The sequence below is a fragment of the Pseudoalteromonas sp. C8 genome (assembly GCF_011378685.1).
GTDB classification, from domain to species: Bacteria; Pseudomonadota; Gammaproteobacteria; order Enterobacterales; family Alteromonadaceae; genus Pseudoalteromonas; species Pseudoalteromonas arctica.
This window is the reverse complement of sequence record NZ_WTKT01000014.1, coordinates 57,672-115,342: the sequence shown is the minus strand read 5'-3', so window position 1 is coordinate 115,342 and position 57,671 is coordinate 57,672. Positions and strand designations below refer to the sequence as shown.

50 protein-coding genes (2 of these 50 cut by a window edge) are annotated in these 57,671 nt (G+C 38.4%); 20 read left to right on the top strand and 30 right to left on the bottom strand.

From position 1 onward, the window contains the following. Window positions 1-1,452, bottom strand: partial view of a multidrug efflux RND transporter permease subunit gene (locus GQR39_RS14290; RefSeq protein ID WP_165735935.1) — the beginning only. The gene continues 1,701 nt to the left of window position 1, outside the view; only the first 1,452 of its 3,153 coding nucleotides appear in the window; its start codon is at window positions 1,450-1,452; its stop codon lies beyond the left edge, outside the window. Between the two features lie 9 nt (window positions 1,453-1,461). Beyond that, window positions 1,462-2,631 carry an efflux RND transporter periplasmic adaptor subunit gene (locus GQR39_RS14285; protein ID WP_010553924.1) on the bottom strand — a complete coding sequence of 390 codons (1,170 nt, stop codon included), beginning with the start codon at window positions 2,629-2,631 and terminating at the stop codon, window positions 1,462-1,464. A gap of 119 nt (window positions 2,632-2,750) precedes the next feature. Between GQR39_RS14285 and GQR39_RS14280 the strand changes: the two genes are divergently transcribed. Further along, on the top strand, window positions 2,751-3,689 hold the full coding sequence (locus GQR39_RS14280) for a LysR family transcriptional regulator (RefSeq protein WP_076925596.1): 939 nt from the start codon (window positions 2,751-2,753) through the stop codon (window positions 3,687-3,689). Between the two features lie 10 nt (window positions 3,690-3,699). On the opposite strand, the gene GQR39_RS14275 is transcribed toward GQR39_RS14280, so the two are convergent. From GQR39_RS14275 to GQR39_RS14245, 7 genes are all read right to left on the bottom strand, one after another. Then, window positions 3,700-4,737 carry a GGDEF domain-containing protein gene (locus tag GQR39_RS14275; RefSeq protein WP_165735934.1) on the bottom strand — a complete coding sequence of 346 codons (1,038 nt, stop codon included), beginning with the start codon at window positions 4,735-4,737 and terminating at the stop codon, window positions 3,700-3,702. A gap of 169 nt (window positions 4,738-4,906) precedes the next feature. Then, window positions 4,907-5,878 carry a GTP 3',8-cyclase MoaA gene (gene moaA, locus GQR39_RS14270; protein ID WP_024593165.1) on the bottom strand — a complete coding sequence of 324 codons (972 nt, stop codon included), beginning with the start codon at window positions 5,876-5,878 and terminating at the stop codon, window positions 4,907-4,909. 186 nt (window positions 5,879-6,064) lie between these two features. Then, on the bottom strand, window positions 6,065-8,356 hold the full coding sequence (locus GQR39_RS14265; protein ID WP_121955117.1) for a molybdopterin cofactor-binding domain-containing protein: 2,292 nt from the start codon (window positions 8,354-8,356) through the stop codon (window positions 6,065-6,067). A gap of 12 nt (window positions 8,357-8,368) precedes the next feature. Then, window positions 8,369-8,857 (bottom strand): (2Fe-2S)-binding protein, encoded by a 489-nt coding sequence (locus GQR39_RS14260; RefSeq protein WP_007582016.1) that lies wholly within the window; start codon window positions 8,855-8,857, stop codon window positions 8,369-8,371. 199 nt (window positions 8,858-9,056) lie between these two features. Beyond that, complete coding sequence (locus GQR39_RS14255) at window positions 9,057-9,650, bottom strand: nucleotidyltransferase family protein (protein ID WP_121955118.1); 594 nt, start codon at window positions 9,648-9,650, stop codon at window positions 9,057-9,059. Then, on the bottom strand, window positions 9,644-10,672 hold the full coding sequence (locus GQR39_RS14250; protein WP_121955119.1) for an XdhC/CoxI family protein: 1,029 nt from the start codon (window positions 10,670-10,672) through the stop codon (window positions 9,644-9,646). Before GQR39_RS14250 ends, GQR39_RS14255 begins: the two co-directional genes overlap by 7 nt. A gap of 85 nt (window positions 10,673-10,757) precedes the next feature. Further along, complete coding sequence (locus GQR39_RS14245; RefSeq protein ID WP_165735933.1) at window positions 10,758-11,621, bottom strand: DUF6279 family lipoprotein; 864 nt, start codon at window positions 11,619-11,621, stop codon at window positions 10,758-10,760. 687 nt (window positions 11,622-12,308) lie between these two features. On the opposite strand from GQR39_RS14245, the gene GQR39_RS14240 reads away from it, so the two are divergent. Then, window positions 12,309-13,034 carry a tetratricopeptide repeat protein gene (locus GQR39_RS14240; protein ID WP_007582012.1) on the top strand — a complete coding sequence of 242 codons (726 nt, stop codon included), beginning with the start codon at window positions 12,309-12,311 and terminating at the stop codon, window positions 13,032-13,034. Between the two features lie 148 nt (window positions 13,035-13,182). On the opposite strand, the gene GQR39_RS14235 is transcribed toward GQR39_RS14240, so the two are convergent. The 12 genes from GQR39_RS14235 to dnaK form a co-directional block, all read right to left on the bottom strand. Next, complete coding sequence (locus GQR39_RS14235; protein WP_197173725.1) at window positions 13,183-14,601, bottom strand: coniferyl aldehyde dehydrogenase; 1,419 nt, start codon at window positions 14,599-14,601, stop codon at window positions 13,183-13,185. A 255-nt stretch (window positions 14,602-14,856) separates the two neighbouring features. Then, window positions 14,857-16,332, bottom strand: a complete 1,476-nt coding sequence (locus GQR39_RS14230) for a DASS family sodium-coupled anion symporter (RefSeq protein WP_024591797.1) — start codon at window positions 16,330-16,332, stop codon at window positions 14,857-14,859. A 9-nt stretch (window positions 16,333-16,341) separates the two neighbouring features. Further along, window positions 16,342-17,298 (bottom strand): porin, encoded by a 957-nt coding sequence (locus GQR39_RS14225; RefSeq protein WP_165722576.1) that lies wholly within the window; start codon window positions 17,296-17,298, stop codon window positions 16,342-16,344. A 174-nt stretch (window positions 17,299-17,472) separates the two neighbouring features. Next, a complete protein-coding gene (locus tag GQR39_RS14220) occupies window positions 17,473-18,837 on the bottom strand; it encodes a sigma-54 dependent transcriptional regulator (protein ID WP_165735932.1) in 1,365 nt (454 codons plus the stop codon). Beyond that, window positions 18,830-20,560 (bottom strand): cache domain-containing protein, encoded by a 1,731-nt coding sequence (locus GQR39_RS14215; protein WP_165735931.1) that lies wholly within the window; start codon window positions 20,558-20,560, stop codon window positions 18,830-18,832. Before GQR39_RS14215 ends, GQR39_RS14220 begins: the two co-directional genes overlap by 8 nt. A 170-nt stretch (window positions 20,561-20,730) precedes the next feature. Further along, on the bottom strand, window positions 20,731-20,994 hold the full coding sequence (locus GQR39_RS14210; RefSeq protein ID WP_010553937.1) for a hypothetical protein: 264 nt from the start codon (window positions 20,992-20,994) through the stop codon (window positions 20,731-20,733). A 203-nt stretch (window positions 20,995-21,197) separates the two neighbouring features. Then, the gene (locus GQR39_RS14205) at window positions 21,198-21,449 is read right to left on the bottom strand and encodes a hypothetical protein (RefSeq protein ID WP_010553938.1); all 252 of its coding nucleotides are present in this window, start codon (window positions 21,447-21,449) and stop codon (window positions 21,198-21,200) included. Window positions 21,450-21,596: 147 nt separating this feature from the next. After that, window positions 21,597-21,965, bottom strand: coding sequence for a response regulator (locus tag GQR39_RS14200; protein ID WP_010553939.1), 369 nt, complete (start codon window positions 21,963-21,965; stop codon window positions 21,597-21,599). Window positions 21,966-22,056: 91 nt separating this feature from the next. Then, window positions 22,057-22,461, bottom strand: coding sequence for a DUF1761 domain-containing protein (locus tag GQR39_RS14195; protein WP_024609209.1), 405 nt, complete (start codon window positions 22,459-22,461; stop codon window positions 22,057-22,059). A 150-nt stretch (window positions 22,462-22,611) separates the two neighbouring features. Further along, on the bottom strand, window positions 22,612-23,073 hold the full coding sequence (gene ybaK / locus GQR39_RS14190) for a Cys-tRNA(Pro) deacylase (protein WP_007585460.1): 462 nt from the start codon (window positions 23,071-23,073) through the stop codon (window positions 22,612-22,614). Window positions 23,074-23,171: 98 nt separating this feature from the next. Then, entirely contained in the window at window positions 23,172-24,311 is a 1,140-nt protein-coding gene (gene dnaJ / locus GQR39_RS14185; protein ID WP_010553942.1) for a molecular chaperone DnaJ, read from the bottom strand. 202 nt (window positions 24,312-24,513) lie between these two features. Continuing rightward, the gene (dnaK, locus tag GQR39_RS14180; protein ID WP_008171317.1) at window positions 24,514-26,427 is read right to left on the bottom strand and encodes a molecular chaperone DnaK; all 1,914 of its coding nucleotides are present in this window, start codon (window positions 26,425-26,427) and stop codon (window positions 24,514-24,516) included. A 242-nt stretch (window positions 26,428-26,669) separates the two neighbouring features. Here dnaK and GQR39_RS14175 point away from each other — a divergent pair, with 242 nt between their 5' ends. Then, on the top strand, window positions 26,670-27,485 hold the full coding sequence (locus tag GQR39_RS14175) for a thioesterase family protein (RefSeq protein ID WP_165735930.1): 816 nt from the start codon (window positions 26,670-26,672) through the stop codon (window positions 27,483-27,485). Here GQR39_RS14175 and GQR39_RS14170 read toward each other — a convergent pair. Beyond that, a complete protein-coding gene (locus GQR39_RS14170) occupies window positions 27,474-28,220 on the bottom strand; it encodes a transporter substrate-binding domain-containing protein (protein ID WP_197173720.1) in 747 nt (248 codons plus the stop codon). The two genes, GQR39_RS14175 and GQR39_RS14170, sit on opposite strands and share 12 nt — an antisense overlap. 164 nt (window positions 28,221-28,384) lie before the next feature. Between GQR39_RS14170 and GQR39_RS14165 the strand changes: the two genes are divergently transcribed. The 3 genes from GQR39_RS14165 to GQR39_RS14155 are packed head-to-tail and all read left to right on the top strand — an operon-like array spanning window position 28,385 to window position 31,811. Beyond that, the gene (locus GQR39_RS14165) at window positions 28,385-29,551 is read left to right on the top strand and encodes a paraquat-inducible protein A (protein WP_240918212.1); all 1,167 of its coding nucleotides are present in this window, start codon (window positions 28,385-28,387) and stop codon (window positions 29,549-29,551) included. Beyond that, window positions 29,548-31,203, top strand: a complete 1,656-nt coding sequence (pqiB, locus tag GQR39_RS14160) for an intermembrane transport protein PqiB (protein ID WP_165735928.1) — start codon at window positions 29,548-29,550, stop codon at window positions 31,201-31,203. The genes GQR39_RS14165 and pqiB overlap by 4 nt, the downstream gene beginning before the upstream one ends. Then, complete coding sequence (locus GQR39_RS14155; protein ID WP_165735927.1) at window positions 31,203-31,811, top strand: PqiC family protein; 609 nt, start codon at window positions 31,203-31,205, stop codon at window positions 31,809-31,811. Before pqiB ends, GQR39_RS14155 begins: the two co-directional genes overlap by 1 nt. Here the strand turns inward: GQR39_RS14155 and GQR39_RS14150 are convergent. Next, window positions 31,808-32,314: a GNAT family N-acetyltransferase gene (locus GQR39_RS14150; protein ID WP_101217035.1), complete on the bottom strand. Its 507-nt coding sequence runs from the start codon at window positions 32,312-32,314 to the stop codon at window positions 31,808-31,810. The two genes, GQR39_RS14155 and GQR39_RS14150, sit on opposite strands and share 4 nt — an antisense overlap. Window positions 32,315-32,631: 317 nt before the next feature. Between GQR39_RS14150 and GQR39_RS14145 the strand changes: the two genes are divergently transcribed. Then, window positions 32,632-34,014 carry a Na+/H+ antiporter NhaC family protein gene (locus tag GQR39_RS14145; protein WP_024591807.1) on the top strand — a complete coding sequence of 461 codons (1,383 nt, stop codon included), beginning with the start codon at window positions 32,632-32,634 and terminating at the stop codon, window positions 34,012-34,014. Window positions 34,015-34,262: 248 nt separating this feature from the next. On the opposite strand, the gene GQR39_RS14140 is transcribed toward GQR39_RS14145, so the two are convergent. Continuing rightward, entirely contained in the window at window positions 34,263-37,145 is a 2,883-nt protein-coding gene (locus GQR39_RS14140) for an insulinase family protein (RefSeq protein ID WP_165735926.1), read from the bottom strand. Between the two features lie 239 nt (window positions 37,146-37,384). On the opposite strand from GQR39_RS14140, the gene GQR39_RS14135 reads away from it, so the two are divergent. Then, a complete protein-coding gene (locus GQR39_RS14135) occupies window positions 37,385-37,801 on the top strand; it encodes an MAPEG family protein (RefSeq protein WP_165735925.1) in 417 nt (138 codons plus the stop codon). A gap of 64 nt (window positions 37,802-37,865) precedes the next feature. On the opposite strand, the gene GQR39_RS14130 is transcribed toward GQR39_RS14135, so the two are convergent. Then, window positions 37,866-38,606 carry a peptidylprolyl isomerase gene (locus GQR39_RS14130; RefSeq protein ID WP_101163565.1) on the bottom strand — a complete coding sequence of 247 codons (741 nt, stop codon included), beginning with the start codon at window positions 38,604-38,606 and terminating at the stop codon, window positions 37,866-37,868. Between the two features lie 248 nt (window positions 38,607-38,854). On the opposite strand from GQR39_RS14130, the gene GQR39_RS14125 reads away from it, so the two are divergent. Together GQR39_RS14125 and ushA are read left to right on the top strand one after the other, a co-directional pair. Then, on the top strand, window positions 38,855-39,040 hold the full coding sequence (locus GQR39_RS14125; RefSeq protein WP_024591811.1) for a hypothetical protein: 186 nt from the start codon (window positions 38,855-38,857) through the stop codon (window positions 39,038-39,040). Window positions 39,041-39,127: 87 nt separating this feature from the next. Further along, on the top strand, window positions 39,128-40,759 hold the full coding sequence (gene ushA / locus GQR39_RS14120) for a bifunctional UDP-sugar hydrolase/5'-nucleotidase UshA (RefSeq protein WP_121953579.1): 1,632 nt from the start codon (window positions 39,128-39,130) through the stop codon (window positions 40,757-40,759). 26 nt (window positions 40,760-40,785) lie between these two features. Here ushA and GQR39_RS14115 read toward each other — a convergent pair whose 3' ends face one another. After that, window positions 40,786-41,730 (bottom strand): hypothetical protein, encoded by a 945-nt coding sequence (locus tag GQR39_RS14115; RefSeq protein ID WP_165735924.1) that lies wholly within the window; start codon window positions 41,728-41,730, stop codon window positions 40,786-40,788. After that, window positions 41,723-42,589 carry a hypothetical protein gene (locus GQR39_RS14110; protein ID WP_206007865.1) on the bottom strand — a complete coding sequence of 289 codons (867 nt, stop codon included), beginning with the start codon at window positions 42,587-42,589 and terminating at the stop codon, window positions 41,723-41,725. The genes GQR39_RS14115 and GQR39_RS14110 overlap by 8 nt, the downstream gene beginning before the upstream one ends. A gap of 251 nt (window positions 42,590-42,840) precedes the next feature. Here GQR39_RS14110 and GQR39_RS14105 point away from each other — a divergent pair, with 251 nt between their 5' ends. From GQR39_RS14105 to GQR39_RS14095, 3 genes are all read left to right on the top strand, one after another. Beyond that, window positions 42,841-43,695 (top strand): S1/P1 nuclease, encoded by an 855-nt coding sequence (locus GQR39_RS14105; RefSeq protein WP_165735923.1) that lies wholly within the window; start codon window positions 42,841-42,843, stop codon window positions 43,693-43,695. A gap of 43 nt (window positions 43,696-43,738) precedes the next feature. Continuing rightward, complete coding sequence (locus tag GQR39_RS14100; protein ID WP_165735922.1) at window positions 43,739-46,912, top strand: TonB-dependent receptor; 3,174 nt, start codon at window positions 43,739-43,741, stop codon at window positions 46,910-46,912. Window positions 46,913-47,253: 341 nt separating this feature from the next. Further along, entirely contained in the window at window positions 47,254-50,394 is a 3,141-nt protein-coding gene (locus GQR39_RS14095; protein WP_165735921.1) for a TonB-dependent receptor, read from the top strand. Window positions 50,395-50,446: 52 nt separating this feature from the next. On the opposite strand, the gene GQR39_RS14090 is transcribed toward GQR39_RS14095, so the two are convergent. Continuing rightward, window positions 50,447-50,878: a MarR family transcriptional regulator gene (locus GQR39_RS14090; RefSeq protein WP_165728353.1), complete on the bottom strand. Its 432-nt coding sequence runs from the start codon at window positions 50,876-50,878 to the stop codon at window positions 50,447-50,449. Between the two features lie 152 nt (window positions 50,879-51,030). On the opposite strand from GQR39_RS14090, the gene hmgA reads away from it, so the two are divergent. Together hmgA and maiA are read left to right on the top strand one after the other, a co-directional pair. Beyond that, entirely contained in the window at window positions 51,031-52,332 is a 1,302-nt protein-coding gene (hmgA, locus tag GQR39_RS14085) for a homogentisate 1,2-dioxygenase (RefSeq protein WP_165735920.1), read from the top strand. Window positions 52,333-52,334: 2 nt separating this feature from the next. After that, window positions 52,335-52,964 (top strand): maleylacetoacetate isomerase, encoded by a 630-nt coding sequence (maiA, locus tag GQR39_RS14080; RefSeq protein WP_165735919.1) that lies wholly within the window; start codon window positions 52,335-52,337, stop codon window positions 52,962-52,964. Between the two features lie 33 nt (window positions 52,965-52,997). On the opposite strand, the gene GQR39_RS14075 is transcribed toward maiA, so the two are convergent. Next, entirely contained in the window at window positions 52,998-53,231 is a 234-nt protein-coding gene (locus tag GQR39_RS14075) for a TIGR02647 family protein (protein WP_007582405.1), read from the bottom strand. 138 nt (window positions 53,232-53,369) lie between these two features. Here GQR39_RS14075 and GQR39_RS14070 point away from each other — a divergent pair, with 138 nt between their 5' ends. Continuing rightward, a complete protein-coding gene (locus GQR39_RS14070; RefSeq protein ID WP_008134362.1) occupies window positions 53,370-53,672 on the top strand; it encodes a DUF1496 domain-containing protein in 303 nt (100 codons plus the stop codon). Between the two features lie 54 nt (window positions 53,673-53,726). After that, window positions 53,727-54,035, top strand: coding sequence for a VF530 family protein (locus GQR39_RS14065; RefSeq protein ID WP_165735918.1), 309 nt, complete (start codon window positions 53,727-53,729; stop codon window positions 54,033-54,035). Window positions 54,036-54,085: 50 nt separating this feature from the next. Here the strand turns inward: GQR39_RS14065 and GQR39_RS14060 are convergent, their stop codons facing one another. After that, window positions 54,086-55,705, bottom strand: coding sequence for a diacylglycerol kinase family protein (locus GQR39_RS14060; protein WP_165735917.1), 1,620 nt, complete (start codon window positions 55,703-55,705; stop codon window positions 54,086-54,088). Window positions 55,706-56,055: 350 nt separating this feature from the next. Between GQR39_RS14060 and GQR39_RS14055 the strand changes: the two genes are divergently transcribed. The 3 genes from GQR39_RS14055 to GQR39_RS14045 all read left to right on the top strand — a co-directional run. Beyond that, a complete protein-coding gene (locus GQR39_RS14055; RefSeq protein ID WP_165735916.1) occupies window positions 56,056-56,580 on the top strand; it encodes a sigma-70 family RNA polymerase sigma factor in 525 nt (174 codons plus the stop codon). After that, complete coding sequence (locus GQR39_RS14050) at window positions 56,577-57,260, top strand: anti-sigma factor (RefSeq protein WP_101217046.1); 684 nt, start codon at window positions 56,577-56,579, stop codon at window positions 57,258-57,260. The genes GQR39_RS14055 and GQR39_RS14050 overlap by 4 nt, the downstream gene beginning before the upstream one ends. Window positions 57,261-57,418: 158 nt before the next feature. Further along, window positions 57,419-57,671 carry the 5' end (the start) of a DUF4331 domain-containing protein gene (locus GQR39_RS14045; protein ID WP_165735915.1) on the top strand. The gene runs 1,340 nt beyond the window's last position, so 253 of the gene's 1,593 nt are visible here — the first part of the coding sequence; it begins with the start codon at window positions 57,419-57,421; its stop codon lies off the right edge, out of view.

Genomic DNA, 57,671 nt, shown 5'->3' with positions numbered 1-57,671 from the left:
TGCTGAGATAATAGTCGAAATTGTAATTGTAAGTGCAAATTGCTTATAAAATTGACCTGATAAACCGGTAATAAACGCAGTAGGAATAAATACAGCACTTAGTACTAGCGCAATGGCAATAATAGGGCCTGTTACTTCGCTCATTGCAACGCGGGTTGCTTCAAGCGGCGATAAGCCTTTTTCAATATTACGCTCTACGTTTTCAACAACTACAATCGCATCATCTACAACAATACCTATGGCTAATACTAAACCAAACAACGACAGGGTATTAATTGAGACACCTAACCACTGCATTACGGCAAACGTACCAATAAGTGAAATAGGCACGGCAATTAATGGAATAATTGATGCACGCCACGTTTGTAAAAATACAATAACAACAATAACTACCAGCACAATTGCTTCAAGCAAAGTGGCAATTACCGCGTCAATTGAGCCGCGAACAAATACCGTAGGATCGTACACAATGTCGTATTCAACACCGGTAGGAAAATCTTTAGATAAGCGCGCCATTGTTTCACGTACTTGATCGGAAAGCTCAATAGCGTTTGAACCTGGGCGTTGGAATATTGGCATTGCAAGTGCTGGTTGGTTATCAAGCTCTGCACGCAGTGCGTAAGTGTCTTGACCTAAATCAACACGGGCTATATCAGATAAACGCGTTAACTGACCTTCGTCGCCTACTTTAATAATAACTTGTTCAAATTCTTCAATACTGTTTAAACGACCTTTAACGTTTAACAATATTTGAAATTGACTGTCGTTTGAAATAGGTTGCGCGCCTAAGCTACCTGCTGCAACTTGCTGGTTTTGCGAGCGAAGTGCTGTTACTACATCTGTTGCTGTTAATTCGCGTGCAGCAAGTGCATCTGGGTTTAGCCATACTCGCATTGAGTATTTGCCAGCACCAAACATGCGGATATCACCTACGCCTGGCAAGCGCGCAATTTCATCTTTAATATTTAAATCAGCATAGTTAGATAAGTAAGCTGTGTCGTGCGTTTTTTCAGGTGAGTATAAATGCACTACCATGGTTAAATCTGGTGATGACTTTTCAGCCACAACACCTAAACGTTGTACTTCTTCTGGCAAACGCGGAAGTGCACTGTTTACACGGTTTTGTACTTGTACTTGAGCACGATCTAAATCGGTACCTAACGCAAAGGTTACCGTTAGTGTCATGCGGCCATCACTGGTACCTTGCGAAAACATATATAGCATGTTTTCAGTACCGTTAATTTCTTGCTCCAGCGGTGTTGCTACTGTTTGCGCAATAACGGTAGGGTTAGCACCTGGGTAGTTGGCGGTAACAACAACAGTTGGAGGAACTACTTCTGGGTATTCACTTACTGGTAATTGGAATAGTGATATACCACCAGCAATTAAAATAACCAATGACAGCATGGCCGCAAATATTGGACGCTGTATAAAGAAATGCGAAAATTTCATCAATAAACCTTATTGCTTAGCCACAAGTTGTGCGTTGTCATTTAACAATGTAAATGCCACACCACTTGTATCAATTGTTACTGTTTGCGGGGAGATTGGCATACCAGGGCCTACGCGAGCTGGGCCATTTACAGCAATAACATCACCTTCGTTAAGGCCCGATGTAACCGCACGTAATGCACCGTAACGCTCACCAGTAGTGATAAGTTTGTATTCAAGTACGTTGTTTTCGCCAACCGTTAATACAAAACGATTTTTTAAGTCGGTACCAATTGCACGTTCTGGGATAATAATCGCGTCGCTAATAGAGTTGGCTGCAAGCTTAATACGTGCAAACGAGCCTGCGCGTAATTGGTTGCTGTCTTCATTAAATACCGCACGTACGCGTAATGTACCTGTTGATGAATTAATTTGGTTATCAATAAAGTTAATGTAACCTTTGTATGCAAAATCGCTTTGACCCACTTTTTGCATTACAACAGTTTGGTGGCTCGCAGCAGTAACATCATTAAAAGAGCTATTCCATGTGCGTTCATCAACATCAAAATAAGCGTACATAGCTTGGTTTGAAACAATTGACGTTAATACGCTTTGACCCGCAAGTATGTTATTACCTTTGGTAATATTTGCGCGAGAAATAATGCCATCAATTGGTGATACTACTGACGTAAACTCTAAATCAAGCTCTGCTGAAGTAAGTTGTGCTTGCAGTGCAGAAAGCTGTGCTTCGCGTTGGCGTAGTGTTGAAGTACGCGCTTGTGCTTGCTCAGTTGAGATTGCCTTGCGGTCTAATAAGCGTACCGCACGTTTGTCTTCACTTTTAGCTTGCTCTAAGGCAGCTTCTGCACTGTTGATTTGCGCTTTTAAGCTAGCAACCACAGCAGCAAATGGACGAGCATCTAATTGAAATAAAACATCCCCTTCTTTAACCACATCGCCTTCTTTAAATTCAATGCTATCGATGATTCCCGATACACGCGGCATTAAAGCAACTTCTTGTGGAGACTCTAAACGAGTTGTATATGTGTGCCAGCTTTGTACCGGCTTAACAAGCACCTGTGCTACATCAATTGGTTGAAGTTGCTGTGCAGGTGCTGATTGAGCTGTGCTCTCATCAGCACAACCCGCAAGTGTTAAAGATGCCGCAGTAAGTGCAGCAGCAATTAGATGTTTGTTCATGAAGACGCTCCATTGTTGATTAGCCTCGCATAATACGGATTAAACCCGTGTGTAAAAACCATAGATTTTTAAATTCATTAATGCCAAAATGGCATCAATAGATTAGTTAAGGTGTAATAATGGATACAACAAGTCGACTTTTAATGTTACTTGAAGTGGTTGAGCAAGGCTCTTTTGCTAAAGCTGCAGAAATACGCAACATAGATCGCTCTGTTATATCTAAACAAATTAGCCGTTTAGAGGATGAGTTAGGCGTTAGGTTACTTAACCGAACCACGCGTTCATTTTCGCTCACAGCGGCGGGTGCCGAAATGATCAAAAAAGCCGCTGAGCTTAGAGAGCTGCTCGGCGAAACCGTACGCATGGCTGAAAACTACCATTTAGAACCGCGTGGCGTATTAAAAATCACTTCATCAACACTTATTGGTCGTCGTTATTTACAACCTGTACTTAATGATTTTCAAAAACGCTTTCCTCAAGTAGAAGTTGAACTGCGTTTAGACGATAGATTAGTAGATATAGTCTCTGAAGGATTTGATTTGGCTTTTCGTGTAGGTGAGCCTAAAGATTCATCACTTATTGCACGTAAAATAGCGCGTAACCGATTATTAATTTTAGCTGCGCCACAGTTTATTGAAACTTATGGTATGCCAAAAACAATGGAAGAGTTAGCGCAATTACCAGCAGCAAGCTATGCCAGTAATTCTATTCGAGTAGAAGCTATAGATTACTACGATAGTAAAGGTGAACGCTGCGAGCAAAAAATAAAAAGTGTGTTTCGTGCAAACGATGCAGAGTCATTGTTAATGAAAACATTATCGGGAACAACTTACTTTGTTGCCCCTGCATTTATTATTGGTGATGAAATAATACAAGGTAAGCTAGTGCCTTTATTGACCGATGTAAAACTGATGGAGTTTAGTGCGATGTATGCCGTATATCCGCATCGAGATTTACCAGTAAGGACCCGGTTGTTTTTTGATGCTGTGCGCGAGCATTTAGGAAAAGACAAACCGATTTGGGAAAATGGGATCCCCAATTTTGAGCAAATGTACTAAGTGACCCTACTTAAGCAACTACCGCCTCACGGTCGTGTTCTTGTTTAAACTTACAATACACTTTATTGCGGCCAAACTGTTTTGCTTTGTATAACTGCTTATCCGCTTGGTTTACAAAGCTTTTCAATGAATTAGTACTTTTAAATTTTGCGACACCAATACTAGTTGTAACATTGATTGCAAGGCCGTCAATGTCAAATGTGGTATTTTCAAAACGTGCTCTTATTTGTTCAGCGGTACTAAGTGCAGCCTCATCATTTTCAAAAGAGCTAAATAAAGCAAACTCTTCTCCGCCTACTCTAAATACATACCCTCTACCAAGCACAACTCTTAGTAAAGTGGCCACTTCGATAAGTACTTGGTCACCGACACCATGGCCATGCTCATCATTTATCTGCTTAAAAAAGTCTAAATCGAGTAAAAACAAATATAACTGTGACTTATCTTGTAGTTCTACTTCAAAGTAGTGGTTCATTGAAAGGCGATTACCTGCACCCGTTAATGGGTCAAGTAACGCTAAATTTTTAAGTCGCCTTGAAAAGTGTGAACGACTTCCTTCAAAAACATGAGAAATCGCCCAAATACTAAAATAAGCACAGAGTAGATTAAGGGATAAGTTAAAAGTTTCAAAGGGGGCAAGTGTAGACTTACTCCCTAAAATAAACACTTGGATAACTAATAAATTTGCAGAGAAAATTACACCATATTGTTTACCTAATAACAGGTAGTACAAAATAGGTAATGCAAATGACCATACAAACACACCATTACGAGGCGATGCTAAGGATGTACCTAAAATAACAATTAACGTTATAAGTACACACATTATTAAGGATTGCCAAAACTGTAGTGGACGGCGTATAAGTGAAATATAAGTAAATATACAATAAATAGAAAAACAGATTTCGATGTAGCCAAGCAATGGAAAGTTATTTACGGTTAAATTAAATCCCGCAAATCCTACCGATAAAAAACCAAAACAAAGACACATCCCTCTCAGAACGTCCTTTCTTAATGATTTAGTGCTATTAAGAGCCGCGATATCCATTCTAATCACTTAATAAAAATAAAAAGTAAGTTTAACGTGAAAATACAATTTAACAAGCCTTGTTGATATAAAACCATGTAGATACAACCAGTTATTTACATTTTAGGGATAATGTAGTGTGTTTTAGAAACACGTTTGATGCTTTAATATCACTAAGTGGCTTTAACAACTAGCCACCTAACATGGATAAATTAGTAGTAATACCTGTATTACCTTGGTGTAAAAGGTGAGTTGGCTTTTTGGTTTTAATATAACGAGATAACAATGCCATTAATTCGCTGTTTGAACTGTCGTTCATATATTCTCTTAGCGAAATACCCTCTTCAGAAAACAAACACAAGTGCAGATTCCCTTTTGCTGTAACCCTTAGTCGGTTACAGGTACTACAAAAGTCGTTGCTGTAAGGCATGATCAAACCAATTCTGCCTTGATAATCAGGATGAGCAAACTCTTGAGCAGGACCTGCTGATGCACTACGCGCAACTTGCTGCCAACCCGTTTGTAATAACTGAGTTTTTAAAACTTGCCCAGAAACATGGTTAGCATCAAAAAAGGCTTTGTTGTCGTTTGTTTGCATCAATTCTATAAAGCGGATGGTAACGGGACGGTGTTTAACCCAATTTAAAAATGTATCAAACTCTTTTGCGTTGTATTGCTTCATCAGCACGCTGTTTATTTTTACCGAATCAATACCCGTTTCAAGCGCAGTATCAATACCTTTCATTACTGAGGTAAATTTGTCATGCCCAGTAATGGTGTTAAACATGCGTGAATCTAAGCTATCAATGCTTACATTAATGGCGTTTAAGCCTGCATCTACCCAGTCATGAATATTCTTATGAAGAGAAAAACCATTGGTAGTCATTGCAATTTTTTTTATGCCCGCGACATCTTTTGCCGCGCGAACAACATCTATAAAATCTTTTCTAAGCGTTGGCTCTCCGCCAGTGATCCTTACTTTTTCGATACCATGGTGTGCAAACGCTTTAAGCGTGTTGCTAATTTCATCAATTGTGAGAAAACCACGGTCTGGCCCGCCCTGATAACCATCTGGTAAACAATAAACACACTTAAAATTACATACATCAGTAATAGACAAACGTAAGTAACTAAACTCTCGCCCTGTTGGGTCGATTAGCATAAATAAACCTTAACTAATATCAACAAGTAATAACAACCTAATACCAATTTGCAATAATACTTAATCATTTAATTAAGCAAATTGGTATAAACAACGCTACTTATTGATACATAAATAATAATTACATAAATATATTTAATAACTTAAAGGAGCAGCATAAAGCATACCCCTTTAGTTATTTTTGTTTTACGCTTCTAAGCCTTTTTTAAGTTCGCTTGGCTTCATTGGTAGGTCACGTAAACGCACGCCTACTGCATTAAACACAGCATTACCAATAGCAGGAGCAACCCCTATAACGCCAGGTTCGCCTAAACCAACTGGAAACTCATCGCTTTGTAAAAATTCAATGTCAATATCTGGCACATCTTGCATTCTTAGCGGTAAATAAGTATTAAAGTTAGTCGCTGATACCTGTCCATCTTTATACGTATTTGATTCATGCAATGCAAGGCTGCTGCCCCATAGTAACGACCCTTCAATTTGCGCCAGTGCGCCATCTGGGTGAACTATTAAGCCAGCATCTACAACAACATAAAGCTTTTTAAGCGTTATTTTACCACTATCACGGTTAACGTGAACATGCGCTGCGGTTGCAAGCCATGCTGGCATGGTACGCTCTTGCCCTGAACTTACAGAAAAACCAATGCCTTCGTCTTTCGCCAATTTTACAGAAGCTACTTTGTCAGACACCGTTTTAAGCACATTACGTAAGCGCAGTGCTCCGCCAACGCTCTCAGGTGCTTTACCCGCTTGCTTGCCTTTACCGTCTAACATTTCAATTCTAAATTGAACAGGATCTTTGCCTTGCTTATGGGCAATTTCATCAATAAACGACTCAAGACTCCATGCAATCCAACCTGGCCCTACTGAACGTAACCAACCTGGAGTGAAGGTGCTTTGTGCAACTTCGTTATTAATAGCGCGTGCACGGTGACTGCTCATGCTATACCAATGATCAGCGCCCGATGCCGAAAATGCATCAAATTTACCTTTACCATCAACACCCGGTGATAAAAACCCTGGTGCCATTGCTTTAGTAGGCCAACCTGCAGCAAATGCATGCTCTAAACCAGTAAAAGTACCATTTTTATCAAACGACGCTGTCATTTTTGCAGCAGATGCAGAACGAGACTGATCGAATAAACTATCGTCTGCTCGTGTAAATACCAGCTTTACTGGTTTACCTACTGCTTTTGCGGTTAGAGCTGCAGGTACAGTCCAGTCACCAAATAATCGACGACCAAAACCACCACCTAAATAATAAGGACGAATAATTACTTTGTTTTGTTCTATTTCGAGTGCTTTAGCAAGCGCTGGTAACGTAAGTGACTGCCACTGGTTACCTGTATGAATAATCCAATTTCCATCTTTAAATTCTGCAACCGCATTTAATGGCTCTAGCTGATAATGGCTCGCTGTCGCTGTGGTATACATTGATTCTAACGACTCACTAGCGTCTGCTTGGGTTTTCTTTATATCGCCTTGATCAACAAACAAAGTGCCCGAGTCGCGTTGCTCGCATAATCGCTTACCTTCTTTTTGAATATCAGCTTCAGATATATTTGCTGACTCACCCTTTTTGTAACTCACCTTTAAAGCATCTACTGCTTTAATGGCACTTGGGTAACTATCAGCTAATACAACAACCCAGCCTTGCACTGTGTTACTAGGGTCATTTAAAATTTCATAGCCTTTGTAACCTTTAATAGCTTTTGCTGCACTATCGTCAACGTTTGTTACTGTACTGCCATAGCGTGTTGGTGGAATAACTGGTCGCGCGTACAGCATGCCTTCAACTTCTACATCTATCCCGTATACTGCGGTGCCATTTGTTTTGGCTGGTATATCAAGCGCTTTAAAGTCTTGTTTAAGCCCAGTTAAATGACGTTTATTAGCAGGTTTTAGTGGAAGGTTTGCAACTTCATCACTGGTAAATGTACGATTAAACTCGCCTTTTTTAACTATATCTGCGTAACTAACCGATTTTTCGCCTGCAATAATATAGCCCTTTTCAGCACGACATTTATCTGCAGGTACGCCGAGCATTTTAGCTCCAGCTTCTATTAATGCAATTCGACCCGCAGCGCCGGCTTGAGATAATGGCTTAAAGCTTTGAAATACAGACCACGAACCACCCGTTACCATAAAGCCCCATTTTTCATGGGTATCTACGTAGGTAATTGATACTTTATCCCAATCACATTCAAGCTCATCAGCCACAATGCGCGCAAGAGCAGTACCAATATGTTGACCCATTTCAGCTTTTGCAATACTTACTTCTACGGCGCCGTCGGTGCTCATAGTCCACCAAATAGTGGGTGAAAAAGCTTGTTGCGCAATTGATTCTTTTGCACTGACCGAACCCGAAAATAACGCAGGGGCAAACGCCATGACTAAGCCTGCGCTAGCAGTGCCAATCATAAACGAGCGACGATTTAAATTAACGGTTTCGCTATTTTTTTGAAATAATTTTTTCATTATCGGCTCCAGTTAAGCGTCTTGTGCATTTGGATCAAATATATTTACTACACTTTGTGACTCATCTGCAGCGCGTTGAATAGCCGTTTTAATACGTTTATAAGCCATACAGCGACAATAGTTACCATTCATATGGCTTACTATTTCTTCATCTGAAGGACTTGGGTTAGCTGCTAGTAATGTAGCAGCTTGCATTATTTGCCCCGATTGACAGTAACCGCACTGTGGTACTTGCTCTTCAACCCATGCTTTTTGAAGTGGGTGTTCGTTATTAAGCCCTTCAATTGTGGTAATGTTTTTTCCTGCAATTGCGCCAATTGGTAAAACACATGAGCGAGTTGCTTGCCCATCTAAATGCACCGTACACGCACCACACATTGCAATACCGCAACCAAACTTCGTACCTTTTAATCCAATTTCATCACGAATAACCCATAACAATGGTGTATCTTCACTTGCGTGTGATTCAACCACCTTGCCATTAATTGTAAACGTCACCATAGCTTGCCCCTTGATTAAGCTTTATAACCTGCGTTTAAATTATTTAATTTAAACGCAGGTTATAACAGTTAAGATTGTTGTAACTACTAATCCATAACACATATAGTTACCGCATCAGCTACATTAACAGCTAAATACCATAACCACTGCACTAAAGCGTTAGCGCAGCTAAAACTTATTTTGCCCTACTACTATTTTTTCACTCATTTTTAGCTATAAAATTACTTAGCTGCTTTTGAGTATCTATGTCTAAACTCGCACTACGTAAACTAATTGTATTGACGACCTCACTGCTGGAGCGCAGTAATTGCTGTGCACCTCTATCTGAAGTTAAGCTTGCAAGCTGAGATAAATCAACCACTGGGAATATAGCGGGTACACCTAAACGCTCGCCATAGTTTGCGCACCAGCGCGATGGATTACGTGTAAAACCAGTAACTAGCTCACTTAAGTGCGCTACTTTTAGCTCAACCTGATCCGCGAGCATAAATAAAATCCCATCAAAGGACTTATTTTTAAACACTGTTTGAGAAGCTATCGCGATTGAATTACCTAAACCTTGGCTCCATTGCTTGTTCTCAATGAGCTCTATGTTTTTATAACCTGCCAGTGCTTGTGATACTTCTTTATGCCATGCCCCGGTAACTACATACACCGGCGTGTCATCAAGTGCTTGAAGTGTATTTACTGCATGCTCAATCATTGTTTTGCCAAACCCGATATCAGCCGTTAATTTACAGCCGTTAAAGCGAGATGATTGACCTGCGGCTAAAACAACTTTTGCAATTAGCACGCCTCTTGCCCCCAATGGCTTAGCGATTGGGCGTTTTTGTCACACAGCACTGCATGTATTTCACTGATCAGCGATAGTGCAATACTCTCTGGCGAGTCGCCGCCTAAATTTAAACCGACAGGCCCAAAAACAGGAGACTTTATTTGTGAAACACGCGTATTTGCGTGCTCTAAAACTTGTTCACGTCTGTGCTTAGGACCCAATAACCCTATGTATTTAAATGGAACATCTTTAAATTGAGCCAACGTACTGGCGTCAAGTTCAACGCTGTGAGCCATTAAAATAGCAGCATCTACTTTATTAGTTATGCAATATTCTTTTAACTCACTCGGTGTGGAGCGCAAAATAGCATCTGCATTTTTAAAATATTGCCTTTTTGCATTGGCAGCGCGTGTATCCCATACAGTTACACTCCAACCAAGTTGTTTGGCAAATGTATAAACCGGAACTGCATCGGCCCCACCACCCACTATTAATAAATGAGGCGGCGGATAAATAGAAGTTTGCAAGCACGTAGCGCCTTGTAATTCTACCAACTGCGCTTTGCGGTTCATTGATAAACCATGTAACTCATCATTTTGCGTAAATACACCACTGCCGGCTGGCAAAATGGGGCTTACTTGTTGAAGGTATCGCCCTGGTTTATTCTCATTAAGTGCTTTAGATACAAGTTCTAACTGTAAATAGTCATTAGCTTTGTGAATGGGCTGCAGTAAAATATGTACTATGCCCCCACAACCAATGCCAAGTTGAAATGTTAAATCGTCTTCATCGGTGGCATCATAACTAATGGTTTTACTGGTTAAAGTACTCATTACTTGTTTAGCGTGGCGCTGTATGTCAGCTTCTAAACAGCCTCCTGAAAGCATGCCCAAGCGCTCGCCTAGGCTCGAAATAAGCATCATAGCCCCTAGTTTTCTGTAGCTAGAGCCTTCAATTTTGTACAAAGTAGCTAAAACCCATTCTTGGTTGTCCCTATTGAGATACCAAGTGTTTAAGATACTTTTCAAATCTGTAACCATATATTGCCCTTTAAAAAGCATTTTTTGCGTTTAAAAAAAAACCAGCCTAAACAGCTAATTTAAAACTTAATAATTCACGCACAATTTAGTTTTCTATTATATCGTTTAAGGTCTCAATTAACTCATCAAATTGATCATTAACGCTTTGGCGTTGTTTATCATTTAGAGTTAGGTTTAATTCGTAGAGTAAATTTATATATAAATTTAAGTTTGCTTCATTGCTTTTCAATAGTGCGTCGCTCATATAAAGTTCGCGCTCTTCAATAACCGTACTTAACTGATTTATAAGTTCTTTTTTTGTAATTTCAGCATTTGTAAATACCTGTTTGGCTGCATTCAAACGGTTTTGCTTGTACTCTAACCACAGCGCTCCTGAGTCTTGATGTTGTTCATTAGTTGATTTAATCAGCGCTTTTTGTTGTTTATTAAGCTTGCCTATCCACTGCTCGTAGTATTCAAATTGCTCTTCTAAACGCTCACTTTTTCGCTCAAGCGGGGTTTGTTCGTTAAACTCTTCGCGTTCGTCGTTAATTTTTATTTGGATATTGTCTAAAAGCTCACCTCTTTGCTCACTTGATAGGGTTGCCCCAAGTTCAGCTAAAGGCAGTTTTGCGTACCCAAGTAGGTTCTGCCAATGTTGTTTTGCAAGCACAACCTGTGTTTTTAATTGTTTAGCCTCCAATGTTTGGTTAAACAATACCTTTATATTTTGTATGTCTTGTCTGTAGGCGGGTAACTGGGTAGTTCGGTGCCAATTTTGTGTTGTTGTAATTATGTTTTTTAGCTGTGTATTTTGCTTTTTATTTAAATCAACATAATCGTCAACCCAAAACGATGAAAGCCAACTCAAATTATTGTAAGTAAAAGATGCCGAACAACTACATAAAAACAACATACTTACAGCAAGGCATATCTGTTTTAGTTTTTTTGCTTTGAAATTATTAAGCATAACCTTCTCTATTATTTAGATTGTGGCAAAGCTCAAAACTCATTTGATAATAATTATCATTTAAGTGTTGACTTGCATTTAGATCTAACTGATAATCGTTCTCAAAAACGCAGTGTAACGACCTCAGTGCCTACGGAAGAATATTCAGCAAGGATGCTGACACATTAAAAGAAGAGCGTGCCGCTTCGTGTTATTACTTACTCGACCCAAGTAATAACATCAAATATCACATTTACTTGCTACATTGCTCATATTAGTGACGGTTAATATGACTCAAAAAAGCCCTAACGGGCTTTTTTTATTTCTTTAAATTTTCTATAAAATCTGTATCTTACACTTCTTAAACTCGTTTACTTACCTTAAAAGTCCACCGCGCTATTATTTACATTTTATACGCACGATCTGATAAGGTATCGCCTTGCGTTTGCGCTAAAGCTGGCGTAAAACATAACAGTAGACACCCTTTTTTGCATCTATTTATAATAACCGATTTAGTCTCTACTTAGATACATTGAGTATTAAACGTTTAAAATGCACAAATAGTGCAAAAATTTAATAATTTAGCATTTAACTAAAGTCTGTTTACCTTTCGGGATTAAAACTTGTTCTATTTAGGCGCTATTTAATCGCGGCAAGATATACTGGCCCTAAAACCTATCGTAACTATTACTAATTGGAGACATTAATATGTCACAGTTTAATTTGAAAGCACTCGTTCTTGCTGGCGTTTTACTTGCCAGCCCTTTCGCTCATGCAACATTAGAAGATGGCATAAGAGCAGCTAACGAAGGTGAATTTGCAGTCGCCCTAAAAGAATTTCAATACCTTGCCGATAAAGGTTTTGCGCCAGGAATTTACGAACTAGCTAAATTATACGAAGGTGGATACGGTGTAACACGCGATTACCGCAAAGCAGCTGCGCTTTATCAACAAGGCGTTAAAAAGAACCATCCGGATTCAATGTTTGCGTTAGCTGTTTTATACGACGAAGGTAAAGGCGTAAAGCTTGATCACCAAATGGCTGTTACCTTATTTGAAAAAGCAGCCAATAAAAACCTGCCTGCGGCTCAGTTTAATTTAGGTGTAATGTATTCCAATGGCGTGGGCGTTACGCGAGATTATGAAGCGGCACGCAACTGGTACGAAAAAGCAGCTGCAAACAATTACTCTTTAGCACAATTCAATTTAGCCCTCATGTATTTTGAAGGGCTAGGTATGCCAAAAGATTTAGAAAAGTCGTACATTTGGAATACTATCGCTGAGTACAACGGCAATATGCAAGCGAGTCATAGCCGCAAACTTGATGAGCGTAAAATGCTGCCTAAAGAAATTGAAGAAGCTAAAGAAAAAGCCGATGCCATTTATGCAAAAATACAAGTGGGTACCTATGCTGGCGAAGGTCGCTTATTTTAAAGTTTAAGACTATTAAGAGTTTAAGACCTTAACCTTAGTTTGAAACTAATCTAAAAAAGGCTGAATTACATAACGTAATTCAGCCTTTTTAATATATCTTGATTTAGCAGATTCAAAATCTATTCAACTTTACAAAATCAACACACTCTTATTTTATGTAAAGCCACTTTAGTAGCTTAATAAGAAGTTTGCTTTGTTTTAGCAGCATAACAATACGAGGATTAAACGAGCCCGATACTAACGTATTTTTAGCATGGCTAAACGTTAAAAACCCTTCTATGCCATGATAATGCCCCATTCCTGAATGCCCTACACCACCAAAAGGGGCATCGTCAGCAGTTACTTGCACTAACGTATCGTTTATTGCCACAGTGCCACTGATTGTTTGCTTCATAATGTATTCTTGAGCGTGCTTATCTTGCCCTAAAATATAAAGCGCTAACGGGTGGTGATGGGCTTTAATATAGTCAATTGCGCTGTCGAGCGTGTCATAACTCATTATTGGTAGTATTGGGCCAAATAGCTCATCTTGCATTAGCTGCATTTCGTCAGTTACTTGAGTCACTAAATGCAGCCCCATACGATGTTTTTGCTCATCTTGCTGGTTTTGCTCAAGTGGCTTAATAATGTTTGCGCCAAGCTCTTGTGCTTGCTCTAAGTAGGTTGCTAAACGTTTATAGTGTGCATCGCTAATAATAGAGGTTAAGTTTTTACCTTCAACACCGTCTTTAAAGTGCTTTTTATAAAGCTCGCATAATTGCTGAACCAGCTGATGCTCAAGCGCTTTGGGTACAAATACGTAGTCGGGAGCAACGCATATTTGCCCTGCGTTGGCCATTTTTCCAAACAGTATGGCTTGTGCCGCTTTTTTAATATCGGCATTTTGCGTAATAATAACTGGCGATTTACCACCGAGCTCAAGCGTTACTGGTGTTAAATTACGACTCGCTGACGCCATTACTAATTTACCTACGGCCGATGACCCCGTAAATAATAAATGAGCAAATGGCAGTGATGAAAACTGCGCGGCTACGTCGCTACCGCCTTGTATTATTTTGCAATGCGTTTGCATGTCGTCTTTAAATATTTTTTCGATAACGACGTTTGTGTGAGGTGTAAACTCGCTTAATTTAAGCATCACTCTATTACCGGCAGCTATGGCGGTAAGCACAGGTACTAACGCTAACTGAATCGGGTAATTCCACGGTGCAATAATACCAACCACACCTTTAGGTTGGTAATTAACACTTACTTTTGAAGGCCACAAACTTAAACCTACAGAGCGATTACTTGGCTTTGCCCATTTTGATAGCTTTTTGATAATGTGCGCGAGTGTTTGAACCGTAGGCAATATATCGCCAAGTAAAGTATCGAAAGCGGTTCTGTAACCAAAGTCTTTTGAAGCAGCATCCACTAGCTCTTGCTCAAGTTCAACAATACGTACACGGAGTTTTTTTAATAAAACGAGACGTTTATCAATTGGCAAGTAAGGTGTTTCGAGAAAGCTTTTTTGCAATTCATCAAATTGGGGAATTAAAGGCATTGCCTGTGATGTGTCGGTGCTCAAAATAGATTACTCAATTTTTAAAGTTACCGCAGACTATAACCTTGTTCTGTTTTTCGAGCAATAACACTAATTTGCTTGAAAGCGTAATATATAACTTGAGTTTTTAAGGGTAAATCTACCCTAAGCAACTCTTTTGAACACTAATGGTGTGAATTTAACTGAAATGATTGGATATAAAGAGTAGCTTTGCTTTAAGTTATAACTTTAAACAAAACTACTCTAATATAGGTTGGTTGGAACTAATTTAGTACAGTTTTAAAAGCCAAATACTTGGGCTGCAATCGTCATTGTTACAAGTGTTATTAAAACAATTGCGACAATATTTAGCACAAAGCCGGCTCTTATCATGTCGCGCATTTGAATTTGCCCTGAGCCAAACACAATCGCATTAGGTGGTGTTGCTACAGGCATCATAAATGCGCAACTACACGCAATAGCAGCAGGAATAACCCATACAAGGGGTGAACCTGTTATCGATTCAGCAACAGGACCTAATAACGGTAAGAAACCTGCAGCGGTTGCTGTATTGCTTGTAATTTCAGTTAAAAATGTAATTAAAGCAACCACAACAAGTACGCTCATAACAAGAGGAATCGCACTTGCGCCTTCAATCATGTGAGCAATAAACTCGGCAAGACCTGACGATTTAATTTGAGATGCAAGCGTAAGTCCGCCCCCAAACAATAGCAATACGCCCCAAGGTACTTGTGAGGCGTTTTGCCAATCAAGAATACGCTCATCACTGCCTTTATTAGCAGGCATTACAAACAGCAGTAATGCAGCAGCAATTGCAATTGTAGTATCTGAAATTTTAAGACCTGTTATATCACCCAATAAAGGTCTAAATATCCAGCAAAGTGCAGCAAGCACAAATACAAACAATACGCCTTTTTCTGCGCGTTGCATTATTCCAAGCTTTTTTAACTGTTCAGAAAATACCGCTTTGGTATCAATTTTTTGATCGTTTTTAACATTAGCATCTACTTTATACGCAAATTTGGTAAGCCAAACCCAACTAATAATAAGCATACTTAAAGACAGTGGTACGCCTACAATCATCCACTGAGCAAAGCCTATTTCAATTTGGTAACTGTCAGATAGGTATGCAGCCATTAATGCATTAGGCGGTGTACCAATTAAAGTAGCAATACCACCAATGCTTGCACCATAAGCAATTGATAGTAGCAATGCTTTGCCAAACCCTTCATTACTTGGGTCTGATTGCTTAACCAAATTGGTAATTGAAAGTGCAATAGGCAACATCATTACGGCTGTCGCAGTATTAGACATCCACATAGATAAAAATGCAGTAACAAGCATCATAGCTAAAATTTGTAAACTTGGTTTTTTACCCGCATATAACATGGTGCTTAATGCAATACGTTTATGTAAACCCCAACGCTCCATAGCAATTGAGATTAAAAATCCGCCTAAAAATAAAAAGATTAACGGGTGTGCATATGGCGCAGCCACACTTTTTATTGCTGCTATGTCAGCCAGTGGTGATATTACCAGTGGTAGCAATGCAGTTGCCGGAATTGGTACAACTTCACTTACCCACCACGATGCCATCCAAAACGCTAAACCTGCAGTTTTAAATGCCGCAACCGACATTCCTGTTGGCGGATCAAGTAAACATGTTAATAGCATTACTAAAGGGCCCAGTACTAAAAAAAGCCATTGAAAATGTCTGTTCTTATCTGGTTCTTGCGTCAATATATTATCTGTCATGGCTAGCCTCTAAAACTTGTATTTAAGACCAAGCGCAACACTGCTGTCGTCTTGTTCTTCTAAATTAAGATCGGTATATAAAAGATAAGCTGTAGTTTGCTTATCAAATACATAATCAAGGCCTGTGCTCCATTGCGTTGCCTCAGATGCTTGACGAAGAGTTGAGTCATCTTTAGCAAATTGAATTTTTGGCACCCACTTATCAAGTGTATAACTGGCACTTAATACGTAACCATTGCCCGACTTTGTGCCATCTACTGATTCTGAATGTTGGTATAACGCACCAAGTTGTAATTGTTCGAACTTATAAACACCGGCAATTCTGCTTGCAGTAATATTATTAAGTGAATCAACATGGCTTAACGATAAGTAATATGGCGTATTATTTAAATTACGATCACCATAAATAAGCGTAGCAGCAAAACCTGCTTCATTATCTTTATTATCGTCTTTAGGAGCGTAGGTAAATGAAAACTGCGTATTATGCCAATAGTTTGAGGTGTAAGTTATTGTGTCACCGAGGCGGTCTTGACCTGCAATAACCTGTGCCATATCGGCTTGAGTTTCGTTAAAGTTATCGAGTTTACCTTCAGAGTATTTAAAGCGAGTGTCGTTACGACCTACAACAACTTCACCAAAAGCACCTTTTAAACCTAAGTAAGTATTACGTGCAGTAAAAGGCTCTTGCGTATCATCTTCTTCAAAACCTTTAACTTGTACCTCATATTTAAAAACAGCACTTAAATATTCGTTAAGTTTATGATCGCCCTTAATACCAATACGCGAGTATGGCGCTTCAATTTGAGTACCCTCTTCGGCATAACGCATTATGCCCGTATCAGTACTGGCAATTTGTACTTCGGCTTTACCGTATACAGCGTACTCTGCAGCAAAAGATGTGTGTGAAAATGTAGCTAAGCAACCATAGGATAGAAATAAAATACAGGTGTGTGTAGTTTTTGTCATCGTGTGCCCTAATTATTAGAATCTACTTGTTGTAGCGCTAATAAGGCAACTTTACTGCCAAGTGTATAAAAGTAATCTATTTCAATAGCTTACTAAAACAAGTCGTTTAATTTAAATAAAAGCGTGTGAATTACCACACATAAGAAAGTGGGTCTTGTCACCAAACCCACACATTTAGTCAGTAAACATATCTCTATTAAGATTGTATTTACTCATTTTATCGTAAAGTGTTTTACGGGCAATTTGCAGTGTTTCCATGGTGTTTTTAATACTGCCGTGGTTTTGCTCAAGCGCGTACTCAATAAGTGACTGCTCATAAAAAGAGACTTTTTCAGATAAGCTTAAATCGGGAGATAAGCCACCTAATTGTTGTGTTTTAACTTCAGCAAAAGCAAGTTCGGCACCAAGTAATACAGCTCGCTCTGCTTGATTTCTTAGCTCTCTCACATTGCCCGGCCAGTCATAGGCAACTAACCGCTGTTGTATTTCGTAATTTACTGCCGCCGGCGGCTTATGATAGCGAGTTGCAGCAATAGAGCTAAAGTGTTTAAACAAAAGTAATATGTCAGCTTTTCGCTCTCGTAATGGCGGAATATTAACGTTAACCAAACTAAGTCTGTAGTATAAATCAGCTCTAAAATCACCCTTTTCAACTAACGCAAGTAAGTCTACTTTTGTAGCTGCAACAATTCTGATGTCTAAATCAATTGCTTTGTTATCGCCTACAGGTGTTACTTTTCGCTCTTCTAATACGCGTAATAACTTAACTTGCAGTGCCATTGGAGTGCTTTCTATTTCATCTAAAAAGACCGTACCACCTTGTGCATATTCAAACTTACCTTTTCGACTTTGAGTAGCCCCTGTATAGGCACCACTTGCTGCACCAAACAATTCGCTTTCTATTAACTGCTCTGGTACTGCGCCACAATTAATAGCAACAAAATTACAGCTAGAGCGATTACTCTGATCGTGTAGATACCGCGCTACAAGTTCTTTACCTGTGCCAGTTTCACCTTCAATCATTACATCGGTTGGGGTGTCTATAATTGTGTTTAATAAGTGCATCATGTGTTGCATTTTAGGTGTGTCACCTAGTATGCGTACACCTGGGGCTGAGGTTTTCTGTACAGCCACTTTTAATGCGCGGTTCTCCATAACAAGGCTTCGTTTGTCGCACGCTCGTGCTATGCAATCAAGAAGATGCTCGTTAACTGGTTTTTCAAATAAATCATACGCACCTAATTGCATCGCTTTAACTGCTATCGATACATCAGCGTAACCAGTTAAAAATATTACAGGGAGCTCACTATCAAAAGCCGTTACTTGCTCTAAAAGCGTTAAGCCATCCATGTTCGGCATATTTATATCGCTCAGCACAACTCCAGCAAAGCGCCTATTGAGTTTGCTAAGAGCGGTACTTGCGTCATTAAAGCACTCAACGGTGTATCCTTCGAGAGTGAGCAATTGCTTTAAAGAGTCTCTGATCATTGCTTCATCATCAATGACTATTATGTGATTACATGGGGAGCTATCAATCATCTTTATTTTCCTGCCTGTTAGAGAGGCTAATTATAAATTCAGCCCCGCCTTCAACTCGATTGTGCGCGCTCAAACAACCATTAAACGAATCTATTATTTGTTTTGATATAGATAAACCAAGGCCTAAACCTTTACTTGATTTAGTACTATAAAAAGGTTCAAACAAATTACCAAATGCATGTTGCTCAATACCAGAGCCAGTATCTAAAATCGACAGTTTTACTCGCTCTTCAAAACACTCCAGCTGAAAACTTAAGTTACGAATAATTGCACCATTCATAGCTTGGCTAGCATTAGTAATTAAATTAACCAGTACTTGTTCAAATTTAAGCGAATCGACCCACACAACGACTGTTTCATCAAACTGAGGTGGCTCTACTTGTACGTTATCTTGCTTTAACTGCGCGCTAGAAATCATTAATGCGTTATTAACAAGCCCTGCAAGAGGGTAAGGTCTGAGCTGCATTTTTGAAGGTTTACTAAAATGCTTTAACTGACCTACAATTTGGTGCACTCGATTAACTAATCCCTCAATCACTACTAAGCTTTCACCAAGTGCTGAAGTATTTCCTTTAGCTAATAAACGCTTTGCTGAAGCTAAATAAGTATTAATAGCACTGAGCGGCTGGTTTATTTCGTGGTTGATTCCTGCACTTAGCTGTCCTATTGTCGCAAGCTTTGCAGATTGAACTAAAGCCGTTTGTACTTTTTCCAAAGCCTGAGTGCGCTCAAGGACTTCAAGTTCAAGGCTATGTCTGGAGTACACCAGCTTTCTATAGCCCGCAAAACGAGTTAATAAAATATAACTAACAATAATAACTAAACTACAGATAATAAATACCCAAAATAAGCGAGGCAGTTGAGCTGAATTAACTTTTGTTATATCAACGAGTACGTTCATTGTGGCATTAAAATATCGTAAAGGTCTTTGCGACATTACGTAAAGTTTTTTGTCTATTTTTAAATGTTTAATACCTTCATTAGAAAATTGAAACTGCTTTATATACAAAGGCTGATGATCTAAATAAGCCCGACGAGATTTAATATCTCTGCGCATAGTTATATCAAGCTCAGTGAAGCTGTTTAATCGCCACGTTTGCATATCTGACATTGCAATTACCTCATCTGCAAGCTGCAAAAAAAAGTGACTACCCTTTGAAGTATTTAGAAGCTCTCTGTCATCCTCAAATTTACTTACATTCACTTTTAACACAACAACACCAATGGCTTTATTGTCGCGATATACTGCTTGTGAAAAGTAAATACCACGCTCTTTAGAGCGCATGCCTAATGCAAAGTACGCTACTTTTTCGCCTGCAAATGCACGTTTGAAATAAGGTCTAAACGCAAAGTTGCTACCTAAAAAAGTATAATCTGCTTGCCAATTACTACTGGCAATAACTTCGCCTTGAGTATTTAGAACAAAAATATCTGAGGAACCGCTAGCTTGTTGAATATCAGCAAGGTAGTTATTAATAGCGTTATAGTGCTGTGGCTGCGCATCTACAAAGTCTATCATTAACGAGTTATAGGTAAGTAACTGGGGAATAGCAGAAAAACGAGCAAGCTCAGTATCAATATAGTTATTTAATTGCGTAACTTGGCGCTCAGCCTGGTAGGTTGCTTGCTCAACATCATGAGAACGACCAAGCCAAAAAGTAACAACTAATATAAGTACGAGTAACACACAAACAGTAATGATTTTTTTAGAAAAAGAAAACATGAAGAACTCGCAAAAAATAGCCAAGAAAATTTTAGGGCGCTAGTGTAACGGCTAATCTCTAGCAGAGATATAAACTTTTTGTTAACAACAGTTTTAAAGTGTTTAAAAACAAAAATCGCCGTAAACAACTACGTTTACAGCGATCTGTTTAGCATTAAATTAAAAAACAATTAATTTGTAGCTAATGTTGATCTATTTTTAACATATTTATATAAGCCAATTAACGACGCTGCAATCCAAAATATTTCGATTACAAAGCTCGCTAAATTAAAGTTATAACAAAGGCTAATTAACAGTAAAATTGCCCCTGTTAAATTCATCATATTATACGTTAAGCTAGCTGGAGATGTTTTACCTAGCTGCAGTAAAAAAAATGAACCAACTACTAAAAAAGTACCTGTCATGCCTATGATGTCAAATAAGAGTGCTATCACGAAACTATCCTTTATCCATTTTTAAATAACCCAATAAACTGGCCCGATCCATGGGGAGGGTATTTTTTCATTCATTGAAACAGCAAACCGGGCGATTCTATCAATATGGTAAATTCTAACAAGGCCATATGTCCGCATGCACAAGGCTTTATACTTATTCGCTTAATTAAGTATTATTGCGGTTTAGTATTACTTCATATACCTTATTTAAAGGTTACTTTGCCGCCAATTATTTTATAGGCCGGCGCACCGCGAATAATCGCTTCTCGGGCAAATGGCCGGCTACAGTTAGGGCAAATACAAGCCTCTGTTGTAAAGTCTTGGCTAATACGCTCTTTAAAGCACTTAATTAATGCTCCTTTCCCCCCTTTTCGATATTTAAATAAAGAGGCTTTACAAGCAGAGCAAAAAATATCAACCGTTTTAGTAGGGCCTTTTTTGTTGGGTTTTGCCATTACGTCCTGCGGTATTATATAAAGAGTAATTAGCAATTATATCAGTTTAGATGGGTAAAGGTTACCACCTCTGACTTAGAATTTAGATACGGCAGACTTAATCTATAAAGGCCCATTAAAATATAGCCCTTATAAAATAAACACATCCTAATCTTTAAAAAAGAAGCGGTTTAGCTGAGATGACAATACATTCATATTAAAAGGTTTGACTATAAACCCTGATACCTTAGCTGCAATAACTTGCTTAACTTTATCTGTACTGTCTTCACAAGTAACCATTAAGACGGGAATATCAGCGAGTTCTTTATCTTTTCGAATGTTAGTAAGTAAACTAACGCCATCCATTTTTGGCATATGAAGGTCAGTAATAACCAAATCGAAATGTTGATTACGCAGAAATACCAAAGCTTGCAATCCATCAGTTGCTTCAACGATATTGCTATACTCTAGTTTTCTAAGCATATTAATTAGTACGTGTCGCATGAGTGGCATATCATCAACAACTAATATTTTCATTAGTTTCTTTACCAAATTGTATAATGGGATTATATAAAACTACTCTACTCGTAGATAAGGATCAAATTTGGATTTGCTGATTATTTAAATCTTACGGCCATATCCCTAAAATGAGCCCCATTAACGAAAATTGTAAAATATGGTACCCCCCGTTAATTAAAAAAAGCTTTAGAGGGCGTTGCTCAAATATATAACTCAATCCAAATGAACTACTGATCCAAAAAAAGCCGATCACAAAGCCGGCTCCTATACTTTCACCTACGCTTGCATCCTTACCTAAAAAAAGAGATAGCATTAAAGCCGCTATAAAAACTAAAAAAAAACTGCCACCAAATATCAACTTAGGGTTAGCCGATTGTAAATCCAGATCAGTTAAGCCAATACTTTCTAGCCATGCATTTTTAAAGAGAGCTTTTGAATACCATATACCACCAAGCATAAAAGAAGACAGTGCAGCCACTAGTATCGCAAAATAATCTACATCTAAAAGGTTCATACAAACAGCCATATACAAAAAGTGTAATACCGTTTGGTATTAAATATTAACGGTATAAAGATACTCCCAATGTAGTTATAAATAGGGGATTGAGCAAATGGCCTAACTTAAATTAATTTTTTGTATAGAAGGTAATTATAAAAATAAAATTTATAAATCGCCAAATTTTGCATTGGTCAATAAGGCTAAATCAGTTGGCGAGAGTGCTATTTCTAAGCCTCTTTTTCCGGCGCTCACATAAATAGTGTCAAAGAGAGAAGCACTGCTATGAATAAACGTAGCTAGACGTTTTTTTTGTCCAAGCGGACTCACCCCTCCTAAAATATAACCGGTACTAACTTGTACTTTTTGTGGGGCAGCCATAATTACTTTTTTAGCCCCACATAATTTAGCTAACTGTTTTAAATTAACTTGTTGAGATACAGGCGTTACAGCAACAATCAGTTGCCCTTCATGTGTTTCAAGTACTATGGTTTTAAATACTTGTGCACTGTCTAAATTTAACTTTTCAACGGCTTCAAGCCCGTAGTGGCTATTATTCTTATCGTGCTCATAACTGAGTACTTCAAAGGTTTTTTTTTGCTTTTTAAGTAGATCTATTGCTGGTGTCATGCTGTTTCATCTTTTTTATTCACAGTAACAAAAATTAAGTTTAAAGCAAAAAAAAACGACGCTAAAAGCGTCGTTTTTTTGTTTATAATAATTTAAATTTATTTAGTTAAATCATCAAAAAACTTTTTAACACCGTCAAAAAAGCCTTGCTCTTTAGGACGGTTTTTAGAGCTATCTGTGCCCATGCTTTCATCTAACTCTTGAAGTAGTTCACGTTGACGCTCGTTAAGATTAACTGGCGTTTCGATTACCACTTTACAAATTAGATCGCCTTGTGCACCACTGCGTACAGACTTAACACCTTTGCCACGCATACGGAACATTTTGCCCGTTTGAGTTTCAGACGGTATTTTAAGTTTTGCACGACCATCAAGTGTTGGCACCTGAATTTCGCCACCAAGGCCTGCTGTAGTAAAGCTAATTGGTACTTCACAATATAAATTATTCGCTTCACGTACAAATATTTCATGTTCACGAACCGATACTTGCACATACAAGTCGCCCGATGGCGCGCCATGCATTCCGGCTTCGCCTTCACCCGTTAAGCGGATACGGTCGCCTGTATCAACGCCAGCTGGAATCTTAACTGAAAGCGTTTTAGTTTTTTCTACGCGGCCTTGTCCATGACAACTGTTACAAGGGTCTGAAATAATTTGACCTTGCCCCTGACACGTTGGACACGTTTGCTGAACAGCAAAGAAACCTTGGCGCATTTGCACTTGGCCAGCACCATGACATGTAGTACATGTTTTAGGTTTAGAACCCGCTTTAGCACCACTGCCATCACATGGCTCACAACCAACCCATGTAGGTACTTTAATTTCAACTTCTTTACCACGAACAGCTTCTTCTAAGCTTAAGTCCATGTTGTAACGTAAATCAGATCCACGTTGTTGACGAGATTGACGTCGACCACCGCCGCCACCAAAAATATCGCCAAATACGTCGCCAAATACATCACCAAAGTCGCCATGTCCGCCACCAAAACCACCGTGACCACCGCCACCACCTTGTTCAAAGGCTGCGTGACCATGTTGGTCATACATTTGACGTTTTTGATCGTCGGTTAGTATTTCATACGCTTCTTTAACTTCTTTAAATTTTATTTCGAGATCTTTATCGCCTGCGGTACGATCTGGATGATATTTCATCGCTAAGCGTTTATACGCTTTTTTTATGTCTCGCTCACTCGCATCTTTGCTTACGCCGAGGACTTCGTAATAATCGCGTTTTGACATATCTATCACACTACTCTTTTCTGTTTACAGCGTAAGCTGCAGGATAAATCGATAAATCGCATCGATTTATCATTGAATTTTTAAACCTTGAATACATGCAAAAGGCGCGACAAGCTATTGCTCGCGCGCCTCAATTGTTCATCCTAACCTAAACACCTAACTGAGTTAAGTGTTTTTGGCTAGCGAGAAGCGGTAGCAACAATTACTTGTCGTCTTTCACTTCTTCGAACTCTGCATCAACAACGTCGTCGTCTTGCTTAGTTGACTGTTGTTCGCCAGCGTCTGCTGAACCTTGCTGTGCTTTCGCTTGAGCAATTTCCATTAGTTTTTGAGACTTTTCAGCAAGAGCTTGAGTTTTAGCTTCAATCTCTTCTTTATTGTCGCTCTTAATTGCAGCTTCTAAATCTACAACAGCAGCTTCAATTGCTTCTTTGTCTTCGTTTGGTAATGCATCGCCAGCTTCTTCAATTTGCTTACGTGTACCGTGAACTAAAGCATCAGCTTGGTTACGAGCAGCTACAAGTTCTTCAAACTTTTTATCGTCTTCAGCATGTGCTTCTGCATCACGAACCATCGCTTCAATTTCGTCATCGCTTAAGCCTGAAGATGCTTGAATCGTAATCTTTTGCTCTTTACCTGTATCTTTATCTTTCGCAGATACATGTAAGATACCATCGGCATCAACATCAAATGTTACTTCGATTTGTGGTGTACCACGTTGTGCTGGACGAATACCTTCTAGGTTAAATTGACCTAGAGATTTATTGTCGCTTGAACGTTTACGCTCACCTTGAAGTACATGAATTGTTACAGCAGATTGATTATCTTCAGCTGTTGAGAAAGTTTGCGATTTCTTAGTAGGAATCGTCGTGTTTTTCTCAATCAATGCAGTCATTACTGAACCCATTGTCTCAATACCTAGAGATAATGGAGAAACGTCTAGTAATAGTACATCTTTAACGTCACCAGCAAGTACACCACCTTGAATCGCTGCGCCTACGGCTACTGCTTCATCAGGGTTAACATCTTTACGAGGCTCTTTACCGAAGAACTCTGCAACGATTTTTTGTACTAAAGGCATACGTGTTTGACCACCAACAAGAATAATGTCGTTGATGTCGCTTACTGATAAATCAGCATCAGCAAGTGCACGTTTAAGTGGCTCAATTGTTTTAGTTACTAAATCTTCAACTAGTGACTCAAGCTTAGCACGTGTTAGTTTCACGTTCATGTGCTTAGGACCAGATGCATCAGCAGTTACATACGGAAGGTTTACTTCTGTAGACTGTGCAGATGAAAGTTCAATTTTTGCTTTTTCAGCAGCTTCTTTAACACGTTGCATTGCAAGCGGATCATTTTTAAGGTCTAAGCCTTGATCTTTCTTGAATTCAGCTACTAAGTAGTTGATTACGCGGTTATCGAAATCTTCACCACCTAAGTGAGTGTCGCCGTTTGTAGCAAGTACTTCAAAAGTGTGCTCGCCTTCAACTTCATCAATTTCAATGATTGATAAATCGAAAGTACCGCCACCTAAGTCATATACTGCAACTACGTTTTCGCCACGGTTTTTATCCATACCGTAAGCAAGTGCCGCAGCCGTTGGCTCATTGATAATACGTTTAACTTCAAGACCCGCAATACGACCAGCATCTTTCGTAGCTTGACGTTGTGAATCATTAAAGTATGCAGGTACTGTGATTACGGCTTCAGTTACTTCTTCACCTAAGAAGTCTTCAGCTGTTTTCTTCATTTTTTTCAGTACTTCAGCAGAAATTTGTGGTGCAGCGCGTTTTTCGCCGCCCGCTTCTACCCATGCATCGCCGTTATCAGCTTTAACAATTTTAAACGGCATGATGCCGATATCGCGTTGTACTTCTTCGTCTTCAAAACGACGACCAATTAAACGCTTAATTGCAAATAATGTGTTTGTCGGGTTAGTAACCGCTTGACGCTTAGCAGATTGACCTACTAATGTTTCGCCGTCTTGCGTGTAAGCAATAATAGACGGGGTTGTGCGATCGCCTTCCGCGTTTTCAATAACACGTGCTTTGCCACCATCAAGTACTGCAACACAAGAGTTTGTAGTACCTAAATCGATTCCAATAATTTTACCCATGAAACTTCTCCAACTTCAATATTCGTTAATACGTTCGATGACATAGTAAATAGGGATGCGCCAAACTTATTTCAACTGTAAAAATGAAAAAAAATTCATTTTTTATGATTTATTTACAAAATAACCCTAATAATTGTAAGGAATGATGATTTTTACACCGCTGGAGTCGCTTTTAATTACTGGTCTGACTAGTTTGATTGTGTTATAAATTTATTAAATCGCACTATAAAAGGATATCTTCTATGCATTTTGAACAATTACTTCAGCAAGCCTCAAAAATTGGAAATTCAGACAATACCGAACAATCAACTAGCACAATGCAATTCCCAGAAAACTGGTGTCAGGGCAGAACTGCTTTTGGTGGGCTTTCGGCTGCGCTGTTATATCAAGCAATCAGAGGCAAGGTAACGGATGATCGTCGCTTACTTTCACTCAGTACTAATTTTGTAGGGCCGTTACTTGCCGATACCCCTTTTTCATTGTCTGTTGAAATACTGCGCCAAGGTAAAAGTAGCACACAGGTACTCGCCAAAGCGATTCAAAATGAACAAGTGTGCGTAATTGTACAAGCGTGTTTTGCTAAAAGTAGAGAGTCGGGTATTAATGTGCCTGTTTCGAAGTCTTTGGGTTTAAAACCAGTAGATGAGCGCCATACATTACCTTTTATAAAAGATCAGATGCCTGAATTTTTCCAACATGTTGATTTGTGCCCACAGCAAGGGGGTATGCCATTTAGTAGTGCAGAAACTTCTCATCTAGGTGGCTGGATGCGCTTTAAACATACGCCCGAACAAATAACTGAAGCCCATGTGATTGCACTTACCGATGCATGGCCGCCAACACTTTTACAAATGTTTAAACAACCCGCTCCTGCAAGTAGCATGTCGTGGTATTTAGAATTTGTGCAAGAGCCAAACTTAACACCTGGAGAATGGCTTGGCTTTGAAGCAATTACTCATCATTCAAAAGATGGTTACGGTTTAGAGGATGGCTGTATATGGTCGCAGTCGGGTGAGCTAATAGCGCTTACACGTCAAACAGTGGCTTTATTTGATTGATGAATGGGTTTGGCCTTCATCAACAATCCTTTTATAAGTACCATTTTGCTTGATGAGCGCCAAACCAATATCAAACTCAGTAGCTAAAGAGAAGTTGTTAAAATAAGCAGGTCGATCTGCTTTTGGAAATAAAGTGTAAATTTGCACAGCTTCGGGGGATTTATGCCGATTGTAGTAATGGTAAAAAATACGCTTATCTAACACAATTACATCAACCCAACCTTTTAACAGCTTATCTACCTGCGCTTTTTGATTAATAACCTCTTGATATGAGCTAAAGTGTTTAACATTCCTTTTAAATATAGGAGGCAGATATGCCGTTGCATTTTGAAAAGCAAGAACGTTTTTATTAAACATGCCTTCTATTTTATCGATGTTATATTTATTTCGCTTGAGTGTAATGGCCACATTTTCATAACTAAGTACCGTTTTACTTGGATAAATACCCGCACTAATTCCTCCAGCATAATTTAAAAGTATATCTACTCCTTTATTATGTAATTGATGCTCAGCGCGTTTGTTCGACATATATTGCACATTAATATTAGCAAATCCATTGGCCTTTAACGCGGCTTTTATTAAATTTAGGTGTATACCCGAGTCCGTTTTTACAAAAACATAGGGTGGAATTGATGCGCTCGCAGCGATGATTATCTCTCGCTCTTTATTAATAGCCACAGCATTTTGCGAGCAAACAAAGAGCCACATTAATATGTAGTAAAAATAATATTTCACACGCTTCCTTTATATAACGAACAGCTTGATGGCAGAACGCGTTGTATTAATGTATTAAATATAGCAAAATTGAAGAAATATTCTTCTTGCTTGGTATTAAATTGCAAACTGTATGCCCCTGCTGCGATCTGATCATAGATATACCTCGCATAATCGCAAAACAAATGGCGATATGCCCACATTGCCACCATAAACTTTGCGAAGCCGATGTTAATCACGATAGTCGTATAGTTGCACTAAGCTTTAGCGCACTATTAATGCTGCTGAGCAGTATGTTTTACCCTTTTATTTCTTTTAGCAGTAGTGGTATTACTCAAACTATTACTCTGCCCGACGCGGCTCAAATTTTATTTAATTATGATAGTGAACTGCTTGGCTTATTTATTGATTTGAGCATTATTGCTCTGCCTATGGGTTTGCTTCTTATTTTAATTCCTTTGCATCTTGGGCTTTTAAAAACATTACCAGAGGGCATAGCAAGGCGACTACTAAAGTTCACCCTTGCGTTAGAACCGTGGATTATGTCGGAAATATTTTTAATTGGCGTACTTGTTAGTATGGTTAAAATCATGTCGCTGGCTGATATTAGCTTTGGCACGAGTTTTTGGGCTTATGTGGGGTTTGTTATTTTATACATAGCCGCGCTTGTTCACTTAAATCGCCCACGCTTATGGGCTCAAATAAAGCCTGTAAAAGTACTCGAAGGCGCAGAGCATGCTAAACGTGCAATAGATGAAAATATTAAAGCCTGCCATGTGTGCCACCAACTATGTACCGGTAATATTTGTCAGCGTTGCCATACAAAAACGCACGTTAGAAATCCTTACAGCGTACAAAAAGCAGCAGCTTGGCTAATTACCTCTGTTGTTTGTTATATTCCAGCTAATGTTTTGCCTATTATGCATACCACTAGTCTTGGGGATGAATCCCCTTCGACTTTAATTGGTGGTGTTATTACTCTTTGGAAAAGTGGCTCCTACCCTATTGCCGCTATTATATTTTTAGCCAGCGTTGTGGTGCCACTTGCTAAAGCTTTTGTATTGAGCTTTTTATGCTTTATGGTAACGAGACCTGCCAATAGACATACAAAAAGTTACACCCGAATTTATCAACTGACTGAGTTTATTGGAAAATGGTCGATGATAGATGTATTCGTGGTTGCTATTTTAGTTGCCTTAGTTCAACTGGGTAATTTAATGTCAGTAACACCAGGATTAGGCATTGTATTTTTTACAGTTATGGTAATATGCCAAATGATGGCTGCCCATGCCTTTGACCCACGCTTGTTGTGGGATTCCCCTAAAAACAAAAAATCAGAGAACAAAGCATGACCGAAACTGCCGAAATAACAAAAGAACCGAAAATTTCCGCTATCTGGATCATTCCGGCAATTGCGCTGTTAGTGGGCATGTGGATGTTATACCAATACCAAGCTAATAAAGGCCCTACAATTTTTATCGAAATGCCACAAGCTGAGGGCATTATTGCAGGTAAAACTGAAATAAAAGTGCGCAGTGTAAAAATAGGTCAAATTGATCATGTTCGACTATCAGACACCCAAGACAGCGTTATTGCCCGTGCGCAAATAGACAAAAACTACAATAACTTATTAACCGATGATGCCAAAATTTGGGTCGTAAAACCACGCATTGATGAAACGGGTATTAGCGGAATGAGCACGCTATTGTCTGGTGTATATTTAGAGTTTTCACCCGGTGAAAGTAAAGAGCTAAAAGAGCGTTTTAAATTACAAGACGAACCCGCCCTCATTGGTAAAGATGTGAAAGGTGGCCGTTTCAAATTAATGAGTTACAACGCTGAAGTGCTTGATGTGAGTACCGGTATATTTTTCAAAAATTACAAAATAGGGCAAATAGAAACCGCCACTTTTGATTGGGAAAACCAAGCAATGAAGTACGGCGTATTTATTAAAGAACCTTATCAAAATCTCATCACCATGAACTCTATTTTTTGGGTGAACGCAGGGATTGAAATTGACCTATCTGCCGATGGTATCAATATTAATACGGGCTCTTTAAGTAAACTTTTAAAAGGCGGCATTTCGGTTGGCTTACCTGAGCAGCAGGCCCCGGGTGAAATAGCACAAGACGGACATAGCTTTTCATTAAGCCAAAGCTATAAAGAGGCGCTAGAAGAGCGCTTTTACGATTTTGATTACTACCTCATTGAATTTGAACAGTCAGTTCGAGGACTACGCACTGGTGCGCCTGTAGAATATAGAGGTATGCGTGTAGGTACTGTTGTTGAAACCCCTGCCAATGTAATTATTGACGGTAAACCTGCCCACTTTAGAAACCATAATACGGCGGTTCCAGTACTTATAAAAGTAGAATACGGACGCTTGTATCACGACAGTGCCTCAGCTAAAGAGTATTGGCAAGGTAGTTTAAAAGGCTGGATTGAAAGTGGTATGCGCGCCTCGTTAAAGCCTGGTAATTTATTAACGGGTGCAGTGTACGTTGATTTTGATATATACCCAGATGCACCGCAAGCACACCTAGGTAAACTTGTGCAATATGATGTTTTTCCGAGTATTTCTAGCGGCATAACCGTATTAGCAGACCAAGTCTCTGACGTACTTAATAAAGTAAATAACTTAAAAGTTGAAGATAGCTTAGAACAAATGCAAGCCACATTTACCGATTACCGAGCGCTTGCTAATGAAATGCGAGAGCTGCTAAGCCAAAAAGATACACAAAACTTACCGAGGGATTTTAACCGTAACTTTGAAAAGATGACAAAAAGTATGGAGCAGTTTGAAGTAACTATGCGCCAATTTGATAAAACCATGGCCAGTTACCAAGCAGGTTCTGAACTTCATCATCAAATACAGCAAACATTAAAAGAGTTTAAACGTTTAAGTGAGGGCCTACAGCCTCTAACTCGCGGATTAAACGAGCAACCTAATATGCTAATTTTTGATAAATCATTACCAGCAGATCCAAAACCAAGGAAGCAATAATGAAATCGTTATTTTTAACTGCAAGTTTATTATTACTATTGGCAGGTTGTAGTTCATCAATACAAACTGCGACACAGTATTACCAGTTTGAGCAGCCTATTAGCGCCTCGTCTCGAAATGTGACAGACACAGACGCACAATTAAGAATACAAACAGTTGTACTTAGAGGTGCTTTAAATAATTTAGGTATTGCTATGAAAATAGATAGCAACCAAATTCATGCCGCAAATTACAACCTGTGGGGCGAATCGCCGGATGTAATGCTCACTGCAACAGCCCAGCAAACTCTTTTTAATGCTATGCCAAATTGGATGGTAATAAAGGGCTTGCCGGTCATTACCGAACTCGATCAACAAACGTTTTATGAACTGGAATACGAAATTCACCACTTTAATGGCGACATGGAAGGTAACGCTGATATTTCAGGGCTTTGGCGTTTATATTACACACACCCTGAAACAGGCCGACGTCTTATAAGTATTCATAATTTTTCAAACCTAGTGCCTATAGATGATGATGGATACGACGGTTTAGTTTCAACGCTTGAAGCAACATGGCTAAATATAAACCTAAATGTTGCAAAACAAATAGAACAAGCAAGACTTTAATCATTAAGCGAAAATATAATTACGGCGGTTTGATCATTATTGATAACCGCCTTGCCCTCTATTTTAAAGCCCAATTTTAACAACACATTCTGCGATGCCCTATTATCTGGTGATGTTATTGCACACAATTTTGTAATTCCAAATTCATGCTTATGGCGCAAAAGTGCGCTGGCCGCTTCAAAAACATAGCCCTTTTTTTCAAAACCGCTTACAAGTGCAAAACCTAAATCAGGTTGTTGTAACGCTGCTCGTTTATAAAACCCAACAACGCCAACCACTACAGCATTATGCAAAGTAATAACATAAGGCCCAAAGCCTTGGTATTTATGAGAAGCAACAAATGACTGATTGATGTATGACTTGGCATCATCAAGGGTATAAATTGCTTTATCACCAATGTGCTCTATAAAACTAGCCTGATTAACTAGCTTAAGTAAAATAGCTGCATCAAGCTCATTTGCATGGCGTAACAACAGACGATTTGTTTTAAGTACGGCGTTCAATGTAAGTTCCTCTAAAAAACTTTGTTTAGCATATAACTTTTTGTTGACTGAAATTAAAAAGCAGATTATTTTTGCGCCGATGTTTTTACAGGCACAACAATAGCGGTTTGCACTCCTTGCACCGTCTGGCGCCAAAGCCAACGCGTTTCACTTAAACAGCTATTTAACATAACTGTTTATGTGTCCCTCCCTCGCGTACAAAAGCAGTGACTTGGAAAATGATTTAACAACAAACTTATCATCTTCTTTGTTTTTGTATAAGCAGCTTGAAAATTAATTTAATTTTTATGCATGCTTTTAATTTTGTGAATACTTAAATGCTTGAACCTTCTGCGTTGAGTTTACTACCACCGTTAGTGGTGGTTGTATTGGCTGTTGTATTACGCCGCCCTATTTTATCTTTACTTATTGGTGCTTTAGTTGGTTTAGTTATAGCCGATCCTGCACAGGTACTTACTAACTTTGCGAGTACATCGCTAAAAGTGATGACAGACGAAACCATCGGCTGGCTAATACTTGTATGTGGTGGTTTTGGCGCTTTAATCGCACTGTTAGTGCGCACAGGTGGAGCATCGGCTTTTGGCAAGCTAGCTCTTAAGTACACCAAAGGTAAGCGTTCATCGTTGTTCATGACCTTTTGTTTAGGTGTGGTTATTTTTATTGATGACTACTTAAATGCGCTTACTGTGGGTGAAACCATGAAACGCATTACCGATAAATTTAAAGTTAGCCGCGAAATGCTTGCTTACGTTGTTGACTCTACTGCTGCACCAATTTGTGTGCTTGTGCCTTTATCTACCTGGGCGGTATTTTTTAGTGGCTTATTGGTAGATAACGGTATTGCTGAAGAAGGCAAAGGTATTGCTGTTTATATTCAAGCTATTCCGTACATGTTTTACGCGTGGTTTGCGGTGCTTGTTGTTTTACTTGTTGTGTTGGGTGTTATTCCTGCGATTGGTCCAATGAAAAAAGCAGAACAAATGGCGCAAATTGAGCAAGCTCAAGTCGATCCAGCTCAATACAATAACGTTCAAACGGCAGATGAATACGCAGTAAAAGCAGCTGAAGAAAACTTTGAAGACGCTGATCCTAAAGGTAAATTACGTAACTTTTTAGTGCCGATTATTTTACTAATCGCATTTACTGTTTACTTTGAAATAGACGTATACAAAGGCTTACTAGCAACAATGGCGGTCACTCTCCCGTTTTATGCGCTACAAAAATTAATGAGCGTAAGTGAAATGATTGAGCGCATGCTTGATGGCTTTAAAAGTATGATCCCCGCTATTGGTACTGTTATAGCGGCGTTTATATTCAAAGACGTATGCGACTTAATTGGTTTGCCTCAGTTTGTTATTGGTAGCTTAAGCCCTTATATGACCGCAGCATATTTACCAGCCGTGGTATTTATTTCAATGGCTATTTTAGCGTTTGCAACAGGGTCGAGTTGGGGTATTTTTGCTGTATCAATTCCGATTGTTATGCCACTGGCAAATGCGGTTGATGCAAACATACCACTGGTCATTGGTGCGCTATTATCGGCTTCTTCTTTTGGTAGCCAAGCGTGTTTTTACTCAGATTCAACCGTACTCGCAGCGCAAGGCTCTGGTTGTAATTTAATGAGCCATGCCGTTACACAATTGCCTTACACGCTAATTGCTGCGGCATTAGCTGTTATAGGCTTTTTAATAATGGCTTAAATATTATACCAATCCGCAATAATACTTAATCATTTTGCGGGGCTAAACGTGTCGCTACCTGCGTTAAAAAATTTTCATTTAGAACAACTAAATAGCGAATTTTTTGCCTAGCTATCAACACGTTTTTCCATCCTCAAAATAGATCACTTAATTAAGCGAATTGGTATTATTAGTAAATATAGTGAGATAAATAATAAACCCCAATGTATTACTACATTGGGGTTTATTTTTAGCTGCGTAAATAAAGCTTATTTTTGTAGTTTAATACCATTGTAATAGGCATCAAGCGTTGTGATTTTAGTTTGATTTGGTAAATCGGCAAAGTCACTTTCTATAAACTTAGTACCACGTAATTGCACATTTAAACGTGCCGCATTAGGATTAAGCATTGTTTGCTTGTAGTAGTCTTTTATATCTGCAAGCGTTACTTTTTCAACTTCATCAATCAGCTTTTGCTTAGAATCAAAGGTAAAGTTTTCACGGTACCAATCGTTTATAAGTGGGCTCATTTCGTCACTTAAGTTTTTAGGCTGCTCTTTAAGTGCTACAAGGGTAGAGTTCTTAAGCTGATCAAAAGTCTCTTCGCTCATGTTATCAAGTTCAACTGCGTATTCTTTTTTAAATTTATCAAAACGAGCTTGTATTTCTTTTGGTCCTTTAACTGGTGTTTGAATATACAAACCAATTGCTGAGTAATCTTCAATTGGGCGAGCTAAGGCACCTACTGCGTATGCAAGTTGCTCCTCAGTACGCATTTTATCAAACGCAACTGTTCTAAAGTGGCTTTGTAATACAGCCGCTTCTGCTTTTTGTTTGTAACCCGCAACAGGGTGAACGGTCATATCAACCACCGCTACATCAGCTACATCTATATCTTTTTGCAGTACCAGCGTTTCGCCCGGTTGAGGCAACCACGCTTTGCTGCGCGCAAATTCACTGCGTTTATGGTTGCTTGGTAGCGTTGCACTTAATTCGTCTGCAATCGCGTCTATATCTTGCTGATTGTAGTTACCGTAACTAAATACGCGTAAATCGTTTTGTGCAAACGTAGCTGTTTTTAATTGTGCTAAGTCGGCAACACTCACTGAGTCAGCGGCTTTAATAAGCGCGTCTGTATCAAAACCACCTGTACGCGTTAGTTTTGAATACTCGCCAAATGCTTGTGCATACGGAAACTGTTTTTGTTGGTTTAGTAAATTACGTTTAAAGCGATCAACTGCTTGGCTAAATGCTTGTGCTGTTTCATCGGCTTTTAATCCGGTTAAAGCTTGTTTAAGCAATACATCTTGTTTATCTGTAAAACCACTCATAGATAAAACGAGACCATTACTCGGCGCAAGGCTTACACTCATACCAGCGATTGCTGCTTCGGTACTTAACTGACTTTGTTGAATATTGTATAAATCAGCCCAAACAGAATAAAGTACTTCTGCTTTAATATCGTTCAAACCTGGTTGAGTATTTATATAAACTTCGACAAGCCCTTTTGGCTGTTCTGCAAATTTTTGACTTGCTTGGCGCCATACTTTTACACCATTTTTATCGTAAGCAAGTTCTGGGTGTTTTTGCTCTTTAAATGCTTGAGTTTTTATTGCAAAATTTTCAGGCAATAAATTGTTTACAGTTGGTAGTGCTAACTTAAATTCGCTTGGTTTTTTCCAGCTGGCAATTTCATCATCGCCAATATCACTAATGCGGTATTTGCCGTCGTAAAAGTGTAGTTGCGAGTCAGTCTCTTCTTGCTGCGATACATACCAAATACGAAGAGTATCGGCATTTAACTGCTCAAGTACTTTATTTACCGCATTAGCATCAAATTTTGCATAATAGTAAGGTGCATTAATAGCGTGATTTAACGGATAGTCTTGCATGCTTTGTGTAAGTGAGCTTACATAATTAAACTCATCACCTTTTTCTAAAAACTTAAACTGGTTATTTAGTGATGTACGAATTTCGTTGAAGTACTTGCTATCAACGCCTTCTTTTTTAATTAAATCGATGTACTGCATGATAGTTGCAACTATTTCATCACGATTTTTCATGCCTTCATCTGTAAGCTCTGCGTTTACGTTTAATGACCCGTAATTACCATATTGATTTGGTGCAGCTGAAGCTGACAACTGAGATACCCACCCTTTGTCACGAAGCAATTGCGCTGGGCTGCCCGGCATTTCATTACTTAATAAGTACGCTACAAACCGGTTTGGCTTAAGTGCGAATTCGCTATTATTATTAGCAATGGTGAAATCAAGTTGTAGTTGTTTTACATCTTCATTTGGTGCATAAAACACGCGTTTTCCGCCAGCGTTATCAAAATCAAGTTTTGCAGTTACTGCTGGTTTTTCGATATTTTTATTTTTTATATCTGCAAAGTATTTTTGCGCTTTTTGCTCCATTTCAGCAATAGGTAAATTAGAAATAAGCGCAACTTTCATAATATTTGAAGAGTAATATTTATTATAAAAATCAACCGTTTCTTTATGAAGTGAACTGTTTTCCTTATCGCCAAGCGTTTCTAGGTTACCAATTAAAAAGCGATTAGCGGGGTGATCGCCCATCATTTTACGCGCGAGTTTAAATTGACCAAAAAAGTCCATTTCGCGGCGCATTGACCACTCTGCGTTTACTGCATTTTTTTCTTTGTCTGTGTATTCTGGGTATAACTTAGGTGCTTTGAAAAAGTCAGAAAAACGGTCTAGCCCTTCATCAAACGCGTCGTTATTAATTTTAAACATGTAATTAGTAATATCGAGCCAAGTATACGCATTGTGCGCGCCACCATTTTTGGTCATAAAATCAGAATACCCTTTTGTGTCTGGGTAACGATCGGTGCCTAAAAACAGCATGTGCTCTAAATAATGCGCCATACCCTGTTGCGACATCGGGTCGTGTAGTAAACCAACCCCAACGCTTAGTGCTGCTGCTGATTTTTCAGCACCTGGATCTGACACTAAAATAACTTCAATGTCGTTTGCCAGCTTAAGTGTTTTATATTCGCGGTTATCGTTAGGGCTTACAACTAACGTATCTGATAATAAAGAGGCCTGAGGCGCCACAGAAACCGAAGCTGTATTTGAACAACCACTTAAAACTGCAAGTGCAATAGCACTAAAACCAATAATCTTTTTCATTTTTGTTTTCCATTAAAAAGTATTGCGCAAAATAGCGTGCGCCAATTCAAAGCAATATAGTTAAGCTAAACTAACATTTTCAATTAATAACTTTCTACAAAATAACGCTATTTTGTGTAACACATTGTGAAAAATGTCTTCATAATCGGATATTAGTTGGGAGTCTGCCAACCTTGCGAGATTAAAAATCATTCAATATCAAAAGATACGCAAATTCTAAATAATAATAAGGAAAAACAATGGAAAAAATCATCATACTTGCCATGTTTGCACAAGTTACGCTTTCACTGGTTGTCATGCTCATTATGGGTAAAAGGCGCTTTGCAGCAGCTAAAAACAAACAACTAGATTTAAGCGATTTTAAAACAATGCAATTAGATAAGGCTGGCGACACTATTAGGGTTGCAGATAGAAACTTTTCAAATCAGTTTGAAATACCTGTGCTTTTTTACGCGGGGTGTTTACTTGCACTACAGCTAAATAGCGCCAGTACACTTGTGGCTATACTGGCCTGTTCATTTGTAGCAACACGTATTGTGCATAGTGTTATTCATTTAGGTGAAAATAACGTACGAGCACGTTTTAAAGTGTTTTTACTAGGTTGTGCTTGTGTGTTTTCAATTTGGCTTGCGATGGTTTGGCGAGTATTACTTTAAACAGCAAAGTTTAATAATAATGTGGGCGGCTGGTTTACGCCATCCACATTACCGTTAATTTTAATTATTTAGCACGTTTTAAACGAGGAACCGCAAGTAAAAAAGCACCTAAAAGCCAAATTAATCCGCCGCCAGAGCTGCTACCTGAATCTGTTGATGTGTCAGAATCAATTAGCGTATTTTCAGTAACAGTAAGACCTGCGGCTGAATTAGGATCATCATCCATTACCGCCACGTTTTGAATAGTCACTAAATTAGCACTGCTAATTGTTACATCAGTGCTTGCACATTGTTCAGCAGTAATACCAACAACGGGTGTTTCACCACAGTGTACTAATGCTGCAATTTTATCTAACGTTGATTGGCTTGCTGCAGTAATTTGTCCAAACACAGTAAAGCCACCGTTTTGCGTATCAAGTGCTGCACTATTGTCTGTAATATTAAAAAACCACTGGCTTGTTGCGCTATTAGCATCACCCGATAGTTTAGCCATCGCAATGGTGCCCTTAACATTAGAAAAAACAGGCTCATTTTCTACAGCAGGCTTTGTGGTAATCGCATCTAGCGAGTCAGAAAATGTAAATCCTCCCCCTTGAATAACAAAGTTACTAACAGAGCGGTGAATTACTGTTTCGTTATATGAATCGTCTTGAACGTAACTTAAAAAATTTGCAACTGTTTTGGGGGTTTGTTGATCAAACAAGTTAATTTCTATGACACCTTGGCTCGTGTTCATTTCGACAATAGTGGCAGCACTTGTAAAGCTTGCTGCGGCGAGTACTGAGCCAAGTAAAAGTTTTTTCATGTTGTATTCCTGTTGTTATATTTTTAGATAATTGTTAATGCGTTAACACATTAATGCCATAGGCGATCAAAATCGATTCTAAAGTGCGAGTTGATACAAATTAGACCGTGTTGATAACAAATTAATTACATATACCATTACTTATATTCTTTTTAGCTATATAAATCTAATTATTTAAAATTAAATCATCTTAAGAGTATGGCTACTTTTTGTTACCTTTAAAAAACACAAAACAACAGGATCTTATAATGCCACACACTAAACATGCAATTTGCGACTTTGGTTTACACAAAGGCGAACCCTATACAAAACTGCCAGCAAGCTTTTTAACCTGGATGATAGGTACTAATCACCACAAGCGAGAGTATGCGAATACGGAGTTGAAGCGTCGTGAACGTGCTGCCACAAACCAATTAACAGCCCCTTCCAAATAAAATGTAAATAAGTACGTTTTTTTAGCATAGAACTAGTTTAAACTAGCTGCCTGATAAATTAAGTAGACCTTAATCCATAGGTATTTTATGCGTATAATTATTTTATTTTCGGTTATTTTTAGTGTACTCGGATGCACATCTCCTGCTCCTGAATCCGTGTTTAGCGCTACCCCGACTAAATATTTAACTGTTCTTCATACTAATGATAACCACGGGCGTTTTTGGCAAAACGAAAAAGGCGAATACGGTATGGCCGCTCGCAAAACGTTAATTGACTCTTTACGCAATAAAGCTCAAAAGCAAGGTCATGCAGTATTACTACTCTCTGGTGGTGATATAAATACAGGTATTCCTGAGTCAGACTTACAAAAAGCAGAGCCTGACTTTAAAGGAATGTCGCTGATTGGTTACGATGCAATGGCATTGGGTAATCACGAATTCGACAACCCTATTGATGTTTTAAAGCAACAGCAAAAATGGGTGAACTTTCCTTTTCTATCAGCCAATATATTTGAAAAAGAGTCAGGCGAACACGCGTTTGATAGCTATAAAATATTCAAAAAGAATGGATTAACTATTGCTGTTATTGGTTTAACAACAACCGACACAGCTAAAATTGGTAATCCTCAGTATATTGGGCACTTAGAGTTTAAAGACCCTGTTGACGTTACAGCAAAACTAGCTAAAGAAATAAAAGCTAAGTATAACCCTGACATTACAATCGCCCTGACTCATATGGGTCATTATGTTGATGCTAGCTTTGGTATTAACGCACCCGGTGATGTAACACTTGCTCGCTCACTTCCTGCAAACACCCTTGATATGATCATTGGTGGCCACTCTCAAGAACCTGTATGTATGAGCGATACAAATGTAAATGACGATAGCTTTAAACCAGGTCTTGCCTGTAAACCAGACCAACAAAACGGTACTTACATTATGCAAGCCCATGAATGGGGTAAGTATGTTGGTAAAGCTGAGTTTAAGCTTGAAAACGGAAAATTAACGTTACTAGACTACAAACTGATGCCAGTTAATTTGTATGTAGATAAAGTACAAGCTGATGGCTCAACTAAAGAAGTATTAGCAAACGAGTACATTAAACCAGACTCAAAACTTGAATCTTATTTAGCGGTATACCAAGCTAAAGGCGCTAAACAAATTGAAGGTACCATTGGTGAAGTAGATGCTCGCTTAGAAGGTGACAGAAACAAAGTTCGCTACCAACAAACAAATCTTGCACGCGTAATTATTCAAGCTCAAATGGATGTAGTGGGTGCAGACTTTGGACTAATAAGTGGTGGTGGTATTCGCAGCTCAATAGAGGCTGGTGAAGTGAGCTATAAAGATATTTTAAAAGTACATCCTTTTAAAAATCGTATTACTTACATGGATTGGCAAGGCAGTGATTTATGGGACTATTTAAATACAGTAACCAGCTTCCCACCGGATGCTGGCGCTTATTTGCAATACCATAAACTATCGTTTGAGCGTAAAAATAATCAGTTAGTTAATGTTGTTATTAACGGCCAACCTTTGAACAAAAATAAAACTTACCGTATGAGCTTAAATAGCTATAACGCATCAGGCGGTGATGGCTATCCTGCGCTTACAAATAAAAAAGGCTTTGTTAGTACAGACGAAACAGATGCCCAAGCACTTCAAGATTTTATATCAAAAAACAGCCCTCTTAAAACGGCTGAATTTACTCCTAAATAGCCTCTAATAATAGGAAAGTAACCTTGTTACTTTCCTATTATTTCAATACTGCCCTTTTTAATATTTGCCAGCCCATAACTATGCAGACGAGAGCGAGAACCCTCCCCGTATGCTTTAGGTGGATAATATAACTCTTTTTCTTCGGGATACTCGCTGAGTACTTCATCTAATGCAGCACGTACTTCGCTCAGGGTTTTTTCTAGGCTATTATTAAAGTTAGGCCTTTTTCTAACCGTATGGCCGAGTTCGACCAACCTATAAAAACACTTGTTAGCAAGCTCTAGCAGCTCCTCTGGCACATCTTTATTATGACTAAGCGCTACATCATCGTTATTTGTACAATACTCTACAAGTGCTAAATAAAAGCACAATGGCTTATTGGCTAAACACATTTTTTGTTCTGTATTACAACTACTTGATAATGTTTTATCGTTAAGGTCAACAATAAGTATCAGCGGCGTAGGTTCTTCAATTGATTGATGCTGCGCATTATTAAACTGCTTATTGCTCTGTTTAATAAACGCAAATTTCACCCAAAAACTAATCAATACACTTAATACTAAAAATATAAAATAGTAAATAAAATGGCTCAATGTAAAGTGGGTTTGTTGGACGTTAAATACAACTAATACGAACCCATTATTAGTGCTCAAACTACGTATTATTTGGTGTGAGTTTACAGGTGTTACCATTTCGCTTTTTGGTGCAATAGCAACAACTTTGAGCTCGTTCGAATTAATGTAGCTGTTTAAAGTTTTAATGTAGCTGTTAACTGCATCTTTATTACCTGAATGCTTTAGCAGCTCATTCGATAAATCGAGTAAGGGTAAGTCGAGTGCTATTTGCCTTTCTATCTGCGTAATTTTTTGTTTATCTACTTGCTGGCTTTTTTGAGTTACAGAAATATAAAAGACAGACGACAAAATAAAAAACAAACTTATAATAACAAGTAATTGCTTATACTTACTCATCACCAACCTCCTCTTTTAAGCCCACTGAGCTGGCGCCACAGCGCCAAAATGGCTGGACGTTTTGATAGTAATGCAAACTTTGATCTTTAGACATATCAAGCAAATTTCCCTGCACTGCGCATAATAAATCTGTGTTGTTTTGCTGCATTTTTAAATACCATCTTGTTCCAGAAATATTATTACTCAATGGCGTAATATAGTTTTTTGAAAAACGTTTTTCGTCGCTCTCTTTCCAAAACGAAGCAATAATATCTACTGTTCCATTAGCGAGTAAATCACGTAATTCGTTATGAGAGCTAGCATAAGTGATTTTCAAATTGGCTAAATTAATATCCAACTCTTTAAACGTTTGCTTTGGTAAAATATGCCCTGATCGGCTGGTCGGATAATCAAGCAAACCTATGCGCTTATCTAAAAAGTATTGTTTAGTGACTCGAGGTTTTTCTTTAGAAGATATAAAAAAAGCCGTGTAGTCAGAAAAACCAACAACGGGCTGGTAGTTATATGTCGACTCTGCTTTAAAGGCTGCCATAATATTGTTTTTAGCCAAAATTAAGTCAGCAATTCCTTTACCAACAAACTCAAAGCTATCTGCCGTTCTATATCCCCAATACCCTTTTACCGAGCCATATTGCTTAGCTACTACGTTATCAGAGCATAACTTTTGTGTTAATAACTTGGCTATTTTTTTTGATTGTGTAAAAACAATTAATTGGCCTTTATTACTTGTAGCAGTTGTTTGACACTCAGTTGAGGTTTCTATCATAACTGGAAAGTGTAATTCATCATTGTATACACTAACTTGACCGCAACCCCATGTAACGACCAACAACAGAAACAAAAATGTAACAATTAACATTTTGTGCAACACAATATTTTTATAATTCAAAGCAATGCCACCCAAAAATAGACAATATAGTGTATTTGAACAATTTCGCTTACCTATTACAACAAGTAATTTTACCTATTAAATATAAGATACTGATTTTAAACAAAATTTAATAAGAAACTATGAATTTTAATAAGTCCTTCCTATCAACATTAAAAATGAGGACAATTGACCGCATTAGCTTATAGCAACCCCATGAAATATTCATTTAGGAAGTTTTAATGCATAACAATATAAAGTACTCGATATCTTCTGCGCTTTTGATTAGTGCGATATTCACAAGCACTAACTCACACGCTTGGGGTCAAAATGGCCACCGTATTGTAGGGCAGATTGCACAATCTCATATAAGCGAAACAACTAAAGCAGCAATACAACCCTACCTTGATGGTGAATCACTTGCACAAATATCAACCTGGCCTGATGAAATGCGCTCAGCTCCTGGCGAGTTTTGGCAAAAGCAATCATCTCGTTGGCATTATATTAATGCAGCACCAGGAAAATCTTTCAGCTTCAATCACGAACACACTAAAAACAAAGAATCTGTAAGTAATATCCTAGAAGGCATTCACTATTCAATGCAAACGCTCACTGATAAAAATAGCACCTTAGATGCTAAACAGTTCAGTTTACGTTTTTTAGTACATTTGGTGGGCGACAGTCACCAACCATTTCATGCTGGTCGAAGTGAAGATAGAGGCGGTAACCGTATTAAGGTTTCATTTTTTAACGAAGAAACAAATCTTCACAGCCTTTGGGATACAAAGTTAGTTGAGAACGAGAATTTATCGTTTACTGAGTACGCACAATTTATTGATACAAATAACAGCGAGTTAATTGCTGAGTATTTACAAAGCTCACCTATGACATGGATTGAAGAATCTCATAATTTAGCCACAAAAATTTATAAATATACCAACAACGAAATTGGTTATAGCTACATATATAACAATACTCCAATTGTAAAAACACGCCTACAGCAAGCGGGTATCCGATTAGCTGGACTATTAAACGCCTTATTTGACCCTTCTGCAAAAGAGTTAGAAACGGCATTAAAAATGACGACTGACAAATAAACAGTATTAAATTTATATAACCTACACACGGGAAATCAACATTATGACTAAGCTTCGCCTTTCGAAATTAACTGGAGCGGTAATTTTAGCTCTAGGTGTTTCTACAAGCGCAATGGCTGCTGATACTTCATCTGCAATGCGTGGTAAAATTACAACGCCATCAGGTGGCAATGCTGCAAACGTTAAAATCAAAGTAGTTCACCAACCAACGGGAACTATTAGCGAACTAACTACAAACGAAAGTGGTACGTTTATCGCTAATGGTTTACGTGTAGGTGGTCCTTACATGGTTATCATCGACTCTGATACGTTTAACGATACGACTGTTGAAAATATCTACTTGAACCTTGGTGAAACTTACCGTTTAAGCTCGCAGCTTGCTCCGCTAAACATCGAAAAGATTGAAGTGTCTGGTTATAAGATTGTTCAACAATCAGGTGGCTCTAGCAGTACATTTGGCTCTGACACTATTGAAAATATGCCAAGCTTTAATCGCGACATTAAAGATATTGCGCGCTTAAACCCACTTGCCAGTATTAATGGTAATGGTGAGCTAACGTTTGCAGGTAGTAACCCTCGCACCAACGGTTTAACAGTTGACGGTATTGGTCAAAATGATGACTTTGGCTTGAACTTTGGTGGTTACCCTACTTCTCAGCCTCCTGTAGCACTTGACGCTATTGAACAAGTTTCTGTTGATGTATCTCCTTTCTCAGCTTCTAAAGGTAACTTTGGTGGCGGTACTATTAACGCAGTAACAAAATCTGGTACAAATGAGTTTAAGTTCTCTGGCTTTTATGAAATATCTACTCCTGAGATAGCTGGCGATGTTGATAATATTGTACAAGAAGACGATCTTGATGAGCTAGGTCATAAAACTTACTCTACAAATAAAGTAGAGCCGATTAAAACTGAAGAAAGATTTGGTTTTAATGTCGGTGGAGCGATTATTGAAGATGAACTGTTTTACTTTGTTAACTATGCAGAATGGTCAAGTGAATTAGATCTAGATTACGGCTTTGACGGTTCTGGTGCTTCAAATGAATTTAATACTTCTGAAGCTAACTATAATCGTTTCATTTCTATCTTAAATAATGAATACGGCTTAACTGATTCATTAGCCGGTGCGCCAGAAGATACAAACAAAAACTTGCTTGTTAAATTAAGTTGGAACGCAAGTGATGACCACCGTTTAGATTTCACTTATCAATGGCAAGACGACCAAGATGAGCGTAACTCTAGCACTGGCGGTGATAATATAGCTTTAGTTTCAAGTACTTATGCATACGTAACTAAGTTTAATAACTTTTCATCAAAACTTTACTCTGATTGGACTGAAAACTTTTCAACAGAAATTGGTGTGTCGTATAAAGATGTTACCTCTGATAGCGCAACTCGCTCTAACTTAGGAAGCATTACTGTAGAGGAAGACGGTCGAAATGGTCCTTCTTACAACTTTGGTACAGATCAATACCGCCATGCAAACCGTTCAGAAACACAAAATCTAACTTTTACGTTAGACGCTACGTATTTAATGGATGAGCATGAAATAAACTTTGGAGCTCAGTACGAGTCACTTCGTTTATATAACTTGTTTGCTCAAAACTCTCTTGGAACGTGGAAATTTGATAGCTTAGAAAATTTTGAAAACCGTGAAATTGGTTCTTATGATTTCTCTTATCAAAATGCTTACACTAATGATTCAGCTGATACAGCATATGATGTAAGACGTAACCAGCTAGCGCTTTACATAGAAGATACTTTTTATGTAGGTGATGATTTAGAAGTTACAGCAGGTGTTCGTTATGAGCGCTTATCATCTGATGATAAACCAACTCTAAATGAAAACTTTGCTAATACGTATGGCTTTACTAACCAAGAAAATCTTGATGGCCTAGACATTATACTTCCTCGTGTTGGCTTTAAGTACTACGTAACAGAAGCGCTTACTATTAATGGTGGTATTGGTCGTTTCCAAGGCGGCATTCCAAATGTTTGGTATAACAATTCATTCCAAAGTGATGGCATTACTTTAGTATCAGCACAAAACGATGTAATTAATGATTACTATGCAAATAACACAGCTGATATTACTCAGGTTCCTGATGAAATAAAAAATACATTAGAGCAAGGTGCTGGTAGCGTTGCGTATATCGACCCTGATTTTAAATTGCCTTCAAGCATTCGCACCCAAATAGGTTTTGAATATGAGTTTGATTCTGAACTATTAGGTGATGGCTTTAAATGGCAAGCAGAAATTGCTTACCATAAAAAAGAGAATGAAGCGGTATGGCATAATTCGTCTATTAACCCAGTAGGCTTAGCAGCGGACGGCGAACGTGTTATCAATCAAAGTATTTACAGTGGCGATAATGTTGACATAGAAATGACTAATTCATCGGATGATGGTCGTTCAATTATTATTTCAACGGGTATTGCTAAACAATGGGACAATGGCCTGTTTGTATCGGCAAGCTATGCTCACCAAGATGTTACAGAATCATCAGCAGGTTCAGCTTCTCAGGCAGAAGGTAACTATAAGCACAATATTACAGTAAATCGTAATGAAGATATTGCAGCACGTGGCTTTTACGAAGTTGAGCACAGCTTTAAAATTAACTTAGCGTATAACACTGAATTTTTTGAAGGATATGCAACCAAGTTCAATGTTTATTTTGAACGTCGTTCAGGTCGCCCATTTAGTTACACAATGAATATGTATAAAGATGAAGACTTAGGTGATACTAGCTCTTTATTCACTAATGGTGCTTACTTACCTTATATCCCTACAGGTGCTGATGATCCGAATGTAAATTGGGCTGATTCTAAAATGACTTGGGCTGAGTTAGAACCGTTATTAGAGCGTGCTGGTATATCTCAACGTGGTGGGATCTTAGATAAAAATACAGCAACGCAACCTTGGGTTACTACAATGGACGTTAGCATTAAGCAAGAAATACCTGGCTTTGCTGAAGGTCACACTGGTGAGGTTTATCTAATGATTGATAATTTCGCAAACCTTCTAAACAGCGATTGGGGTGTAGAAAAACGCTTAGGTTACTCTAACCAAACTATTTATGACTTTGGTGGTCTTGATGATCAAGGTAGATATAAAATAGACAACAGCTTTGGCGGTGCAGATGTGCGTAATTACTCACAAATCAGTTCATCGTCATCAGCTTGGCAGGCTAAAGTTGGCATTAGCTACAAGTTTTAAGTCTTAAAACTGCATCAATAACTTGTTAAGTTATTTGTAAGTTACAATAAACCCATTGCAAATTTGTAATGGGTTTTTTTATTTTACCCCTACAATTTCACATGTTTGTCATAAAGCCCACGTAATATATACCCCGATATAGAGTTATTGCTCAAAAAAACACTTAAATAGACAAATATATTACTATTTATTAAAAATATATTGCAGTTGTATTTTATTTGTAACGAATAAATAAGGTACACTAGTAACGGATTTTGAATAAATGAACTTCAACTGTTTATTTTACAAAATTTTAAAATAAAAATATAAAAATTTAATTAATAACTACACGGGAAAATTAAATGAAAACTCAATTACGCAAAACAGCTCTTTCACTTGCTATTGCAGCATGTGTTGGTGTAAGTGGCGCTGCAATGGCTAACGAAACGACCTCTGCAATTAAAGGTCAAGTAATGGGGCCTAACGGCAACCCAGCAGCTGGCACTAAAGTAACAATTTTACACGTACCTTCTGGATCAGTAAAAACAACTGAAGTAAATGACGCTGGTTATTTCACAGCTAAAGGCCTGCGTGTTGGCGGTCCTTATAAAGTAGTTGTTGATTCAGATGTATATGCAGACCAAGAATTCAATAACATTATTCTTAATATTGGTAACGACTACCCAGTAAACGTTTCTCTTGAGTCACAGTCAAGCATGGAACAAATTGTAGTTTCTGGCGCGCCAATTAGCTCTATGTCTGGTGGTACTGGTCCGGCGTCTACATTTACGCTAACTGATCTTGAAAATACGCCAGCTATTAACCGTGATTTAAAAGACATTATCCGTATCGACCCGCGTATCACAATTGATGATAGCCGTGGTACAATTAACTGTGGTGGTGGTAACCCTCGCTACAATAGCTTAACGCTAGACGGCGTTCGTATGAACGATAACTTCGGCTTAAGCTCAAATGGTTACCCTACTATTCGCGCCCCTTTCTCTTTTGATTCAATTGAACAAGTTTCAGCTGAACTTGCACCGTTTGACGTTCAATACGGTGGTTTTACATCGTGTAACATCAACGCAGTTACCAAATCTGGTGGCAATGATGTTCATGGCGCTGTTTTCTACGATTACACTAGTGACTCTTTCAAGGGTGATAAAATTGAAGGTGATGACGTTGATAACGGTAACTATACTGAAAAACGTTACGGCTTCAACGTAGGTCTTCCACTAATTGAAGATAAACTATTTTTATTCACTTCATATGAAAAACTTGAAGGTGTTCAACAGTTTAACTACGATGGTTTAAGCAGTGGCAGTGTAACTGCTGATGATATCTCGCGTATCACAAGCGTTGCTCAAACTGTATATGGTTACGATGTAGGCGGAATGCCTTCAAGTATGCCTGTTGAAGATGAAAAAATCTTAGTTAAACTAGATTGGAACATCAACGAAGATCATCGTGCAAACTTAATCTATAACTACAACGATGGTAATACTGTTTCACAGTCAGATACTGGCTCTAGCCGTGTATCACTATCTAATCACTTTTATGACCAAAGTGCAGAATTCACTTCAATCATTGCATCTGTTTACTCTGATTGGTCAGATGACTTCTCTACTGAAGTTCGTATTGGTAAGTCTGAGCTAGATGCAACAGTACAATCACTAGATGCAGCAAGCAGCTTTGGTGAAATGCAAATTAGTACTGATAACGGTGGTACAGTTTATATTGGTCCAGATGACTCACGTCAATCTAATGACTTAGATTACGATACAACTACATTTAAAGTTGCAGGTACATACTACTTAGATCAGCACACAATTACTGCTGGTTACGAGTTTGAAGAGTTAGATGTATTTAACTTATTCGTACAACATACTGAAGGCGAATACCGTTTTTACAACGATAGAGATGCAGGCATAACTGGTATAGATTTATTTGAACAAGGTATCGCAAATGCTGTTTACTACAACAATGCTGCCGGTACTAATGATCCTAACGATGCAGCTGCAAGCTTTTCGTACGCTCAGCATACGTTTTATGTTCAAGATGAATACGCATTTACAGACCTAGATGCAAACATTACGTTTGGTTTACGTTATGACAAATATACAAGTGATGATGCACCTAACTTAAATCAAAACTTTACTGAGCGCTATGGCTACAGTAACCAAAGTACATTTGATGGTATTGATTTAATTCAACCACGTGTTGGCTTCCAGTGGTATGCAACAGACGAACTAGAAGTACGCGCAGGTGTTGGCTTGTTCTCAGGCGGTAACCCTAACGTTTGGTTATCTAACTCGTACTCTAACGATGGTATTACAAACATCGGTACTTACCGCAGCTCGGTTGATTTATTCAATACGCCAAACGTAAATGGCGGCACGCCTGGTTTTGAAGTACCACAAGACATGTTTGATGAAGTTGCTAACACCGTAATCGGCTCAGGTGATTCACAAACAAACGCTGTTGACCCAGACTTCGAAATTCCTTCAGAGTGGAAGTATTCACTTGGTGCAACATACACAACTGAAAACGAATACGTAATCTCTCTTGATTACTTATATTCGAAGAAAAAAGATGCTGCATTAATGCGTGACATCGCACTTCAAGATACAGGTACAACTACGTTTGATGGTCGTCCTATTTATGATGAGATTGAAGGTCGTTCAAACGAATACTTACTAACAAATGTTAGCGGTGATAGCGGTGATTCATCAGTTATCTCTCTAGCTGTTAGCAAGATGTTTGATAATGGTGTAAGCGTTAACTTTGGTTACGCATACACAGATTCTGATGATGTTAACCCAATGACTAGCTCTGTAGCTGGTTCAAACTACGGTAACATTGCCCTAACAGATCCAGGTAACCCAGGTGTTGCTTCATCTGATTACGAAATCCCACATCGTTTTACTATGACTCTTGGTTATAGTCATGAGTTTGTTGATGGATTTGCTACTCGCTTTAACTTATTTGGTGAAGCATATAAAGGCTTACCATACAGCTACACGTTTGATGGAAGTGATGGTACTTTTGGTGACAACAACTGGAATGGTAACCGCCAACTATTGTATGTTCCACTTGAAAACGATCCTAACGTTGTTTACGACATGAGTGCTGCTGATATCAATGAATTCAATGATTTCATCGCATCAAATGATTTAGAACGTGGTCAAACTACTAGCCGTAACGCTGAAAACTCAGATTGGTTTGTTAAGTTTAATTTTAAGTTAACACAAGAGCTTCCAGGCTTTATGGAAGGTCACAAAGGTGAAGCATTCTTCGTAATTGATAACCTTACTAACCTGTTAAACGACGATTGGGGCGTACTTAAGAAAGGTCCTTTCGTAGGCGCTAGCATGATCGAAACATCAATTGATGATCAAGGCCGCTACGTTTACTCAGGCTTTAATGCAAACAATGCAAATACATCAGTGCAATCAGATGCATCTGTATGGCAAATGCGTGTAGGTCTTCGTTACACTTTCTAATTCAGAACTGTAACCTAAAACATCTTTTAAAAGCCCACTTTGGTGGGCTTTTTTATGCCTTTAATTTGTTATTTAACTTTTCAAAAATACTCACTAGCACTTCGTATTCTTCGTTGGTTAAAGTGCTCAGTAATTGTTTTTCCCAATTCAGTGCATCGGGCGTTATATTTTCATATAAGCTTTGCCCTGCTTGGCTCAGCACAAGTAATGCTGCGCGTTTGTCTTGCTCATTTAGCTCACTTCTCACTAAACCTTTATCTATTAAAACTTTTACCGCGCGCGACACTGTCGACTTGTCCATATTTGCTTGCGTGCATAAATCCTTTGCGTTGCTTTGGCCATACTGCGCTAAATTAGCAAGTATTCGCCACTGGGGAATATTTAAACCGTACTTAGTTTGATAAACCTCGGCAAAGTCGTTACTTACACGTGTTGCTACATTCGTTAATTGATAAGGTAAAAACGTTGCTAAATCAATTTTCATTTTTAGTTATCCCACCTTTGTAAGGTTTACTTTGGTGTTCATTAATATTTACACAGGTGCGGAGTTGCACATTTGATATTAGTCTCACTTGAGAGTATCTTAACTGAAATAAAAATAATATTAAACCAACCCCCCTCTCACAGGAGTCAGTAATGGCGACACAATTAAGTTATATGACCGGTTTTGGTAATGAATTTGAAACACAAGCGCTACCCGGTGCATTGCCAATAGGACAATTTAGCCCACAAAAAGTTAAATACGATTTATACACCGAGCAATTTAGTTCGACTGCATTTACGGCTCCTCGCGCTTCAAATCGTCGCACTTGGTTTTACCGCCTTCGTCCTTCGGTAGTGCAAGGTGATTACCAAGCAATTGATAACGGCCTAATAAGAACAGCCCCAATTACTGAGGCCGTAACACCACCAACAATGCTACGTTGGAATCCTATTGATATGCCTTCACAGCCTACTGATTTTATTGATGGCTTGGTAACTATGGCTGCTAATGGCAGTGCTAATGGGCAATCTGGTATTGGCATTCATGTATATGTCGCTAATCAGTCAATGCAAGGACGTTACTTTTGCAATGCCGATGGCGAAATGTTGTTTGTCCCTCAGCAAGGTGAGTTATTAATTCACACCGAGTGCGGTAAGTTAAGCATTAAACCAGGTGAAATTGCTGTAATTCCCAGAGGAATTAAGTTCGCTGTTGATTTAATTGATGATACAGCCCGTGGTTATATTTGTGAAAATTATGGCCATGCGTTAGAGCTTGCAGAGCGAGGACCTGTTGGTGCAAACGGTTACGCCAACGACAGAGACTTTCAATACCCTGTAGCTGCCTTTGAAGATAAAGAGGGTGACTTTGAACTTGTTTCTAAATTCAACGGTAATTTATTTAGCTGTGAAATTAAGCACTCTCCTTTTGATGTTGTTGCATGGACAGGTAATAGCTCACCCTATAAATACGACTTATCGCGTTTTAATGTAATGAATACAGTGAGCTTTGATCACCCCGACCCGTCTATATTCACTGTGCTAACCTCTCCTTCTGCTACTGAGGGTATGGCAAATGTCGATTTTGTGATATTTCCACCGCGTTGGATGGTAGCCGAAAATACATTCCGCCCGCCTTATTATCACCGCAATATTATGAGTGAATTTATGGGCTTGATTGAAGGTGTGTATGATGCAAAAGAGCATGGTTTTGTACCTGGTGGTGCAAGTTTACACAATTGTATGTCGCCACACGGACCTGAAGCAGACGTATTTGAAAAAGCGTCAAACGCTGAGCTTACACCACAAAAATACGAAAACACATTGGCGTTTATGTTTGAGTCGCGCTATATAATTTCACCAACAAAATATGCATTAGAAGGTAAAGAACGCCAACCAAACTACACCGATTGCTGGCGTACTATTAAAAAACAATTTACAGGTTCACAGGATTAATTATGAAATTATACAGCTACTTTCGCTCATCAGCGGCCTATAGGGTGCGTATAGCGCTTAACTTAAAAGCAATTGATCATGAACTTGCTATTGTTAACCTTTTAAAATCGGAGCAGCTTGGGGAAGAATACTTAGCGACTAATCCGCAAGGGTTACTACCTGCACTTGAAACCGATGATGGTGTTTTAGCACAATCGCTTGCAATACTGGAATGGCTTGATGAAACTTATCCGCAATCGCCATTAATTACGGGGACTGCGTGGCAAAAAGCACAAATAAGAAATTTAAGCTTTGCCATTGCCTGCGATATTCATCCTGTTAATAATTTACGCGTGCTGAAATATTTATCGAACGAATTAGGTGTTGATGACGAGGCTAAAAATAAGTGGTATCGACATTGGATAGAAGTTGGTTTTGAAAAAATAGAACTGATGCTAAACGAAAATGATGACTACTGTTTTGGTAATCAACCAACACTTGCTGACATTTGTTTAGTGCCGCAAGTATTTAATGCAATTCGTTTTAACGTAGATATGAGCGCTTATCCAAAAATTGCAGCTATTTACGAACACTGTAATAAATTAGCTGCATTTAATGACGCTGCACCGCAAAATCAACCCGATGCAAATTAAGCTAGTTTAGTAACTAACCAGAGTTCAGGTTAGCTAGCTTTGTAGCGCACTATGAATCACCGTAATGTGCTCAATTAAATCTAAGCCCAGATCAGTTAAATATCCGCCATCTGGGCTATCTATAATCCCTTTTTCAAATAAACGTTGCGCTGCACTAAGTAAGCTTGGCTCTGCGTCTGAGTGTAATTTAATACCCTGCATTTTACTGTCGCGAGGAAACTTTGCTAATAGTGTGAATTCTTCGATCATTGTTTGATTAAATTGCATTGTGTGCACCTTTTTATTTGAATCCAAGTTGTTCTGTGAGTAACTAAGTTTATAATTAAAATCACTTTGTGTACTTTACACTAGCACGTTTTTTAGCTTAATGTATTATTTTTAACCCTCCCTATTTAAAGGCCTCTAATGCGTAACTTTTTAATTCTATGCTTTTGTTTTAGCAGCTTATCGTATTCAATACTTAGTGAAGCAACAACCCTTAAAACCCATTCAATTATTGATGCAAACCAGTTTGTAAATGAAGAATCAAACTGTTGGTACGACAACAAACGCTATAGCGAAGGCGCATTAATACAAATTCACTCATTTACACTTTTGTGCGGTGCTAAAACACCCCAGCACAGTAACAGCCAACTCATTTGGCTTAAAATAGATAAACAAGGTAATGCTATTTACCCAACAGCTCCTAAAACAATCACTGTGAATTAGCGCTAAAAGCTGATTTGAGCTACAATGCACGCAGTTTAAATAAGTAGTATGGCTATGAATAATCAACCTAAAAACCCTTTACATGGGGTCACGTTAGAACAAATACTTGTTGAGTTAGAACAGCGACTTGGCTGGAGAACACTTGGCGAACAAGTAAAAATTAAATGTTTTACTGATCAACCCAGCATTAAATCGAGTTTAAAGTTTTTGCGTAAAACGCCTTGGGCTCGCGATAAAGTGGAAGCACTTTATATTCACACTATAAATAATAAACCTATTCGTAGACCAAAAAGTGCACCGAGAGAAACACCTTCTCAAGCGCCGGATACAACAGGGTTTGTTTGGCCATCAATTAAAAAATGATGTAAAAAAGGAGCTAATTTAGCTCCTTTTTTGATTGTAACAAGCGCGATTTATTGTTCTTTGCAAATCACTTTTAATGAGGCCGGCTCAACAGTAATAACGAGTTTGTGAGCAGTTTTAATTTCACCATCAAGTACGTATTTAAGCTCACCATCGCCTGTAACCTCGACTCTTTTAGCATTTGTATGGTGCGAGTTTATAGCTAAATGTGTTTGCGTTAAGCTGCTAAACATCAGCTCTGCAATACTCAATACTGTGGTTGAGTTTTCGTCATTTGGTGTTAGCCAATTCACATCAAGAAGCCCGTCACTATGATCTGGCTGCCCACCACCTTGAGCCAATAATGTTGTAAAAGGCGCAGCGTTAGCCACAATAAAGCTATTTGTACATATTTCTTTGGGCTCATTATCGTCGAGTTTTACATTAAGTAGCTGTGATTTTTGCTCGCCAAAAGCTTCAAAAAAACCATTTAAATAGGCAAGTTGCCCCGATTTATTTTTTGACTCTCTATCTGCTTTTTCAATCATTGATTGCTCAAAACCAATACCCGCTAATAAAAGTACTAATTCATTATTGCAATAAGCCGTATCTATTGTGCTTGTTTGACCATCTATAATTAGGTCACAGGCTTGTTCTACTGGAATAAACTTAGAGCTTATACCCATCAATACATGCGCAAGTGCGTTTGCAGTCCCCATTGGGATGATTCCTAGCTTACATTGTGTATTTACAAGTACGCTTGCAACTTCGGCCACTGTACCATCGCCTCCACACGCAATTATAATGTCTGGCTTTTGCGCAATTGCTTGTTTAGCAAGCTCAATACCGTTAACGCATTGTGAAGTAGTCAATACTGTTAAATCGTAATAGGCGGATAACCGCGCAACAATTAAATGCTCTTTTTCTTGCCATAATCGCGTACCCGAAACAGGGTTTGCAATTAAAACAGCTTTGTTTTTAATCAGCAACTCGCCTTTTTTATGACGCTTAGCTAAATGACGAAGTTGATGCTTATTTAAGTTTGCGGTTTCGCGGGTTTCTTTTATTTGCGCAAGTACTTCATGTACATCTGCATTTTTGTTTTGACTCAATAAATAAGCCGCCATTACAAAAACAGACCGCCCACGGCCTAAGGCGCAATGTACAACTACGCGACGATTTTCTTTAATATGGTGATGTATCCAATTAATAGCCTGATTCAGCTGCGAATGTGAAGGGACACTATGATCAAGCACCGGAATATTTAAGTAATTAAAGTTCTCTTGCGTTGAACTCCACTCTAGACCGTCAAACTCGCACGTTACATCCAAAATCGCTGTAATTCCGTTATCTTTTAATGTGTCTATGTCTGAGGGAAATAATCGGCAAGCTAAAAATAGATTTTCGTTTATTTGTTGAATTGGCGGTACTTTGTCATGCTTACGCGACCAGGCATTATAAATTTGCACACCAAATAAAAATGGCACAAACGCCCAACGTATATAAAATGGGATCACTCCATTTTCACGTTTTCTAAATATTTTTGCTGTATTAAAAATATATGCGGTACTCACTAATAAAAGTGACAGCGCAGTCCAATAAAAAACAATAGCAAAGTAAACAGAGTTTACTTCCCACCCAATAAAAATAAGTAGTAATGCTAAAAGTGAATAACCAATTGCAGCCCACATAATCTCTCCTTTGTGTAAATAATTCCGATTTTCTAATTTTAATTTAAACGGCTTTATGTACTCTTTTGCAAATATCACGCCATATAAACGGCATTTTAAATTCAAATTAAAATCATAAATTATTGATATATAACATTAATAATAAAATAAATTTAAGTGCAATCTGCTCTTTGTGCATTTTTTACAAACATGTGAATAAATTATACTTACACGTCTAAATTTCAAATACTGATCGGTTATTGCTTGTACTAACGTATAAAGCAGCTAATCTAAAAATCAATTAAAATTTTTTGCATCCAAATCACGCCCTCAACCGTTTACTCAATGATAATAAGAAAAACAGGACCCCTATGGATAACGATGATTTACTCCCTCTTTTGTGCGCAACAGCACAAGGTGACAAAAATGCTTTCTCGAGCTTGTACCAGCAAACTAGCGGCAAACTTTTTGCTATTAGTTTAAACATGCTCACTAACAGAGCTTATGCGGAAGAGGCACTACAAGATGCTTTTATAAAAATTTGGCATAACGCATCTGAGTATAATGCTTCAAAAGGCACTGTTATAAGCTGGATGATAAGTATAGTTAGGTATAGAAGTCTCGACTCGCTGCGCTATCACAAAGTACGAAAAGAGCAGTCGTTAGGCGATGATGAATATGAAAATGAAAATGTTGACGTTAATTACGATGAAGAAACAAAACTGGTTAATTGTATCGAACAGCTTGAGCCACAACAAAAACAAGCTATTCACTTAGCTTATTATAAGGGGCTGAGTCATAGCGAGCTAGTGGATCATATAGAAACGCCATTAGGTACAGTTAAAAGCTGGATCAGGCGTGGGCTTATGCAGCTACAAAGGTGTTTAACATTATGAATTATAATAAACCCGAACTATTAGACGCGCTTGCTGGGCAGTATGTGCTTGGCACACTTAGAGGGCTTGCCCGTAAGCGTTTTCAGCGTCTGTTGCTTAATTCAAATCAAGCACGTGAAGCAACAAGTCTATGGGAGCAAAACCTAAACAACTTAGCGAGTGCTATTACGCCGCAAACGCCACGTGACGAGGTATGGGTAAATATACTACAACGTATTGAAAACAGGCCACAAACAAGTAAAACAGTGATACATACCAAGCCTTCAATTTGGCGTACATGGTCTTTTGTGGCAACTGCTGCGTGTATTGTTTTAGCCTTTTTAGTTATTCAACCTAGTACCAATGTTATGCACACTCAACAAATTGCTTTGGTTCAAAATCAAGATAAACAATCATTGTGGTTTATTGATGTAAGCGAGCAAGGGCTCTCAATTAAAGCCAGTAGCCAATTGGTTGCCCAAACTAATAAAGATTATGAGTTGTGGATGATTTTAAAAGGGCAAGATGCACCTATTTCACTGGGTTTACTGCCCAAGCAAGGCAGTAAAATATTATTTAAAGATAACCGCTTTAACGCAAGTGATATCGCATTGTTAGCAGTGAGCTTAGAACCTATTGGCGGCTCGCCAAATGGCTCTCCTACTGAAGTGCTTTACACCACAGAGCTAGTACTTTTATAACCCTACTATTATGACTAAAGTTGGCTGTTTACTTAAAGCAGCCAACCTTCTTTAAAACTTTTTTAACAAAAAATAAAAATAATTTAACTTTTTTGCATCCAATTTAAATCCTGCCCCGTTATTAGCTATGACTTCAATCAAAACTAAAGGACAAAGTCATGAAAGCTTTAACTCCATCAATACTCGCAGTAGTAATATGTAGTACGTTTGTAAGTGCACCAAGTGAAGCATCTAGCCACAGAGAAGCGCCAAATATAAGCCGTTTCCCGACTTTAGATTCAACCGATTTTTATGTATTTAATAGTTACGAGCAAGGTCGTGATGATTTTGTAACATTAATTGCTAACTATATCCCGCTGCAAGATGCATACGGCGGTCCTAATTACTTTGCAATGGACCCAGATGCTACCT

What these genes read in the sequence shown, in the direction of transcription:
- ybaK (WP_007585460.1), bottom strand. Translation starts at nt 23,073, where the DNA reads ATGACACCAGCAATAGATCTACTTAAAAAGCAAAAAAAAACCTTTGAA.
- GQR39_RS14275 (WP_165735934.1), bottom strand. Translation starts at nt 4,737, where the DNA reads ATGGATATCGCGGCTCTTAATAGCACTAAATCATTAAGAAAGGACGTT.
- GQR39_RS14115 (WP_165735924.1), bottom strand. Translation starts at nt 41,730, where the DNA reads ATGAGTAAGTATAAGCAATTACTTGTTATTATAAGTTTGTTTTTTATT.
- GQR39_RS14230 (WP_024591797.1), bottom strand. Translation starts at nt 16,332, where the DNA reads ATGACAGATAATATATTGACGCAAGAACCAGATAAGAACAGACATTTT.
- dnaJ (WP_010553942.1), bottom strand. Translation starts at nt 24,311, where the DNA reads ATGTCAAAACGCGATTATTACGAAGTCCTCGGCGTAAGCAAAGATGCG.
- GQR39_RS14110 (WP_206007865.1), bottom strand. Translation starts at nt 42,589, where the DNA reads ATGTTAATTGTTACATTTTTGTTTCTGTTGTTGGTCGTTACATGGGGT.
- maiA (WP_165735919.1), top strand. Translation starts at nt 52,335, where the DNA reads ATGAAATTATACAGCTACTTTCGCTCATCAGCGGCCTATAGGGTGCGT.
- GQR39_RS14145 (WP_024591807.1), top strand. Translation starts at nt 32,632, where the DNA reads ATGCTTGAACCTTCTGCGTTGAGTTTACTACCACCGTTAGTGGTGGTT.
- GQR39_RS14055 (WP_165735916.1), top strand. Translation starts at nt 56,056, where the DNA reads ATGGATAACGATGATTTACTCCCTCTTTTGTGCGCAACAGCACAAGGT.
- hmgA (WP_165735920.1), top strand. Translation starts at nt 51,031, where the DNA reads ATGGCGACACAATTAAGTTATATGACCGGTTTTGGTAATGAATTTGAA.
- GQR39_RS14060 (WP_165735917.1), bottom strand. Translation starts at nt 55,705, where the DNA reads ATGTGGGCTGCAATTGGTTATTCACTTTTAGCATTACTACTTATTTTT.
- GQR39_RS14220 (WP_165735932.1), bottom strand. Translation starts at nt 18,837, where the DNA reads ATGATTGATAGCTCCCCATGTAATCACATAATAGTCATTGATGATGAA.
- GQR39_RS14130 (WP_101163565.1), bottom strand. Translation starts at nt 38,606, where the DNA reads ATGAAAAAACTTTTACTTGGCTCAGTACTCGCCGCAGCAAGCTTTACA.
- GQR39_RS14100 (WP_165735922.1), top strand. Translation starts at nt 43,739, where the DNA reads ATGACTAAGCTTCGCCTTTCGAAATTAACTGGAGCGGTAATTTTAGCT.
- GQR39_RS14125 (WP_024591811.1), top strand. Translation starts at nt 38,855, where the DNA reads ATGCCACACACTAAACATGCAATTTGCGACTTTGGTTTACACAAAGGC.
- GQR39_RS14225 (WP_165722576.1), bottom strand. Translation starts at nt 17,298, where the DNA reads ATGACAAAAACTACACACACCTGTATTTTATTTCTATCCTATGGTTGC.
- GQR39_RS14140 (WP_165735926.1), bottom strand. Translation starts at nt 37,145, where the DNA reads ATGAAAAAGATTATTGGTTTTAGTGCTATTGCACTTGCAGTTTTAAGT.
- GQR39_RS14260 (WP_007582016.1), bottom strand. Translation starts at nt 8,857, where the DNA reads ATGGTGACGTTTACAATTAATGGCAAGGTGGTTGAATCACACGCAAGT.
- GQR39_RS14240 (WP_007582012.1), top strand. Translation starts at nt 12,309, where the DNA reads ATGTCACAGTTTAATTTGAAAGCACTCGTTCTTGCTGGCGTTTTACTT.
- GQR39_RS14175 (WP_165735930.1), top strand. Translation starts at nt 26,670, where the DNA reads ATGCATTTTGAACAATTACTTCAGCAAGCCTCAAAAATTGGAAATTCA.
- GQR39_RS14245 (WP_165735933.1), bottom strand. Translation starts at nt 11,621, where the DNA reads ATGCTTAATAATTTCAAAGCAAAAAAACTAAAACAGATATGCCTTGCT.
- GQR39_RS14155 (WP_165735927.1), top strand. Translation starts at nt 31,203, where the DNA reads ATGAAATCGTTATTTTTAACTGCAAGTTTATTATTACTATTGGCAGGT.
- GQR39_RS14165 (WP_240918212.1), top strand. Translation starts at nt 28,385, where the DNA reads ATGGCGATATGCCCACATTGCCACCATAAACTTTGCGAAGCCGATGTT.
- GQR39_RS14065 (WP_165735918.1), top strand. Translation starts at nt 53,727, where the DNA reads ATGAATAATCAACCTAAAAACCCTTTACATGGGGTCACGTTAGAACAA.
- GQR39_RS14070 (WP_008134362.1), top strand. Translation starts at nt 53,370, where the DNA reads ATGCGTAACTTTTTAATTCTATGCTTTTGTTTTAGCAGCTTATCGTAT.
- GQR39_RS14050 (WP_101217046.1), top strand. Translation starts at nt 56,577, where the DNA reads ATGAATTATAATAAACCCGAACTATTAGACGCGCTTGCTGGGCAGTAT.
- GQR39_RS14285 (WP_010553924.1), bottom strand. Translation starts at nt 2,631, where the DNA reads ATGAACAAACATCTAATTGCTGCTGCACTTACTGCGGCATCTTTAACA.
- dnaK (WP_008171317.1), bottom strand. Translation starts at nt 26,427, where the DNA reads ATGGGTAAAATTATTGGAATCGATTTAGGTACTACAAACTCTTGTGTT.
- GQR39_RS14280 (WP_076925596.1), top strand. Translation starts at nt 2,751, where the DNA reads ATGGATACAACAAGTCGACTTTTAATGTTACTTGAAGTGGTTGAGCAA.
- GQR39_RS14195 (WP_024609209.1), bottom strand. Translation starts at nt 22,461, where the DNA reads ATGAACCTTTTAGATGTAGATTATTTTGCGATACTAGTGGCTGCACTG.
- moaA (WP_024593165.1), bottom strand. Translation starts at nt 5,878, where the DNA reads ATGCTAATCGACCCAACAGGGCGAGAGTTTAGTTACTTACGTTTGTCT.
- GQR39_RS14215 (WP_165735931.1), bottom strand. Translation starts at nt 20,560, where the DNA reads ATGTTTTCTTTTTCTAAAAAAATCATTACTGTTTGTGTGTTACTCGTA.
- GQR39_RS14250 (WP_121955119.1), bottom strand. Translation starts at nt 10,672, where the DNA reads ATGGTTACAGATTTGAAAAGTATCTTAAACACTTGGTATCTCAATAGG.
- pqiB (WP_165735928.1), top strand. Translation starts at nt 29,548, where the DNA reads ATGACCGAAACTGCCGAAATAACAAAAGAACCGAAAATTTCCGCTATC.
- GQR39_RS14205 (WP_010553938.1), bottom strand. Translation starts at nt 21,449, where the DNA reads ATGGCAAAACCCAACAAAAAAGGCCCTACTAAAACGGTTGATATTTTT.
- GQR39_RS14135 (WP_165735925.1), top strand. Translation starts at nt 37,385, where the DNA reads ATGGAAAAAATCATCATACTTGCCATGTTTGCACAAGTTACGCTTTCA.
- ushA (WP_121953579.1), top strand. Translation starts at nt 39,128, where the DNA reads ATGCGTATAATTATTTTATTTTCGGTTATTTTTAGTGTACTCGGATGC.
- GQR39_RS14105 (WP_165735923.1), top strand. Translation starts at nt 42,841, where the DNA reads ATGCATAACAATATAAAGTACTCGATATCTTCTGCGCTTTTGATTAGT.
- GQR39_RS14265 (WP_121955117.1), bottom strand. Translation starts at nt 8,356, where the DNA reads ATGAAAAAATTATTTCAAAAAAATAGCGAAACCGTTAATTTAAATCGT.
- GQR39_RS14095 (WP_165735921.1), top strand. Translation starts at nt 47,254, where the DNA reads ATGAAAACTCAATTACGCAAAACAGCTCTTTCACTTGCTATTGCAGCA.
- GQR39_RS14075 (WP_007582405.1), bottom strand. Translation starts at nt 53,231, where the DNA reads ATGCAATTTAATCAAACAATGATCGAAGAATTCACACTATTAGCAAAG.
- GQR39_RS14090 (WP_165728353.1), bottom strand. Translation starts at nt 50,878, where the DNA reads ATGAAAATTGATTTAGCAACGTTTTTACCTTATCAATTAACGAATGTA.
- GQR39_RS14200 (WP_010553939.1), bottom strand. Translation starts at nt 21,965, where the DNA reads ATGAAAATATTAGTTGTTGATGATATGCCACTCATGCGACACGTACTA.